Below are 57,671 nucleotides of genomic sequence, written 5' to 3'. Positions count from 1 at the left end.
TTTTTGTGCTTCAATCTTCATAAGTCAAATATAACCAATTGGGAGATTTGAAAATTTGAAAATTTAAAAATTTAACAACTGCTGTTTAAAAATTACAAACGGTCTCTCTAGCCCCGATGGGAGCTGGCTACCGTGTAGCGCGGACAGCGGGACGACTTTTCCCAAACACTGCCAATGCTGTGCTCCTGAAAATAAAAAAGGCCTAACTTGCGTTAGACCTTAGTTTCTTTTTCATGGTATTTTACAACAAAGCGTCGATAGCGTCGGTGTAGGTTTTTTTAGGCGCAACGCCCACTTGACGACCAACCACTTCACCGTTTTGGAACACCAAAACCGTTGGAATGTTACGCACGCCGTATTTGGCTGCAAATTCCTGATTGGCATCTACATCCACTTTACCTACTACTGCTTTGCCTTCATATTCTGAGGAAATTTCATCAATTACCGGTCCAACCATACGACAAGGTCCACACCAAGCCGCCCAAAAATCAACCACTACCGGTTTGTCTGCTTTTAATACTACTTCTTCAAAAGTAGCATCTGTAATTGCTAAAGCCATATTATATATTTTTAAATTACTTTAAATTGTTTGTGCCAAAATTAGACATTTTATTTGATTTTAAAATGTTAAAAAAATCAGTTTTGGTTATCTAGTCATTATCAGAATTGATTTGTTAGTTGAGACTGAATTTGACATTCATTTTTTCCAACTCCGTTAACAATTCATTTGAAATTCGGATTTTCAATTTGCGACTCGGCAATGAAACTCGCGTGGCTATTTGCACTTGCTCTTCCACCACAGGTAAATCGACTACCATTTCATCCGGGTTATCGGTCTCTGCGATTAATTCCTCGTCAACCACAACTTTTGGGAGCGGCTCAACAGGTTTGAGTACTTTTTCAAATTCCATGACTTCAAAAGTAACCGTATGATCGCCTTTGTTGGCCGTAAACAACTGGTTGAGTTGTTGGATAAATTCCATTTGTAACTCATGGATATCCATTTGGATACTCAACTTTTTGGCAAACTGCGGCAATACATCCTGCAATTGTTTTACATCCATAAATTGAAGACGCGGATCCGATTTTTTACCTGTTTCGCGGTTCACCCAGCCGTCTTTCACAGTGACTTTAAAGTACACAAACTGGTTGTTTACCAAGAAATGACGGAACTTTAAATACTCTTCGTCAAAAATTCTGAATTCGTGACTTTCATCGTAACCTTCTAAGGTGAACATCGCCCAATCTTTACCGTTTTTAGCGGTTTTGTACTGCACATTGGTCACGATTCCGGCGAAAGTGAGCGTTTTGCCCACAAAATTGTTGAGATTTTTTAAATTCTCTAATTTGCTGTTGCAGAAGTATTTCATCTCAAATTTAAAGTCGTCCAACGGATGACCGGAAATGTAAATCCCGACTACCTCTTTCTCTTTGGCCAACTTTTCCATCGTACTCCATTCCTCGCAAGGCGGAACAGTTGGTTCGGCTATTTGCACATCGCTGGCATCGCCGAAAAGGCTGACTTGCGACGAGTTTTCGTTTTCCTGAAACTTGGCACCATAACGCATGGCTTTTTCATAGAACGTAATATTATCGCCGTCTGTGTGGAAATATTGCGCCCGATGCGTATCTGTGAAACAATCGAAACCACCGGCTAAAGCTAAGTTTTCGAACGCTTTTTTATTAGCCGCACGCAAATCAATGCGTTTGGCCAAATCAAAAATCGATTTGTATTTGCCTTCCTTACGGTTGTCGACTATGGTTTGTACCGCGCCCATTCCGACGCCTTTTATAGCACCCATTCCGAAACGGACCGCATAGTTTTCGTTTACGGTAAACTTATAATAACTCTCATTAACATCGGGACCGAGTACTTGCAAGCCCATGCGCTTACATTCTTCCATAAAGAAGGACACTTGCTTGATATCGTTCATGTTATTCGACAGTACCGCCGCCATATATTCGGCAGGATAATGCGCTTTCAGGTAAGCCGTTTGGTAGGCAATCCAAGCGTAGCAAGTCGAGTGCGATTTGTTGAAAGCATACTGTGCAAACGCTTCCCAGTCTTTCCAGATTTTTTCTAATTTGTCTGCGTCATGTCCGTTCGCTACCGCTTGGTCGATGAATTTGGATTTCATTTTGTCCAACACATCTTTTTGCTTTTTCCCCATGGCTTTACGGAGTACGTCGGCATCACCTTTGGAGAAATTGGCTAGTTTTTGTGACAAAAGCATTACCTGCTCTTGGTAAACGGTAATGCCGTAAGTGTCTTTTAAATATTCTTCGCAGGCTTCAAGATCATATACAATTGGCTCTTCTCCATTTTTACGTCGTACGAAAGACGGAATGTATTCGAGCGGTCCCGGACGATAGAGTGCGTTCATGGCAATCAAATCACCGAAAACCGTTGGTTTTAAGTCCTTGAGGTATTTTTGCATACCGGGCGACTCATATTGGAAAATCCCAACCGTTTCACCTCTTTGGAACAACTCGTACGTTTTGACATCATCTATCGGAAACGCGTCAGGATCGAGTTCTATACCGGTTCGGTATTTTACTAATTTTACGGTATCTTTAATAAGCGTCAGGGTTTTCAACCCCAAGAAATCCATTTTAAGCAAACCGGCACTTTCTACTACCGAGTTGTCAAACTGGGTAACATACAACTCCGAATCCTTAGCAGTAGCCACCGGAACGAAATTCGTAATGTCATCCGGCGTAATAATCACACCACAGGCGTGAATTCCGGTATTGCGCAAATTGCCTTCTAAAATTTTGGCTTGCTGTATGGTTTCACTGCCTAAGTCTTTGCCGTTGGCGAGTTCAATCAACTCTTTGACTTTGTCGTATTCTTCGGCTCTCAGTGCTGCTTTGAGTTTATCGTTATCCAGGGTAAAAATTTTGGCCAAATTTAAAGTCGTCGGAATCAACTTGGCAATCTTATCGGCTTCAAATAACGGCAAATCCAATACACGCGCGGTATCACGAACTGATGATTTGGCGGCCATCGTTCCATAAGTGATAATTTGCGCTACTTGTTTGGAGCCATATTTTTTGATTACATAATCCATTACGCGACTTCGGCCTTCATCGTCAAAGTCGATATCGATATCGGGCATCGACACACGATCGGGGTTAAGGAAACGCTCAAAAAGCAAGTCGTACAGCAACGGATCGATGTTGGTAATGCCAAGACAATACGCTACTACGGAACCTGCAGCCGAGCCCCTTCCGGGACCTACCGAGACGTCCATTCTTCTTGCCGCCGCAATGAAATCCTGTACAATCAAAAAGTAACCCGGATAACCTGTGTTTTCAATGGTTTTTAATTCGAAGTCCAAGCGCTCCTGAATTTCAGGCGTAATTTCGCCGTAGCGTTTTTTGGCGCCTTCATAAGTCAAGTAAGCCAAGTATTTGTTTTCCCCACGTTTACCACCGTCGAGGGCATCTTCGGGCACCACAAATTCTTCAGGAATGTCGAATTTAGGCAAGAGCACTTCTCGCGACAAATCGTATATTTCTATTTTATTGACAATTTCTTCGGTGGTGACGATGGCTTCCGGCAAATCATGGAAGAGCTTTTTCATTTCTTCACTCGATTTGAAATAGTATTCCTGATTGTTAAAGCCATAACGGTAGCCGCGACCGCGACCAATAGGTGTCGATTGCTTTTCGCCGTCGCGCACACACAATAAAATATCGTGGGCGTTGGCATCTTCTTTATTAATGTAGAAAACGTTGTTTGTGGCAACCGTTTTTACGCCGTGTTTTTTGGCCAGAGAAATGAGCGAGGCATTCACCCTATTTTCATCTTCTTGATTGTGGCGCATCAACTCGATGTAGAAATCCTCACCGAATTGGTCTTTCCACCATATAAGCGCTTCTTCGGCTTGGTTTTCGCCTATATTTAAAACCTTACTCGGAATTTCTCCGTAGAGATTTCCGGAAAGGACAATAATATCTTCTTTGTATTCTTGAATGACTTTTTTGTCAATTCGAGGCACATAATAAAACCCTTCGGTGTAAGCGATAGAGGATAATTTGGCCAAATTGTGGTAGCCTTTTTTGGTTTTGGCTAAAAATACAATCTGATAACCGTTGTCTTTGCGCGATTTATCTTTCAAATCATCACAAACATAAAACTCGCATCCTACTATGGGTTTTATGATAGTTTCTGTTGGGTTTTCTCCGCTTTCTTCGGCTTGTTTGTTTTTGGCTTGCGCCGATTTGTTGTGCGAAATAATATCGCGTACAAAATGAAAAGCTCCCATTAAATTGGCATGGTCTGTCATGGCCACTGCCGGCATTTTGTTTTGTACGGCAGCTGCCACCAAATCTTTCACGCTGATCGTAGACTGCAATACGGAAAATTGCGTATGGTTGTGCAAATGGACAAACTCAACGTCTGAAATATCGTGATGAACTTGCTCTTCTTGGTGGGTTGGCGTAGCCACTTGCTGCGCTTGAAGTTGCTTCCTGATTGCCTCTGAAGCTTGTTTCAGATTGATGTGTTGCAATCCGATGAGCTGGATTTCCTTCGGATTATTTTCGCCGAATTGGCGGAAATAATCGGCCGGAACATCAAGTTCTTCTTTAGTAAAAACCTCGCGTCTGATCAGCTCTAAGAAACAACGGGTTGTAGCTTCAACGTCGGCTGTTGCGTTGTGTGCTTCGGCAAATGGCACATTAAAAAGATAACTGTGCAACTCGGTTAGCGTGGGTAATTTAAACTTGCCGCCACGACCACCGGGTAATTTCAGTAATTCGGCGGTGACTTCGGTACAAGTATCCAAAACCGGCAAGGTTGTCATAGGAGAATTGACGCCCAAACGGTAAAATTCACAACCCATGATATTGACATCGAAACCTACATTTTGCCCGACTATGAATTTGGCTTTAGACAAAGCCGCATTGAATTTTTCGAGTACTTCCAACAAAGGAACACCTTGGGCTTGGGCCAATTCGGTAGAAATTCCGTGAATTCTCTCAGCATCATAAGGAATATTAAATCCTTCCGGTTTTACCAAATAATCCTGGTGTTCTATCAAATTACCCATCGCATCGTGCAATTGCCAAGCAATTTGTATACAGCGTGGCCAATTGTCGGTGTCGGATATCGGTGCCGCCCAATTGCGGGGCAAACCGGTAGTTTCGGTATCAAAAATTAAATACATAGGTGAAAATCCCAAAGTTTAAATTCCATATTCCGAGGTGTATATGGGCAAACGAACAATCTTCGGAACAGTTTCAAAAATACGTTTTCAGACTTAGGAAATCAACTTTAGTTATCAACAAAAAAAAAAAACCACCCGAAGCATCGAATGGTTTTTGAGTTATAGTAAGCGTTTCGGATTAGTATCTTCCGCCGCTGTTTCTGTCGTTGTATCCGCCGCGAGAATTTCCGCCACCGTTATAACCCCCACGGTTATTGTTAAAGCTTCTTCTTTCGCCTTCCGGTTTTGGCTCTGATTTATTTACCACTATAGTTCTACCGCTAACAGTAGCTCCGTTTAACTCATCGATTGCTTTTTGAGCTTCCGCGTCATTTTCCATTTCCACAAAACCGAATCCTTTACTTCTTCCTGTAAATTTATCAGTAATAACTTTTACGGAATTAACCGTTCCATAGACTTCAAAAGAATCTCGTAAATCTGCTTCGTCTATACTAAACGGAAGACTCCCAACAAAAATGTTCATATTTTAATTTTTAAATTTTGACAAAGGTAACCTTTAATAAAACGCAAAACACCATAAAAGTGAATTAATTGCGAATAAATAAAAAAAGCCGTCTGTTGACGGCTCATTATATTGAATTAACTGATAATTAAATAGATGGAAAAACCGGTATTTTGTAGAACTCGCCGTATTGGAAGTTCAAAATAGGACCACCAAACGGACTGTTATTCGCATTGGCGGCATTGAATTTAAAGGTTCCTGAAACCGTCATGTTAACATTATCGAATTCTGTGATTTTAATTTCACCATTACTGTTTTGTACATTTTGTACTCTAAATTTGCAATTCAGATTTCCTCCTACTACTGTAATCAAATCACCAGCCACATAAAAGTTACCTCTTGAAGCCAAGGTTACACTAGTCACAACACCGGAAGCATTGGCTACTATATTCACACTTAATCCGCTTCCTGATCCTCCGGTAGTTAACACCGATGTTCCACTGCTGTAACCTGTTCCACCTATCAATGAAGTGATGGCATTAACCGGTCCCGGCACCGCTACTGTAGCATATTCTAAATCAACATTGTCGATGGTTGAAGAATAAGTCACGGAGTTATTGACATTGGTAGTTCCTAAAACATAAGTACCTACGTTAGTGCCGCTTGTGTTTAAAGTAAGTCTTTCGTTTTGTGTTACTGCCTCAATCGAAAGTCTGCCGTTAGAGTTCAAATAGGCTCTGGTATCTCCGGATGTCCAAAAAACATCATCTTTCAACCCTTGTAATCCGGGATTGTTAAATCTAACATCTTCCTGACAAGAAGCCATCACAACAGCAATAAAAATTAGGGACAAAAATCTTTTCATTTTTTCAATGTATTTCTCCACAAAAATAACTTTTTAATATAAAAATGCTAATTAAATTTTAAAAAAATAACGTTAAAGTTAGTTATTACAAGGAGTTGCCCGTAAAAATATAATTTTCAATTAGTTTGTTTTGAAAAAAAGATTATCTTTGCGCCCTTAAATAACCGAGGTCGAGAACCTCAAATTAATCAAAAAAGATTATGTCAGTAAAAATTAGATTACAAAGACACGGAAAAAAAGGGAAACCTTTTTATTGGATCGTAGCCGCTGATGCTCGTTCAAAAAGAGATGGTAAATTCTTAGAAAAATTAGGAACTTACAATCCAAACACTAACCCTGCTACTATCGACTTGAACTTGGATCAAGCAGTAACTTGGTTACACAACGGTGCTCAACCAACCGACACAGCAAGAGCTATCCTTTCTTACAAAGGAGCCTTAATGAAACACCACTTAGACGGAGGTGTTCGTAAAGGTGCTTTGACTCAAGAACAAGCTGATGCTAAATTGGCTAAATGGTTAGAGGAAAAAGCAAACAAAGTAACTGCTAAAAAAGAAGGTTTATCAAAAGCACAAGAAGCTGCTAAAGCTAAAGCTTTAAAAGCTGAAAAAGAAGCTAACGACAAACGTGCTGCCGCTGCTGCTGAAGCTGCCAAAGCTGAAGAAGTTGCTGAAGTAGCAGAAGAAGCTGCTGAAGAAGTTGTAGCTGAAACTGCAGTGGAAGAAACTGTGGCTGAAGTAGCAGAAGCTACTGAAGAAGCTCCGGCTGCTGAAGAAACCAGCGAAGAAACAGAAGCTTAATCTATTTTAGGCAAATGCGTAAAAAAGAGTGTTTCTATTTAGGTAAAATTGCCAAAAAATTCAGTTTCAAGGGAGAACTCTTAGTGTATTTAGACACAGACGAGCCCGAACTATATGAAAATATGGAATCAGTATTTGTTGAATTCAACAAAGATCTGATTCCATTTTTTATTGAACACAGCAACCTGCACAAAAACGATTTCCTTCGCGTCAAATTTGAAGATGTCGACACCGAAGAAGAAGCCGACAAACTCATTGGATGCGAAATCTATCTGCCTTTAAAGATGTTACCAAAACTCGAAGGCAACAAATTCTATTTCCACGAAGTTATTGGTTTTGAAATCGAAGACAAACGCCTCGGTGTTTTCGGAAAAATAGTTTCCATCAATGACACTACAGCACAACCCTTATTTGAAGTGGTAAACGGTACTGTAGAAATATTAGTCCCTATGATTGACCAATTCTTGGTAAAAATCGACAGAGAAAACAAAAAAGTCATCATGGACTTACCAGAAGGCTTGGTTGAAATGTATCTCTAAAAGATTGTTAGACTTCTTAGATTTTAGAAACGCCTTCGGCTTTAGATTTTTAAGAAGCTATTCCGGCTGTCCGCGCTACATGGTAGCTCGCTCCCATCCGGGCTAGGGCAACCTCTTTCAAATCTACAATCCAATAATCTAAGAGCGAATCGATTCTAAAAATCTAAAATGTCTAAATTCCAGTTCAAACAATTCTCCATCCAACAAGACCGCTGCGCGATGAAAATAGGCACCGACGGCGTGCTGCTTGGTGCTTGGGCTCCAATTGACCACCGCCCGTTTTCGGTTTTGGATATTGGCGCCGGAACCGGACTGATTGCGTTAATGTTGGCCCAAAGAAGTCAGGCCGAGCAGATTGATGCCATAGAGATAGATGAAAATGCCTTCGAACAATGCGTAGACAATTTTGAAAACTCACCTTGGAACGACCGTTTGTTTTGTTTTCACGCCTCACTCGATGATTTTATGGACGATTTGGAAGACGAGGACACGAGCGATAGCGAACTGGCGCAGCAATACGATTTGATTGTCTCCAATCCGCCGTTCTACAGCGAAGATTATAAAACCGAAAACGAACAACGAGACTTGGCCCGCTTTCAAGATGCTTTGCCTTTTGAAGATTTAATTGAAGCTGCTTCGGTACTGCTTTCTGAAACCGGTGTTTTGGCGGTCATTGTGCCGTACAAAGAAGAAGCCCGATTGATAGCTTCGGCCAAAGAATGCGATTTGTTTCCGCTCCAAATTACCCGTGTTAAAGGCACGCCAACTAGCGAAATTAAAAGAAGCTTGTTGGCATTTTCGTTTGCTGAAATTGCCGATTTCCTTACAGATGAATTAATCATCGAAACGGCCAGACACCAATACACCGAAGACTATATTGCATTGACTAAAGATTTTTACTTAAAAATGTAATATCAGCCAAATGGTAAAAAAACCTTAATTAACACTACTTTATCACTAAGCGAAAACGAAAACTGTACTTTAGAGCTTCCATCTTTAAAGTCTGATTATTGAAACCAACACTACTCTTTACCTTTTTGTTTTTTACGACAACCTTTTGTTTAGCTCAAAACGAAAAAGTGGTAACCGGAAAAATAGTTTGCGAAGGAAAAGGCATTCCCAACATCGACCTTGTCAACCTAACTTCTAAAAAAAGTACCACTACAGACAGCCAAGGCCATTTTAGTATTGGTGTTGCTTTAGGCGATGAACTCTACATACTTTCCAAAGAATACCTCGATTTCAAACTCAAAATTACCGAAACATACTTCAATCAAAACCAATTGACGATTACCATTGAAAAGAAACCCATAGCCTTGGAAGATGTTGAAATTGTGAACAAGTCAAGCCTAAAAGTGCAAATCTCTCAAGCTGATATAGACGCTATAAAACTCACCAAACAAAGCCAAGCGCTGAAAGTGGTTAATGTTTATGACGGCACCATTGAAAACGGCGTCGACTTTGTACGGATGTTTAAAGGCATATCCAATTGGTTCAAAAACAAAGACAAAGAACCGGAGCAAAAACCCGTTCTGCCACCTAGTTTTAAAGATTTCCTCAGCAGTCATTACGACCGTAATTTTTACCTGAATACCCTCAAATTAAAACCGGAAGAAATCGATTTGTTTATTGCGTATTGCGAAACTGATGCCCGAGCTGCTGCTCTAGCCGCACGCCAAGACATCCTGGAAATGGCTGATTTCTTGTTTGAAAAAAACGTAGCGTTTCAAAAACTCGAGCGTTGAATGTAAAGCTACCGCCCTAGCCCGGATAGCAGCGGCATCCTTTTTTGTTTTGACAAAAACAAAAAAGATAGAGCGGATAGCCGGATAAAGCTTCAAAAAATTATAACAATTGTTGATTGAGATTTTAACTTAGATTGTGTAGCTTTGCAAACGTTTTCGTAAACCAAAATATAGACAGATGAAACCCGATTTATTTCAAGCTCCTGATTACTATTTATTAGATGATTTATTAACGGAAGAGCACAAATTAGTGCGTGATTCAGCGCGTGCGTGGGTGAAACGTGAAGTATCGCCTATTATTGAAGATTATGCACAACGTGCGGAATTCCCAAAACAAATCATCAAAGGTTTGGGCGAAATTGGCGGCTTTGGTCCCTACATCCCTGAGGAATATGGCGGTGCCGGTTTAGACCAAATTTCGTATGGTTTAATCATGCAGGAAATTGAAAGAGGTGACTCGGGTGTGCGTTCGACTTCATCGGTACAATCGTCTTTGGTGATGTATCCGATTTGGAAATTCGGAACTGAAGAGCAACGCATGAAATACTTGCCGAAATTAGCGACAGGTGAGTTCATGGGCTGTTTTGGATTGACCGAGCCGGATTACGGTTCAAATCCGAGCGGTATGGTAACCAACTTCAAAGATATGGGCGACCATTATTTGTTGAACGGTGCCAAAATGTGGATTTCGAATGCACCGTTTGCGGACATCGCAGTAGTTTGGGCTAAAAATGAAGAAGGCAGAATTCACGGTTTAATTGTGGAACGCGGCATGGAAGGGTTTACCACTCCGGAAACGCACAACAAATGGTCGTTGCGTGCATCGGCTACGGGCGAATTGATTTTTGACAATGTAAAAGTGCCAAAAGAAAACTTATTACCGGGCAAATCCGGTCTTGGTGCGCCCATGATGTGTTTGGATTCGGCGCGTTACGGTATCGCTTGGGGCGCTATTGGTGCTGCTATGGACTGTTACGACACGGCGTTGCGTTATGCCAAAGAAAGAATCCAATTTGACAAACCGATTGCCGCTACGCAATTGCAACAAAAGAAATTGGCTGAAATGATTACCGAAATCACCAAAGCACAATTGTTGACTTGGAGACTAGGTGTTTTAAGAAATGAAGGCAAAGCCACTACAGCTCAAATATCTATGGCGAAAAGAAACAACGTAGATATGGCGATTAACATTGCCCGCGAAGCCCGTCAAATCTTGGGTGGAATGGGAATCACCGGAGAATATTCTATCATGCGCCACAGCATGAACTTAGAAAGTGTAATCACTTACGAAGGTACACACGACATTCACTTGTTGATTACCGGAGCTGACATTACCGGTATGCCTGCCTTCAAATAAAAATTAAACAATCAATAAAATTGATACAAAATGCTTCTCTTTTCGGGGAAGCATTTTTATTTTTGTTTCGATAAATCCATATTGATATATGGAACGTAAATACCAAAAAAAAGCTATGAATATCTCAACTATCAATCAAACCATCCAACCGCAAAAAGATATATTGTTGCAACATCCGTTGTATGAAAAAGTAAAAACGATAGACGACTTGCATCAGTTTTTAGAATGCCATGTGTATGCGGTTTGGGACTTTATGTCGCTCCTAAAAGCCTTGCAAAACAAACTAACTTGTACAACTACACCATGGTTTGCCTCGGAAAATCCGGAAACTCGATATTTGATTAACGAAATTGTATTGGCTGAAGAAAGCGATTTGACTTTAGACGGGAAACGGTTGAGTCATTTTGAAATGTATGTAGAAGCGATGCAAAGCTGCGGTGCTTCAACCGATGAATTGAAAGCTTTCTTAAAGAACGTAGTCGACACCAAAAACGTTTTCATTGCTATCAAACAAAGTGATTTACACTACAATGTTAAGGCGTTTCTGGATTTTACCTTCCGAGTGATTGAAGAAGGCAAAGTGCATAAAATTGCCGCTGCGTTTACCTTTGGTCGCGAAGATTTGATTCCGAATATGTTTACTGAGATTCTGAAAAACTTCCAGCAAAACTTTCCGGATGTGGATTTGGCCAAGCTGATTTATTACTTCGAACGACATATCGAATTGGATGCCGACGAACACGGTCCGATGGCGATGCAAATGATAGACGAACTTTGCCAAGACGATGCCCAAAAATGGAAAGAAGTTGAAGAAGTTTCGGTTTTAGCCTTGGAGAAACGTATCGGTTTATGGAACGCTATTGAAGAAAAAATTGAAGCTCGTTTGGAGCTGGCCTAAAAATAAAAGTCAAACCAAAAAATTCAATTATGAAACGATTTTTTCAAATGTTAGCATTTTTTGGTTTGGCTTTCTGTATCAACAGCTGCTCGGAAGACCAACAAACTTCACCTCAACCAAATCCAAGATTATTCAAATATTTGGCTTTGGGCGACAGTTATACTTACGGACAAAGTGTATGCGAAGATTGTCGCTTTCCGGAACAATTAAAAGACAGTCTCGGGCAATACTTAACCACTGCCGATAATTTCGAAATTAAACTCATTGCGCAAACAGGTTGGACCACCACCAATTTAAAAACGGCCATAGCTTCGAAAAACCTCACTAACGATTACAACTTAGTTACCTTACTCATAGGTGTCAACAACCAATACCAAGGCAAGCCTTTTAACTTGTACGAACAAGAATTTCCGGAGTTGGTTGACATTGCTATTGCCAAAGCCGGAGGCAACAAAGACAACATAATTGTCCTTTCGATTCCAGATTATGCTTACACGCCATTTGGTCAAGGTTCAATAAGCATTTCTCAAGGGATTTACCAATACAATGCCTTTGCAAAAGCCTATTGTGAAGATAACGGAATTTCTTTTGTCAATATAACCGACATTACTCGAATGGGATTATTACAACCCGATTTGGTAGCTTCTGACGGCTTACATCCCTCAGCATTAGCTTACTCTAAATTCACAGCTCGAGTTCTACCTTTAGCCAAAAATAAATTAGGATTGTAATGTGCCAAAATAAAAAGTGCTATTAAAACTTTACTAAGTTTCGAAGGTATCCTTAAATGTAATTGTGGTTATTTCACAAATTTGATGTGTTATATTATTTAAATTAGTACATTAGCCAACTTATTTTTTGTATTGTATTAACAACCCTAAAACATATGTTTAAAACTTTTACACTATTATTATTTAGCACTATGCTTTTTGCTCAAAATCAGAGCAATCCCGAAAGAACATTATTTGGTTCATCGCCAAAAAGTGTTAATCCGCACAACGGTTCTATCAGATGTATTACCGATGAGTATGAAAATTTTTTAAGAGCAAACAATCCCAACCGATCAACTACCGAAGCTTTTGAACAATGGATAGCTCCGAAAGTTGCCGAAATTCAAGAACGAATGGCAGCCGGAAGATCAGCCAATGTGGTAATTACTATTCCTGTTGTAGTACACGTTATTCACAGTGGACAAGCTGTTGGTTCAGGAAGAAACATCTCTAACGCCAGAGTCCTCTCTCAAATCACAGTTCTCAATCAAGATTTCAGAAGAATGTTGAACACTCCGGGATACAACACAAACCCTGTTGGTGCAGACGTTGAAATTGAATTCTGTATGGCACAAAGGGATCCAAATGGTGCGGCAACAAACGGTATAAACCGTGTTAATTTAGGCAATATCACTTGGAATGAAACCAATGTTGAAACTTTTTTGAAACCGGAAACCCAATGGGATCCAACTCAGTACTTTAATATTTGGGTTTGTCAATTTGGCGGTGATTTAGACGGTGTTTTGGGCTATGCTCAATTCCCGAGTAATTCCGGTCTTGGCGGATTAAATTCTAATGGTGGTGATGCTATTACTGATGGGGTAATTATTGACTATCGTTGTTTTGGTTCATCAGTAGTTGCACCTAACCAAGGAACTTATTTTAACGATTACAACTTAGGAAGAACAGCTACTCACGAAATCGGACACTGTTTGGGATTAAGACATATTTGGGGAGACGGAGGTTCACAAGCTGCAGGCATTATAAATTGTACTAACAATAATGATTTCTGTGCTGATACTCCACCTGCAGGTTGGGAAAATTATGATTGTTTAAACACTTATGACTCTTGTCCAGCTGCTGCCGGTGTAGACATGGTAGAAAACTACATGGATTATACCAATGATGCTTGTATGAACATATTTACTTTAAATCAAAAGGCAAGAATGTTAGCGGTTATGCAGAATTCACCAAGAAGAAACACTTTAGCTACTTCATTAGCTTGCCAGTCGCCAATGAGCAACTCCGAATTTGGATGGTTAAACCAAATCAAGTTATATCCAAACCCGGCTAATGATTTCGTTGCTATTTCTGTTAATGAAGAACTACCTGATTCATTCACTATTTACAATGCTTTAGGGCAATTAGTAAAACAAGTTAATGTATCAACAGGAGCTGATTTAACGGTAGATACTCAATCTTTATCTCAAGGTGTTTACTTTATAAAAATCAACAAAGAAAATGCTTCAAAAACATTACAGTTTGTTAAAAAATAACAAACTAAGTGTTGACAATAAAAAAGGCGAGAATTTTACTTCTCGCCTTTTTTATTTCTTTCTAACTCTCCGGAGCCAACTCAATTTCCAGTCCGTCCATTGCTTCGGTGATGTGAAGTTGGCAACCCAAACGACTGTTGTCTTTTACATTGAAAGCTTCCCACAACATGGCTTCTTCATCAGGATTTTTTTCCGGTAACGGTACATCATTTAACACATAACATTGGCAAGAAGCGCACATGGCCATACCGCCGCAAATACCGATAGTACCTTCGGGAGCCAATTCGTAAGAACGAACCAACTCCATAATATTCATATTCATATCGGTTGGCGCTTGCACTTCATGCGTAACGCCGTCGCGATCTGTGATTTTAATAGTGATGTCTTGTGCCATTAGTCGATTGATTTTACTACTGCTTTTTCTGCTTCTTTTCGGGTGCCGTCAAAACCGTCTACACCGGAAACCGTGGTGTATTTCAACACATAACGTTTGCCCGGATTTAAGCGATTGTAAACACTCTGACACATCAAAGTGGCTTCGTGGAAACCACATAAAATGAGTTTTAATTTACCCGGATAAATGTTCACGTCTCCAATGGCGTAAATACCATCGATATTGGTTTGGTAATCTAAAGCATTGTTCACTTTAATCGCGTTCTTTTCAATTTCCAATCCCCAATTGGTGATAGGTCCTAATTTTGGTGTTAAACCAAAAAGCGGAATAAAATAATCAGTTTCAATGGTTTGCTCTTGGCCATCGGAATTGATGGTGATAGCGGTTAAATGGTCGTCGCCGTGTAAGCGAACTACCTCAGCCGGTGTTACTAAATTCACCAAGCCTAACTTTTTGTATTCTTGTAATTTCTCTACGGAATCCAAAGCACCACGGAATTCATTTCTGCGGTGAATCAACGTAACTTCCGAAGCTACATCGGCTAGAAAGATGCTCCAATCTAAGGCAGAATCTCCACCGCCGGCAATTACAATTTTCTTGTCGCGGAACAATTCCGGATCTTTGACAAAATATTCTACGCCTTTTTCTTCGTAGCAACTAATGTTTTCAATCTCCGGTTTTCTCGGTTCAAAAGTACCCAATCCGCCGGCTATAGCGATGGCTTTAGCGTGGTGTTTGGTGCCTTTGTTGGTGGTTACGATAAACGTACCGTCGTCTAACTTGTCAATGGTTTCTGCGGTTTCCGCCAAGGTAAATCCGGGTTGGAATTGTTTGATTTGCTCCATCAAATTGTTCACCAAATCGCCTGCCAATACTTCGGGATAACCGGGAATATCGTAAATGGGTTTTTTGGGATACAATTCGGCCAACTGCCCGCCGGGTTGCGGCAAAGCGTCGATGATGTGGCATTTTAATTTTAATAAACCGGCTTCAAAAACAGCGAATAAACCTGTTGGTCCGGCTCCGATAATCAGTATATCTGTTTCTATCATGCTTTGAGATTCTGAGGTTCTGTGATTCAAAGGCGCTAAGGTCTTCAAACCCGAACTTTTATTTTATGATTTTTATCATACCAAGCTACATTCGCGTTAGGGATAGTAGTGGAAATCCTTTTGGGGATTATCAATCCCGAAAAGATTGCAACGAATAGCCCGACCCGCAGGGGAACGCCCTACACTTCGACTGCGCTCAGTGTAGACATTAGGTCAAAATAACTAAATTACGTTTTCTACGGTTTCGATTTGCGGTGCGTACTTTTTGATGGTGGTTTCCACCCCGGCTTTCATGGTACTCACACTCAAACTACATGAGGTACAAGCGCCTTGAAGACGCACTTTAACGTGCTTTTGGTCTTCTACGGAAACCAAGCTGATATCGCCGCCATCGGAATTCAGAAACGGTCTGATTTCGTCGAGGGCTTTTTCGATATTGACAATTAATTCTTCGTTTGTCATAATTTAATTTTTAGTTTTCAGTCGCAGCTTTCAGTCGCAGTAAACAAAACTGTAAACTGAGACTGAAAACTAAACACTACTTCTTAACAGCCGAACAACCGGCCATGGTGGTAATTTTAATCGCTTCAGTCGGCGGTAAACTTTCGTTGCGGTTTACGGTTTCCTGTACCACATTACGGGTAATGGCTTCGAATACATTTTCGATGACCGAAGCGGTTTGTAAGGCGGCAGGGCGACCGTAATCTCCGGCTTCGCGGATGCTTTGCACCAATGGTACTTCGCCTAAGAACGGCACATTTAAATCGGCTGCCAAGTCTTTTGCACCTTCTTTACCGAAGATGTAATATTTGTTGTTTGGCAATTCTTCCGGCGTAAAATAGGCCATGTTTTCGATGATACCCAATACCGGAACGTTGATGCTGTCGGACAAGAACATGGAAACTCCTTTTTTAGCATCGGCTAAAGCCACGGCTTGTGGTGTGCTTACCACTACAGCGCCTGTGATAGGCAACGATTGCATGATGGACAAGTGAATGTCGCCGGTTCCCGGTGGTAAATCGATTAACATAAAATCGAGTTCGCCCCAAGCAGCATCGAATATCATTTGGTTTAAGGCTTTGGCTGCCATTGGGCCACGCCAAATTACAGCCTGACTTGGTGAAGTGAAGAATCCGATGGAAAGCAATTTGATTTCGTAGCTTTCGATAGGTTTCATTTTCGATTTGCCGTCGACTTCAATAGAAAGCGGTTTTTCGTTTTCTACATCAAACATGATCGGCATACTTGGTCCGTAAATATCGGCATCTAACACGCCTACTTTGAAACCCATTTTAGCTAAGGACACGGCTAAATTGGCAGTTACTGTTGATTTTCCAACGCCGCCTTTTCCGGAAGCTACCGCGATAATATTGCTGATGCCCGGAATGGCTTTGCCTTTGATTTGATTCGGATTTTGCTCGGGCGTTTCCACTTTGATGTTGACTTTCACCATAGCATCGGATGAAAATTTATCGTGGATGAGTTTTTTGATGTCGTCTTCCGCGCGTTTTTTGATGTGCATGGCCGGTGTCGAAATTACTAAATCGACTACCACTTCGTTACCGAAAGTCAGCACGTTTTTAACAGCGCCGCTTTCGACCATATTTTTGCCTTCGCCTGCAATGGTAATGGTTTCCAAAGCAGCCAAAATTTCTTTTCTATCTAATTTCATTTCGTACTAAATTTAAATCTTTCAGTTTCTTTTATTTAAACTGAATTTAGATTGCAAAGATAATACGAAATGTTTGGAAACAATCGTTAATGAATTGAAAATGTTTATTGTTTTATAATCGATTTTATTGGCGTTCTAATGCTAAATTTTCGGTTGCCAAAAGTGCTTTTCAAAATCGACTATTTGGTTATCAACAACTGCTATTCCTTCGTTTTCCAACAATTGTTGCATCAAATTCGTACCGGCAAAATGGTGTTTCCCGGAAAGCATTCCGAAGCGATTGACTACGCGGTGCGCCGGAACATCATCGTGTCCGTGACTGGCATTCATCGCCCAACCGACCATACGAGCGGAACGCGCCGAGCCTAAAGCTTTGGCAATAGCGCCGTAGGAAGTGACTTTACCTTCGGGAATTTGGCGGACAATATCGTATACTCTTTCAAAAAAATTGTCTTCCATTTTAATCGCAAAGAAGTTTTATTAGCGTTACAATAGCCATGAAAGTGGTAACCGAACCAATAACATAATTGATGTTTCGCATCAGGAATTCGGTTTTCTTTTCAATCTTTTTAAAGGCGACTATATACAGGTAAAACACACTGAAAGAACCTAACACTACACCGCTTACAAAAGTTGATACCGGAATTTTATCAAAACTGAAATAACCCGCAGCTGCTAAACCCATGCTGGCAAATACATAGAAAGGAATCGGCAACAAGTTCAGCATCGACAGCAACATGCCAAAAAAGAAGCGGTTAGATTTTCCTTTGATTTTGGCTTCGGGTTTGATTTTCTTTGGCTTTTTGGCAATCCAGAAAAAATAAACGCTCAATCCGGCAAAAATAAAGATGCCTATTTCCTGTAAGGTCGCTACAATTTCTTGGTGTTGGCTGATGAATCGGGCGAACAAAACGGCGATAAAGGTTTGTACAAACACCACAACCGAAGCACCGGCAGCAAAGCTAATCGCTTCGTTTTTACCTTCTTGCAAACTGATTTTGGCTGCTGTCATGTTGATTAAACCCGGAAGTATAACCGCCAAAAAAGCAATGCAAAAACCCAATACAAGCGGCAAGAAGTTGGTCATCTATTTGATTTTGAAACGAATATACGTAATTGCCTTATTGATTTCCAAATATTGTTTCTCATAAAAGGTTTGGATGCCGATTACTTCCTGAGGCGCACCTTCGTTTTTATATACATTGTGATTGGCGTACAACACTTCGTGACCTTCGCCGTGTAATAACCCCAAGGTATAACCGTGCATGAATTCGCTGTCCGTTTTTAGGTTAACCACACCGTCCGGTTGCAGAATTCGTTTGTATAATTTCAAAAACTCACTATTGGTCATACGGTGTTTGGTGCGTTTGTATTTGATTTGCGGATCGGGAAACGTAATCCAAATTTCGGCTACTTCGCCTTCATCAAAAATGCCTTCGATGAGTTCAATTTGCGTGCGTACGAAGGCTACATTGTGCATGCCGCTTTCTACAGCTGTTTTAGCACCACGCCAAAATCGGGCACCTTTGATATCGATTCCGACAAAATTCTTGTCGGGATATTGTTCGGCCAACCCTACGGAGTATTCGCCTTTACCGCAACCCAATTCGATGATGATAGGATTGTTATTTTTGAAAAATTCGCTGTTCCATTTGCCTTTTAGCGGAAATTGACCGCCTACTACTTCTTCACGAGTTGGTTGGAACACATTTTGAAAGGTTTCGTTTTCTTTGAATCGCTTTAGTTTATTCTTGCTGCCCACAGATTTAATTTTTTGGTAAAATTAAGGAAATATAAACTATCCGAAATCTTTTTTACTTTGCAATGTTAAAAGCTTACCTTCCCAACTTGAAAACGACTTCGAAAAACATATTAATTGCGCCGCTAAATTGGGGTTTGGGTCATGCCACTCGTTGTATTCCAATTATTAAAGAATTACAGCAATTCGGCTTTACCCCTATTATTGCTTCCGATGGCATGGCTTTGCGATTGTTGCAAAAAGAGTTTCCGGAACTTATTTCGATTGAACTGCCATCTTATGAAATAGAATATGCCAAAGATGAAAAGGACTTCAAATGGAAACTCATCAAAAACAGTCCGAAAATGATTCAGGCCATTTTTGAAGAAAAACAGAAGGTCAAAGCTTTAGTCAAACAATACGATTTAAAAGGCATTATTTCTGATAACCGTTTGGGCGTTTACAGCAAAAAAGTACCAAGCGTTTTTATCACGCATCAGCTAAATGTATTGTCGGGTAAAACCACTTGGATTTCTACCAAACTACACCAGTTTTTCATTGCAAAATTCACCGAATGCTGGATACCGGACAATGAAAACCAACCCAATTTGACGGGAAAATTAGGTCATTTGGAAAACACTTCGCTCAACCTGAAATACCTTGGTCCGTTAAGCAGATTATCCCAAAAAGACTTGCCGTTGCAATACGATTTGATGGTTATTTTGTCGGGGCCGGAACCGCAACGAACATTGTTGGAAGAAAAACTAACGACTGAACTTCAGGATTATGAAGGCAACATTCTTTTTATACGCGGAAAAGTAGAACCGGAGCAAAACATCAAAACAGACCGTCAGTTCACGTATTACAACTTTATGACTTCCGATGAAGTAGAAAAAGCTTATAATAAAAGTGACTTAGTGCTTTGTCGTTCGGGTTACACCACCGTAATGGATTTGGCAAAATTAGAGAAAAAAGCTTTTTTTATTCCGACGCCCGGTCAGTTTGAACAAGAATATTTAGCCAAACGATGCAAACGAAAAGGCATGGCTCCCTTTGCCAAGCAAGATGAATTTAAAGCCGAAAAATTACTCGAAATTGATTTGTACAAAGGTTTTCCTAAAAGTGTGGCAACCGTAAATTGGAAACAGTTATTTATACTTTTCCATGGTGAATGAGAATTCGGAGCCTTTGCCGAACTCGCTTTCCACATAAATTTTTTCACCATGGGCTTCAATAATATGTTTTACGATAGACAAACCTAAACCGGAACCGCCTTCGCTACGCGCACCGCTTTTGTCCACGCGGAAGAAACGTTCGAAAATTCGGGATAAATTTTGTTTTTCAATACCTTCCCCGTTATCTCGAATTCGGATGATAAGTTTGTTATTAACCAAATCTTCAATACTGACTTCGGTAGTTCCGTTTTCTTTACCGTATTTGATAGAGTTCATGATCAAGTTGGTCAACACCTGTTGGATCTTTTCTTTATCGCCAAAAACCTTGATGGGTTTGCTGTATTTACGGTCGAACATGAGAATGATGTTCTTTTTATCAGCCTTCATTTCCAATAAATCGAAGACATTTTGGATAAGCTCGACAATGTTAAATTTAGACAACTCTAAGTTCAAATCGCCTGTTTCTAATTTTGAAATCATGTCTAAATCTTCCACAATATAAATGAGTCGCTCTACACCTTTCTCGGCTCTTTCCAAGTATTTTTTTCGCACATTTTTATCGTTCATTGCGCCATCTAACAAGGTAGAAAGATAACCTTGAACAGTAAATAATGGCGTTTTAAGTTCGTGCGACACATTCCCTAAAAACTCCCGACGGTATTCTTCACGTACTTTAAGCGTTTCGATTTCCATCTTTTTATCCATCGCAAATTTTTTCACTTGTTTGGTTAACGTAGCCATGTCAGTAGTAATGGGTTGGTTTCGGAAAGAAGTCGATTCAAGTAAGGAAACATCGTCGTAGATTTTTTTTACCCTTCGATAAATAAAATGCTCAACGCGGTATTGGATTACGAAAAAGGAAAAGGTTGCCATCGATAAGGCAAAAACCAAGAGAATAGCCCAGGAGAACTCGTGGAAAAACCACAATAAAATACCAAGAAAACCGGTGGAAAAAAGGGTAATATACGTTGTAGAAACTAACGCAAAAGTGTATGTTTTCTTGAAATTGACCTTCATTTAGACTTCGAGTTTGTAACCCACTCCTTTGATGGTTTTGAATAAATCTTCGCCTATTTTTTCGCGAAGCTTTCTGATGTGAACATCGATTGTTCTACCTCCAACAATAACTTCATTGCCCCAAACTTTATCCAAAATTTCTTCGCGTTTGAAGACTTTTCCCGGTTTGGAGGCCAATAAATAAAACAATTCAAACTCTTTGCGCGGCAGGATGATTTCCTGACCTTCTTTGATGATTTTATATTCTTCGCGATTGATTTCAATACCGCCTACATTAAGGGTTTCGGTGGTTTGGTCATCGCTTTTTAGTCGGCGCAACAATGCTTTCACTTTGCTCACCAACAATTTCGGTTTAATCGGTTTGGTGATGTAATCGTCGGCACCGGCATCAAAACCGGCTACCTGAGAATAATCTTCACTGCGCGCCGTTAAAAAAGTAATAATAACATTGCTGAGTTCGGGTAATTTACGGATGTTTTCGCAAGCTTCCATGCCGTCCATTTCGGGCATCATCACATCCATAATAATCAAATGCGGCAGCTCTTTTTTGGCTTTGGCAATGGCCTCTTTACCGTTAGTAGCCGTTACAATTTGATAACCTTCTTGGGATAAATTGTACCCAACAATCTCTAAGATATCTTGTTCATCATCGACTAATAAAATCTTAATGTCTTTTTTCTTCATAACAAACGCATACTGTTTTTTGCGGTAGTAAAGGTAAAGATAATACAAAATGATGACATAGCGCGACTATGGAGTTAACGGTAATTTAATATGTTAACAATTTGGTAAAACTAAAAGAACAAAAAGGTAATAATGGAGTAACACGACCTTTACAAAGTGGTGGTTTCTTTGCGCCAAAATTAAACACGACTACAATGAAACTTAAATTAATCGTTACATTATTATTAATCAATATTGTAAGTTTTGCCCAAAACAAAGGAACCGTGAACGGTACTTTAACGGATAAAGACTTAAACAACGAGCCTTTACCTTTTGCTAATGTCATTATTAAAGGCACTACTATAGGAGTAACCACCAACGAAACCGGAAAATTCAGCCTAAGCATTGAAGCCGGAACCTACACTATTCAATTCAGCTTTTTAGGATATGAAACTGTAGAAGAAAAAATTGTGGTTAAAGCCGGAGAAACATTAACTATTAATAAAGCTTTGGGTTCAGGCAGCTATCAATTGCAAGATGTGGTGATTCAGAGAGTAGTGAGTCGCGAAAAAGAATCGGCCTTACTTATGGAACAGAAAAATGCGGTTGAAATCAAACAAAGTATAGGAGCACAAGAGATGCAACGCAAAGGAGTTTCTACTGTTGAACAAGGAGTAGCAAAAATCTCAGGGGTTTCTAAAGTGGCCGACCGCGGTATATTTATTCGTGGGTTAGACGATCGTTACAATTACCTTCAAATTAACGGTTTGAACTTCATTCCTTCTGATCCGAATTTGAAAACAATTCCGCTGAGTTTTATTCCAACCGATATTGTCAGAAATATTGATGTTTTCAAAACGTTCAATTCCGGTTTGTACCAAGATTTTGCCGGTGCTTCCTTGAATATTTGGACCAAAGACATCAGTTCAAAACCTTATACAAAAGTGAGTGTTTCTGCCGGATTCAACTCGATTACCACTTTTAAAGATTTTAAATCGGGCAGTGAAGGCGGCGCAGACTTCTTTGGTTACAGCGGCAACAACCGTGCTCTTCCGGGTGTTTTTGGCGAAAATGTTGCCTTGGGTTATCAAGCATCTTCATCTGAATCTAAAGACCTCTTTAATTCCTCTTGGTCACCGGAACAAACTACCGCACCAATGAGTATTGGAACCAGCATTACCAATTCGGATTCATTTGACTTGTCGAACGATAGAAAAATCGGTTACATTTTCAATGTCAATTTCAGCAACAATTATTTGTCACAAACCGGACAAAGAAGAAACTTAAACTCGGAAGGTACTGCTTTCAAAGATTTTGATGTGGCCAATTCAAAATACTTTACACAAAAATCAGCTTTGACCAGTTTGAACCTTAAGAAAGCCAATTTGTACAACTTCTTTTTCAACGTAATTTACCTTCAAAACTCAGAAAGTACTATTGAAGAAATTCAAGGAGAAAACACCGATTTCATCACTATTGACAGACCTTTTTTCTTGAGAGATACAAAATATGTAGAGAATACCTCTTTCGGAATCCAACAATTAGGAACCTTGTATTTTAAAGATAAAAAACACATTTTGGAGTATGGAATTGCCGCTACGTTAGGCAAAAACAACATGCCTGACCGAAAAACATTAATTACAGAAGGTGTTGGTGAAGAGGCAGATTTTGTAACTTTCAATGGTGCCAACCCGTTTCGCTTTTACTCGGTTCTAGACAACATCAACGTGAACGGAAAAGTAGAATATGAGATAAAATTTGGCGAAGAGATTGACGGAAAATCGAAAAACAGTTTGCGATTCGGCTATGCGGGTGACATGACCAATTATGATTTCTTCAACAGAACCATCCGTGTAAATGGCGGTGGCAACTTAGCCGATACTACCATGGACACGAACAATCCGCAAGCTTTCTTTGATGCTAATTTTGACAATGGCAGTCTTTTTTACGCCAGTACATCAGACCCGACCTTTAACGTGAAAATCGCACAGTTCATCAATGCCGGATTTGTGAATTACAACCGAAATTGGAAAAAATTAACATTGGATGTTGGAGCGCGATTTGAATACATGTTCCGCGAAACCAAGTCGAGAAAAGAAACCAGCACTGTAACTTCTCCTTTTGAAGTACAAGTTTATGATCCAATCGACTTTAGTCCGGTGCTTAACCTAAAATATGAATTAAACGAAAAATCAAACTTGCGTTTTACCGCTTCTAAAACTTCCACAAAACCAAGATTCCGTGAAATTTTACCTTTCCGTTACCAAGACGGAGACGGTAACTTCAGCATCGGTAATCCTGATTTGAAAAATACCCAAAACTACAATGTGGATTTGAAATACGAATTCTTCCCGACACAAAGCAGTATGGTGGCTGTTGCCGTTTTCGGAAAACACATTCAAGACCCAATTACTCGTTTGTTAGAAGGAACTTCAACCGGTTTCTTAACCAAGTTTGTAAACTTTGATGAAGCCAATTTGTTTGGTATAGAGTTAGAATCTAACTTTGGATTAGATGTGATTTTTGGCGAAAGCTTCTTCACTAAAAGAACTACTTTCGGATTGAACACCATCTTTATGAAATCGGAAGAAATTGCAGACAAAGCTAAATTCCCACGTATCACCTCAACTGAGCGTTCACTTCAAGGCGCATCCGATATTATTATCAATGCCGATATCGTATATGACTTGATTAAAAACGACAAAATAGAGTCGAAAGTGTCATTTATTTACAATACTTTCTCTGACAGAATTTATGCCGTTGGTACTGACGGTGCCTCCGACATTAAGCAAAAGCCAATTGACATGTTGGATTTTACTTGGCGCAATACTTTCTCGAAAAAATACCAATTGAACTTAACCGTAAAAAACATTTTGGATGCTGAAATTTTAGCTACTCAAGATCCAACCCGACCTATTGCTAATCCGAGTCAATTTAGCAACGTAAACAATCGTTTGACACAAGGTGTAACGGTTGGATTAGAATTTTCATACACTTTCTAATAATAAAATACTGTATATCAAATAATTAAAAAGAGAATCTAATAGATTCTCTTTTTTTATAGCATAACATTTAGTTTACAAATATTTCACTGAGCGGTAACCGTTATATAACCATTGATTAACCTGATTTGAAAATGCTGAAATTACTTTTGTAAAAACAATATAACAATAAAATATGAAAACAAATTTCTTAAAACTTATCGCTTTAGTAGCTTTAACTTTTACTATCGGATGTTCTTCTGATGAAACAACCGGAACTAATGTTCCTAACTTAGAAGGTTCTGTACTTCAAGGGAACATTACAACTGATTTAAATGTACCTGCCGGGAATTACAACTTAAAAGGAGTTGTAGTAGTAAAAGCCGGAGCCACTTTAACTATTGAAGCCGGTACTACTTTCACCGTTTCTACAGCAGACCAAGCTGCAGGAACAAATTACTTACAAGTTGAGCAAGGAGCAAAATTAATTGCTAATGGGACTTCATCTTCACCAATTGTATTCACAGCACAATCACAACAAATCGGTGCCTGGGGAGGAATCATTATCAACGGAAAAGCGAGAATTAACGTTGCCGGTGGTACCGAAATTGCTGAAGCCGGAGGTTTAATTTACGGTGGAAACGACGATGCTGACAATTCAGGTTCATTAAAATACGTTAGAGTTGAATACGCCGGAGCTGCTATTACAGGTGGTACTGCTGAATATAATGCTTTCTCTTTCTTCGGAGTAGGTTCAGGAACAGTTTTGGAAAACTTACAAGCCTACAAAGGTGCTGATGATGCATTTGAATTTTTCGGTGGTGCAGTAAATGCAACCAATTTAGCCGCTTTTGGATGTGAGGACGACAACATTGACTGGGACAGAGGTTACAGAGGAAACTTAAGCAACATTTGGATTATTCAACCGGCTAATGGTGACTTTGGATTTGAGTGTTCTAACCTACCTGTTGAATTCAATAGTTCACCTAGAGCTAATCCAACCGTGACAAACGTAACCATCACCGGTTCGGGCAATACTTCAAAAGCAGCTTTCAATTTCAAAGAAGGAACTGCAGGAAATATTTCAAACGTAAAAGTAACTAATGTTGGTTATGGCGTGGATTTAAGAAACCAATTAGGTCAATTCCAAGACGGTTCTTTAAAAATCAATAATGCTAATATAACTTTTATCACTGCTTTAACTCGTAACGGAATTTCCGGCGACACCACTAACATCGATGCCATCATTGGAATTAATGCTAATGCAGTAGGCGCCAACACAGCCCCATTTACAACAGGAACTTGGTTGAAAACACTATAAATCGACTCCAATTAAAACTTAAAAAACTCCTTCCCAACAAGAAGGAGTTTTTTTGGTATAATATTTGAAATTATTTTTATACATTTGTAATAACCAAATTTTTGTCATGGCTAAAAACTACTTATACACTTTTTTCTTTTTCTGCTTGTTCTCTCTGGGTACTTTTGCTCAGGACGTGAAGCAACAAGGAGAAACGCTTGGTTTTTATCCAAACCCAGTAAGCAACGGAAAAATCTACATCACTTCAAAAACTACGCTAGATAAAGAAGTTTTAATTTTTGACGTATTGGGTAAAAAGGTACTGCAAACCACTATTTCTTCTCGCGAATTAAACATCAGCACTATCCCGCCGGGTGTTTACATCATCAAAATTACTGAAGGAGACACCACCACAACTAGAAAACTAATTGTCAGATAGTTAAACTTTGTAGGTTTAACTTTTTTTTAATCATTTTTTTACACTCTTATTTTCGGCAAACAAATATTGTGCTTATATTTGTAAGCTAAATAAATTTAAAAAAAATGAAAAAAATCTACTCTTTATTATTATTAGCTGTAAGTTCTATTTCATTAGGACAAACTATTTTCTCTGAGAATATGGGGACAACAGCCGTTAATAATCCACTGATTACAGCACACACAGGCTGGCAAAACTCCTCTCCGATTGTATTCACCGGTACCGCTGATGTTAGAACAACCTTAGTTTCATCAGGTTACACAGGAGCTTCAGGAAACTGTAACGTATTTATTAATGCCGTAGATGAATTCTTTCAAATTGACGGAATTAACACTTCTGCTTACAATACCTCAGGCTTACAATTGTCATTCGGAATAAACACCCCTTCACCTTTGACTAATGTTTTAACCGTTGAAGTAAGTACCGACGCAACCAACTGGACTCCGTTAACTTACACTCCAAGCTCAACAGGATGGTCTTTGGCAACTATTACTTCAGGAATTCCGTCTACAACTACGTTATCAATCCGTTTTAAATCAACTTCTACAGCTCAATTCCGAATTGATGATGTTAGAGTTTTTAATTTTAACGCTTCTTGTACATTAGTATTAGGTACAGCAACAACTGCTTGTTCTGCTGTTACAGCAGCACTTGACACTTACACCGCTACAATCCCTTATACCGGTGGCGGATCGGGAAGTTACACCATTGTTCCCTCATCTGGAACCGTTGGTGGAGACAATCCGGCAACAGTCGCTCAAGGAAATATTACAATCAGTGGCATTGTTGAAGGTACGAATTTAGCTGTAACCATCACGAGTGGTTCATGTTCTTACACTGCTAACGTTAATGCTCCGGAATGTAAACCGGTTAATACACTACCTTTTAATGAACCATTTGCATATGCTGAAGGTACATCTATAGGTCAAACACAACAATGGTCTAATGTTAACACAGGTGACAACATTACTGTAGGCAACTCAAGCTTAACTTATCCTGGCTTTACAACTGCAGGAAATTCTGTTTCATTTGCAGCTGACGGAGTTGACTGCTTTACTTCGTTCACCCCAACAACTTCAGAAACAATCTACTACTCTTATTTATTGAACATCACTTCAATGGCTGGAGTTACTGATACTAACGGTGGTTATTTTTCAGGTTTTGGTTCAAGCACCACAAGTTTGGGAGCAACGTTATGGGCTAAAAGAGTTGACGACACAAGTTATAACTTAGGTATAGAAGTGAGAACTGCTAATGGCGCTAACACCACTTATTCAACAGATACATTTACTGCAGGACAAACTTATTTTGTTGTTGTTGGTTATACTTTTGGTCCAAATGCTTCTGACGATACTGTAAATTTATGGATAAATCCTGCGTTGAATGGAGCACAACCTGCTGCTTCTCTTACGGATTCTCACACGGGAACTGATTTTACAGAAATTTCAAACTTCTTTTTAAGACAAGACTCAGCAACAGAAACAGGCGCTACACAAATCGATGAATTGAGAATTGGAACAACTTGGGCTCAAGTGACTTCAGGATCTTTGAGAACTACTCAAAACCAAATCTCAGGGTTAAAAGTGTACCCTAACCCGGTTGCTAACGGTACTTTGTTCATCGAAACGGCTGCTAATGCTGAAAAAACAGTAGCTATCTTTGACGTATTAGGAAAACAAGTTTTAAACACTACAACTGCTGATAACGCTGTTAACGTAAGCGGATTAAATGCAGGTGTTTATGTGGTTAGAATTACTGAAGAAGGTAAAACAGCTACTACTAAATTGGTGATTAAATAATCCCAATCCAACAATACCAAAAAGGTCCTAATGAACGTTAGGGCCTTTTTTTATTTTCCGTATTTTTGCGCTAAATTTTTTAATACTTTGGTTCAACCGCAAGACATATTTACAATCACCTCACACAAGCAATTTGAAAAAATAGCATTGAAAGTATTTCGTTACCAATACGAAAACAACAAAGTGTATAGGGAATTTTGCAACTTCTTAAAAACGGATGTACAAAAAGTAAAATCGCTCCAACAAATTCCGTTTTTACCCATACAGTTTTTTAAAAGTCATGCCGTAGTTTCAAATACGGATGAAATCCAAGAAACCTTCACCAGCAGTGGAACCACGGGAATGATTACCAGCCAACACCTCGTTACCGATGTGTCGCTATACGAGCAAAGTTACCGCCAAGCGTTTTCGCAATTCTACGGCAATATCGAAGACTATACGGTTTTGGCCTTACTTCCGTCCTACTTGGAACGCAGTGGTTCATCGTTGATTTATATGGTGAAAGATCTAATCGAATTGTCAAACAACGAAAACAGTGGCTTTTACCTGCGTAATTACGACGAACTGATAACAAAGCTCATCGAACTCGACAACTCCGGTCAAAACGTAATACTGATTGGTGTAACCTACGCATTATTGGATTTAATTGAAAAACAAAAATTCCAACTCAAAAACACCATCATCATGGAAACCGGCGGTATGAAAGGCCAACGCAAAGAAATGATTCGGGAAGAATTACATCAAATTTTAAGTCAAGGTTTTGGTGTACCGAGTATCCATTCGGAATATGGCATGACCGAATTGCTTTCTCAAGCTTATTCCTTAGGCAATGGCATTTTTGAATGCCCAACCTGGATGCACGTTTTAATCCGCGACACCGAAGATGCGTTGAGTTATGTCGATTACGGAAAAACCGGTGGTGTCAACGTCATCGATTTAGCCAATATCAACTCTTGTTCCTTTATCGCCACACAAGATTTGGGCAAAAAACAGCCCAATAACGCTTTTGAGGTATTGGGACGTTTTGATCATTCTGACATCCGCGGTTGTAACTTGATGGTGATATAATAAAACTCTTTTTGCTGCGTTTATATAAAAACAGCTGTCTTGAAATACATTATTCTCCTTCTGCTCTCTATTACAGTTCATGCACAATCCAAACCGATTGTCATAAAAATAGACTCCATTGCAACAACCGAAACAGAAGACAACCGCAGGACGTTCAAGCTGCACTATCAAATTACTAATATTAGCAAAAAAGAGATTTCCTTTGTTTTAGACTTAAAGAAGATAATCCCAATTGGCTCGGGTTCTCTCAGACCAAATCCCTACTACAAAGTCTACGAAAACGAAATGTCTCTGGAAGTAAACGGCATTTTTACCGGAGAAAAACAAGTGCTGAATTTTAAAAATGAAGCCGAAATGAACCGCTATCAAGATTCTATTACTGCCTCCATTAAAAACAAAACCCCTGAACAATGGCAACAAGAAAAAAAAGAATACTTCCTGAATAATATTCAAAAAATGCAACCCAATGAAGTCAAACACTTCGACGCCGTCATTGTTTGGGATAAAAATCGATACCACCGCAATGGTGACATAGAGTATTTCATCGAAGAAAAAGAAAAGCATTTTATCGAACTCCACATCAACTTAATGGTCGAAGAACTACTACTAAGCTTTTCCGAAGCAGAAAAAAACGAACTTTTAAAAGACACAATCCTAACCAAAGGCTGGTTTACTTCGAACAAAATAGAAATCAATTTAGGCGAATAAAAAAAAAGGAACCTCATCGGTTCCTTTTCATTTATATCACTTTGATTAAATAGTAATTCTTCTTCCCTTTCTGCAACATCAAAAACTGACCGTTAATCAAGTCTTTTTCTGTGATAATATAATCCGCAGTCACTTTTTCTTTATTCAACGAAATCGCGTTTTGTTGCAACTCGCGTCTCGCTTCACTGTTCGACGCCAAGAAACCGGTTTTAGCCGAAAGCGCCGCAATCATGTCCAAACCGTTTTCAATGTCTGTTTTTTCAACTTCGGCTTGCGGTACGCCTTCAAAGACTTCCAAGAAAGTTTTGGTGTCCAATTTTTTCAAATCGTCCATCGTCGGACTAAAAAACGCTCCGGAAGCAAATATGGCTTTCTCCAATTCTTCTCTACCGTGCACAAAAACAGTTACTTCTTCCGCCAAGCGTTTTTGCAACACGCGCAAATGTGGCGCCGTTTGATGTTCTGCTATCAAAGCGTCAATCGTGTCTTTATCTAAAAAAGTGAAAATCTTAATGTATTTCTCGGCATCAACATCCGTAGTATTCAACCAAAACTGGTAAAATTTGTACACCGAAGTTTTATCGGCCGTCAACCAAACATTACCGCCTTCGGATTTCCCGAATTTAGAACCATCAGCTTTGGTAATTAACGGACAAGTCATCGCATACGCCTTCGCGCCTTCGCCATTCATTCTGCGCACCAACTCAGTTCCCGTAGTAATATTGCCCCATTGGTCGCTACCACCCATTTGCAACAAACAGTGGTGCGTTTTGTACAAATGATGAAAATCGTAACCCTGTATCAACTGATACGTAAACTCGGTAAAACTCATCCCTTCGCCGCTTTCACCACTCAAACGCTTTTTCACCGAATCCTTAGCCATCATATAATTTACGGTAATTCTTTTCCCCACATCACGCGCAAAATTGATAAACGAAAAGTCCTTCATCCAATCGTAATTGTTCACCAAAATCGGGGCATTTGCAGCCGTCGAATTAAAATCTAAAAATCGCGACAACACGGCTTTGATTCCGGCTACGTTTTTCTCTAAAGTCGCTTCATCCAACAAATTGCGCTCGTCCGATTTCCCCGAAGGATCACCAATCATACCCGTAGCACCACCTACCAACGCAATCGGTTTATGACCAAAACGCTCCAAGTGCACCAACAAAATAATCGGCACCAAACTTCCAATATGCAACGAATCACTCGTCGGGTCAAACCCAATATAGGTCGTGGTCATTTCCTTTAAAAGTTGCTCTTCGGTTCCGGGCATCATATCGTGAACCAAGCCACGCCATTGCAATTCTGCTACTAAATTTTTCATCTCTCTAAGCTAATATTTGTCAAAGGTGTTCAATGCAGTCGCCTTGCAGGCTCGTGTCATCCTAATAATTCTTTATGAGCGCAAAGATAAACAGAATTAGGAATTAGGAATTAGGAATTAGGAATTTTTAGGAGCGAAAGGCTCGGGATTTATCAGCTATCCATATTCCTGCTTTCCACTATACTTCGTGCCGCTCCAATCAGGGCTAGAGGAAAATCTTTTCGCTTACCGGTATACACCAAATTCGTAATTGCTTCGGCTATTCTCAAAATAATAATTATTTTGTTCGGGTCATAATTCGTAATTCGTAATTCATAATTCGTAATTTAGCAACATGATTTTAGTCACAGGCGGAACCGGTTTAGTAGGCTCGCATTTGCTGTTACAATTAACGGCAAGCGAGACGGAAATTCGGGCCATTTACCGTAACGGAAAAAACATTCGCAAAACCCAATCGCTATTCGAATTGTATGGCAAGGAAGACCAATTCCACAAAATCCAATGGATGGAAGGTGACATTATCGACGTACCTTCTTTGGAAAAAGCATTCCAAGGCGTAACGCACGTTTACCATTGCGCCGCACACATTTCCTATGCTCCTAAAGATGAAAACAAACTCCGCAAAACCAACATCGAAGGCACAGCCAACATCGTAAACTTTTGTATAGATTACAAGGTGAATAAACTTTGCCATGTAAGTTCTATTGCCGCTTTGGGCGATTTAAAACCCAACGAAACCAACATTACCGAGGAAACCGAATGGAATCCGGAACACTTGCACAGCGATTACGCCATTTCCAAATACGGCGCCGAAATGGAAATTTGGCGCGGCCAACAAGAAGGCTTGAATGTAGTGATTGTGAATCCCGGTGTGATTTTCGGGGCCGGTTTTTGGGATCAGGGTAGCGGCCTTTTCTTTTCCGCCATCCAAAAAGGATTTCCGTTTTACACCAACGGTACCACAGGCTATGTTAGTGCCACCGACGTAGCAACTATAATGATTAGATTGATGAAAAGCGATATTTCAGGAGAACGTTTTTCCGTTGTAGCCGAGAATCGATCTTTCAAAGACATCATTTCACAAATTGCTGAGAAGTTAGGCGCTAAAAAACCTAAATGGGAAGCCAAACCTTGGATGTTAGCCATAGGCTGGCGATTAGATTGGCTGTCGGCAGCTTTTTTCAACACCCAAAGAAAACTGACCAAATACAGCGCGAAATCGCTTTTAACAGCGGAGGATATTTCTAATGCTAAAATAAAAAATGCGTTGAATTTTGAGTTTCAACGCATTGATACAGTCATTGACGAAGTAATTCGCTTGCACCAAAAATAATTATTTTACCATTGGTTCGTCCGGATTTGACGGAATCGTTCCATCGGTGGTTGCGCTACCATTGGCTTTTTGAGTTTCCTGTTCAATTCTTCTTTTTACTTCTTGGTACATTTTTTTATACTCTTCAATATCAGTCGCGTAATATTTGTTGTTTTCTTCCCACTGCAAACTGTCAATTTGGTACTTCTTGAATAAGAACTCATTGGATTTTTGAGAGCTGATGCCGCCCTTAATGTTCTGTGATTTAATGGCTTCAAGTAACGATATATCGTACAAAATATCAATCATCTTGTCTTTTTCAATCAATTTTTTAGGCTTTTCTACAGCCGTAGTACAGCTGGTCAATACAAGCAGCAAAACCATCAACAGATTCCTGGCATCCATCTTAATTATTTTAGCAAAATTCAACCTCATAAAATTTTAGCGGTTAAACAACAATCGTTTTCCGAAAGGTTTGTCGTTGACTTTAAAATTGTGGTACACCAAATTACCATTAACAAAAGTATGGGTAATTCTCGACTTAAAGTTATAGCCTTCAAAGGGCGACCATCCGCATTGCGCTAAGATGTTCTCCTTTTTGACATTCCATGGCATTGAAGGATCTACCAAAACCAAATCGGCGTAATAGCCTTCTTTGATAAAACCGCGTTTTTCAATCTTGAAAATCTTAGCCGGATTGTGACACATTTTTTCAACTATTTTTTCAATCGAAATTTTACCTTGGTGGTGCGCTTCAAACATCGCCACTACAGCGTGCTGCACTAATGGTCCGCCAGAAGGTGCTTTGGTATACACTTGTTGTTTTTCTTCTAAAGTATGCGGCGCGTGGTCGGTGGCAATTACGTCAATTCGGTCATCTAACAGAGCTTTCCACAAGGCGTCTCTGTCGGCTGCCGTTTTTACGGCCGGATTCCATTTAATCAAATTGCCTTTGGTTTTGTAATCAGCATCGGTAAACCACAAATGATGGATACAAACCTCGGCAGTAATTTGTTTTTCTTCCAGCGGAATTTTATTGGTAAACAACTCCATTTCTTTAGCCGTAGACAAATGAAAAACGTGCAATCGGGCGCCGGTTTTTTTAGCCAATTCAATGGCTTTGGAAGACGACAAATAACAAGCCTCTTCACTTCGTATCAAATGGTGGTATTCCACCGGTATATCTTCTCCAAACTCGGCCTTATAACGTTCCAAATTGGCTCTAATTGTACCCTCATCTTCACAATGTACGGCAATCAACATTTTGGTAGATGAGAATATTTTCTCTAACGATTCCTGGTTATCTACCAACATATTTCCGGTTGAAGAACCCAAAAAGAGCTTAATTCCCGCAACATTCTTTGGATTGGTTTTGAGTAACTCTTCCAAGTTATCATTGGTTCCGCCCATCATAAAGGAATAATTCGCAAAAGAAGTTTGAGCGGCAATTTGGTATTTGTCTTCTAAAAGTTCTTGGGTAACCGCATTCGGAACCGTATTAGGCTGCTCTATAAATGAGGTAATACCTCCGGCAACAGCTGCTCGGCTTTCGGAAGCTATGGTTCCTTTGTGGGTTAATCCAGGTTCGCGAAAATGCACTTGGTCGTCGATGGCACCCGGCATGAGGTATTGTCCTTCAGCCTCAATAATTTTACAATCCGGGGATTTAGGACTGATGCTTTCGGCTATTTCGACTATCCATTCGTTTTCAATCAAAACGTCACCAGTTACAATCTTTCCTTCATTAACAATCTTGGCATTTTTAATTAAAACGGTATTCATTTTCAGTAGTTTATAATCGGTTTAAAAATTTCCGGAATCGGAGAGAAATTACGCCAAAGATGGCTTCTTTAATAATTGCGCCACTCATTTTAGATTGACCCTTGGTACGATCAGTAAAAATCACGGGGACTTCCACTATCTTGAAATTTTTAGCAAATGCGCGGTATTTCATTTCTATTTGGAACGCATATCCAATAAACTTAATGGCATCCAAATTAATTTTCTCTAACACTTCTCTGCGGTAACAGATGAAACCGGCAGTAGCATCCATAATTTTCATACCGGTAATCATGCGCACATAAACAGAGGCAAAATAGGACAATAGTACTCTGCTGAGCGGCCAATTCACCACATTTACTCCGGTTACATATCGGGAACCAATGGCCAAATCAGCACCGTTAATGCAAGCTTCATACAATCGTTCTAAGTCGTTTGGATTGTGTGAGAAGTCGGCATCCATTTCAAAAATATAATTGTAATTATGCTGCATCGCCCATTTAAAACCATGCACATAAGCAGTACCCAAACCGGATTTTTTCTTTCTGATTTCCAGAAAAAGTCGGTCGCCAAATTCTTTTTGTAATTCGATTACTTTGTCTGCCGTTTTATCCGGAGAATTGTCATCCACAATCAGCACGTGAAACGATTTCGGTAAAGAAAAAACGGCTCGAATGATGCTTTCGATATTTTCAATTTCGTTGTAGGTCGGAATAATTACAATGCCGTCACTCATAAAGCTATAGTCATACTTTGTGCAAAAATAAACTATTTATCAGTGACACATCTTAATAATTATATAATAATTTAACAAATAAAAAATTAGTAATTTTGTCGACAATATGACAGAAATCGTTTTTGAACCAAGGGTAATTGAAGCAAAAGATTGGGCGACTTATCTTTTCGTTTTGTCGTTTACTTTAATAGCCGTTACAAGAACAGCTTTCGAAACGCGCTTTAATGATTTTCTGAAAATATTGGTTTCGGACAAATACATTAAAGTCTACAAAGATCCTTCCCATTTAATGAGCGGGTTTACCGTTCTTTTGTTTGTAGTACAAAGCATTTCCTTTTCCTTTTTCATCCAAATGGCGCTCAGTCACTTCGGATATGTCTCTAAAACCGATTGGATACTATTTATCCGAATTCTAACTTTTTTCGGAGTTTTTGTTCTTTCTAAATTTCTTATTGAGAAGATTATTGCTGCGATTTTCAACATTGAAGAGTTTGCCGAACAACTCAATTTGCAAAAAGTAAGCTACAGAACATTTATCAGTTTGTTGATTCTGCCGTTGAACATTTATCTGTTCTACAGCAACAACACATCAAATGTGCTTCTTTTTTGCATTATTACTATCATTTTAATAATAAACTTATATTCTTACTTGATTTCTTTGAAGATTTATCAAAACTTACTTATCGGCAAGTTGTTTTATTTTATTTTGTATCTTTGCGCACTTGAAATAGCACCGTACTATTTTATATATTATTTGATTACAAAAAATTTAGCACATTAAAATGTCAAATTTGAAAGTGAAAACAATTTTGGTTTCTCAACCGGAGCCAAAAGTAGAGAATTCACCTTATTTTGAGTTACAACAAAAACATAAGGTAAAAGTTGATTTCCGCTCGTTCATTCATGTTGAAGGAGTTAGTGCAAAAGATGTTAGGGCTCAAAAAATCGATCTTAACAACTATACGGCTATCATTTTGACCAGTAGAAATTCGGTAGATCACTTTTTCAGGGTAGCCGAAGAAATGCGCTATAAAGTACCTGAAGATTTAAAATATTTTTGCCAATCGGAAGCCATTGCTTTTTATTTACAAAAATACGTAGTATACCGTAAACGCAAAATATATGTGGGACAAAAAGACTTTGTTGATTTGTCTCCGCTAATCAAAAAATACAAAGACGAGAAGTTTTTGTTGCCGGCCTCCGACCAGTTAAACTATGATGTTCCTCAAACCTTAAACAATTTAAAAGTAGATTGGACTCAAGCTACTTTTTACAAAACGGTAATGAGTGACTTGTCTGATTTGGCGGATGTTTATTATGACGTTTTGGCTTTCTTTAGTCCAACCGGAATCAAATCGTTATTCAAAAACTTCCCTGATTTCAAGCAAAACAACACCAGAATAGCAGTTTTTGGAAGCACTACTCAAAAAGAAGCTTTGGAACATGGTTTGCGTATTGATATTTTGGCTCCGACTCCTGAAACACCATCAATGACCATGGCTTTGGAAAAATACATCGCCGACGCCAATAAAGGAAAATAAATATCTCTGTATTTGAAAATAAAAAAGCCATTCAAAATTGAATGGCTTTTTCTTTGGTTGGTTAGTTATTATACCTGTGGCCCAGCTTTTACTAAGCTTTGCCCTTGCTCGTTATCGGTATACTGAGCGAAGTTCTTGATGAATCTTGAAGCTAAATCAGTTGCTTTGGCAATCCAATCTGCTTCGTTTTCATAAGTATCTCTAGGATCCAAAATAGCCGGATTTACATCGTGTAATGACGTTGGCACTGCCAAATTGAAAACAGGAATCATTTTAGTTTCGGCTTTCTCGATAGAACCATCTAAAATAGCATCAATAATAGCACGGGTGTCTTTGATAGAAATACGCTTTCCGGTTCCGTTCCAGCCGGTATTTACCATGTAAGCGGTAGCATTATGTTCTTCCAACTTTTTAACCAATTCTTCTCCGTATTTCGTAGGATGCAAAGACAAAAAGGCCTTACCGAAACATGCGGAAAAAGTAGGTTCCGGTTGTGTAACTCCTCTTTCTGTCCCCGCCAATTTTGCCGTGAAACCGGACAAGAAATAATACTGTGTTTGCTCCGGCGTTAATTTAGAAACCGGCGGCATTACCCCGAAAGCATCCGCTGTCAAGAAAATTACTTTGGTAGCGTGACCTGCTTTTGAAACCGGTTTAACAATGTTTTGTATGTGATAAATTGGATAAGAAACTCGCGTGTTTTGCGTAACCGAACCGTCTTTAAAATCAATTACGCCGTTGGCATCAACTGTTACGTTTTCCAACAAGGCATCTCTCTTGATAGCCCTGTAAATATCCGGTTCGTTTTCTTTACTTAAATCGATAGTTTTAGCATAACAACCACCTTCAAAATTGAAAACACCTTCATCGTCCCAGCCGTGTTCGTCATCTCCGATTAATTCGCGTTTAGGATCAGTTGACAAAGTCGTTTTTCCGGTACCTGACAATCCGAAGAATACAGCTACATCGCCGTCTTTTCCTTTATTAGCGGAACAGTGCATCGAAGCAATACCTTGCAAAGGCAAGTAGTAGTTCATCATAGAGAACATCCCTTTTTTCATTTCACCACCATACCAAGTACCGCCTATCAATTGCATTTTCTCGGTTAAATTGAAAGCAATATAAACTTCAGAATTCAATCCGTGAGCTGCATAATCTTTGAAAGAAGTTTTAGAACCGTTCATTACAATAAAATCAGGTTCACCAAAATTGGCCAACTCTTCTTCTGTAGGACGAATAAACATGTTGGTCACAAAATGTGCTTGCCAAGCCACTTCCATAATGAAGCGAACTTTCAAACGCGTATTTTCGTTGGCACCGCAAAAAGCGTCAACCACATATAATTTTTTGCCTGATAATTGGCTAACTGTTGTTTCTTTTAAAGCTTCCCAAGTGTTTTGAGAAATAGGTTTGTTGTCGTTGGCCGCTTTGTCCGAGTTCCACCAAATGGTGTTTTCAGTTATCGCATCCTTAACAATATATTTGTCTTTAGGTGATCTTCCAGTAAACACACCGGTCATTACATTTACTGCGCCTAATTCGGTAAGCTGACCTTTCTCGTAACCTTCTAAATTAGGGTTTAATTCTTCATTGTATAATTGGTCAAAAGAGGGATTATGAATGATTTCTTGAACGTTTTTGATACCGTATTGATCTAACGAAATCGATTTCGTGATTTGAGCGTAATTCTCCATAAAATTAAGTTTGTGTTGTATTATGAATCAGGACACAAAGGTAAAAATTAAATTTCAGAAACTATTTTTTTAAAGGAATATTATTTTTGGCGAAGTGTTAAATTCCATAGCAAAAGTAACCAACCGATAATTAATAGTGTGCCGCCGATAGGTGTCACAATTCCGAGCGGTCTGAAATCAATTCCGGTAATTGTCTTGGTTGCCAAAATATAAATAGAACCTGAGAAGAAAACAACTCCAACCACAATCAATTTAAAGATGCTTTTCTTCACTTTTTCATTCACCAAACTTGTCATGCCTAAAAAAAGCAAAAAAAGTGCATGATACATTTGATATTTCACCCCGGTTTCAAAGGTGATCAATTCCTCTGCGGTTAACACTTTCTTCAAAGCATGTGCTCCGAAAGCCCCTAAAATAATGGCCGTCATTCCTAAAATTACGCCAGAGCTTGTGATTTTTCGTTCCATCCGTTTTTGTTTTAAAATACTATGTTACAAATTTATCCGTTATCAACTAGTAATTAAAGTAATTTCGCTTTTCTTTTAGTGGCTGACTTTTTTTAAAATTTTATATTTGCAGCTTAATTTTCCACTATGAAAAATATCTTTTTGGGCTTTTACCTCTTTTTTTTAGGTTTTTCAAACTGTAGTTTTGGTCAAAACATAAAACCGGGAGAACGATTGGTTTATGCCGGTTCCTATAATATGAGCGGATTGATGACACAATTGGCACAAGTAACCATGAGCACTGAAACTGTATCGACTTCCAAAAATGCTTATTTGCATTTGAGTTGTGAGTTATCTACTTACAGCAAATGGGATTCGTTTTTTAAAATCAGAGATATATATGAGTCTTATGTTAACCCCGCAAATCTAAAACCCAGTTTGTACAAAAGAAGCATAGACGAAGGCGGCTACACCAAAAAAGAAAAATATGTTTTCAAAGGCAACACGGTAAACAGCACCACTAAACGAAAAAACAAACCGGAAACCCAAAAAACGTTCACTATCGGAGGTACAACGCAAGATGTTATTTCGCTTTTGTATAAAGTCAGAACACTCGATTTCAGCAAATTCAAAGTGGGACAAACTCAAAATCTAATGATTGTTTTCGACGAAAAGCAAATTCCGGTCACCCTTAAATTTATGGGAAAAGAAACCGTAAACGCCGGTAATTTAGGCAAAAAAGAATGTTACAAATTGTCTATCGGCGCCAAAACAGATGCTTTGAGAGGCAAAGACAAAAACCTCATTTGGCTAACCGCTGATGCTAAAAAAATTCCGGCGCTCTTAAAATTTAGCATTCCTGTCGGCACCGGACAATTAACCTTAACGTCTGCCTCAGGCATTTAAGTCCTATCTCATGAGAAAACTATTTTTAATCTTATCCGTTGTCTTTGGCCTATTAGGCATCGTATTTACCATATTACCTCTCGACACTTTGGCCTTTTTGCCTATTGGACTGGCATTGGTATTTGATTTACTAACGTTAAAACAATCCGAAGACAGTCAGAAGAAATTCCCGAAAATCATTTTAACTATTGCCGCATTATGCTCTGCTGTAGTATTAGGCAAAACGTTGTTGGTGAAAGACGAAGTCGCTACCGACACCCAATTCGAACAGCAAAAAATCGAAACCAAACAAGAAGCCAAAAAAGAGCTCGAAGAACTCGAAGGTTTAGAATAACCGAAAGTCCATCCGAAACGATGGGCTTTTTTGTTACAATCAAATTCATACATTTGTTGCCAACAACAAACAAACGCATGAGACAGATTTTAATTATCGGTGCCGGTCGTTCCGCATCGTCCCTGATACAATACCTTTTAAACAAATCCAACGAAGAAAATTTACACCTAACCATAGGCGATTTATCGTTGGAATTGGCGCAACGCAAAACCAATAACCATTCGAACGCCACGGCCATTGCCCTCGACATCAACAACGAAGCCCAACGCCAAGCTGAAATCCAAAAAGCCGACATCGTAATTTCGATGTTACCGGCACACATGCACATCGAAGTGGCCAAAGATTGTGTAACCTTCCAAAAAAATATGGTCACGGCTTCCTACATCTCCGATGCCATGCAAAGCTTAGATGCCGAAGTCAAAGCCAAAGGATTGATTTTTATGAACGAAATCGGGCTCGACCCGGGCATCGATCATATGAGCGCGATGAAAGTCATTGACGACATCAAAGCCAAAGGCGGCAAAATGATTTTATTCGAATCTTTCTGCGGCGGTTTAGTAGCACCGGAAAGCGACACCAATTTGTGGAACTATAAATTCACTTGGGCACCGCGTAATGTAGTGTTGGCCGGTCAAGGCGGTGCTTCCAAATTCATCCAAGAAGGCAAATACAAATACATCCCGTACCACAAATTGTTCCGGAGAACCGAGTTCTTAGAAGTGGAAGGTTACGGCAAATTTGAAGGCTACGCCAACCGCGATTCGCTAAAATACCGCAGTGTGTATGGTTTAGACGATGTGCTCACGCTGTACCGCGGCACCATTCGTCGCGTAGGATTCTCCAAAGCTTGGAACATGTTTGTGCAATTGGGCATGACAGACGACACTTACATAATGGAAGACTCAGAAAACATGAGCTACCGCGATTTCATCAATTCGTTCCTACCGTATTCCCCAACCGATTCGGTGGAAATCAAAACCCGCTTGCAATTGGGTATTGAGCAAGACGACATCATGTGGGATAAACTATTGGAACTCGATTTATTCAACCCGAATAAGAAAGTCGGACTCAAAAATGCCACACCGGCGCAAATCTTAGAACGCATCCTCAACGACAGCTGGTCGCTCCAACCCGAAGACAAAGATATGATTGTCATGTATCACAAATTCGGCTACGAAATAAACGGCGCGCGCCAACAAATCGACTCTAAAATGGTTTGCATCGGCGACGACCAAACCTATACCGCCATGGCCAAAACCGTAGGGTTACCGGTAGCTATGGCGACTTTGCAAATCCTTAACGGCAACATCAAAACGCCGGGGGTACAACTGCCCATCCGTCCCGAAGTGTACAACCCAATTTTAAAAGAATTGGAAACCTTTGGCGTGATTTTCAAAGAAACCGAAATGCCTTATGTAGGCTACAATCCGGACCGATTGTTAGGGAATTAATAAAGTATCTGAGTCACTAAGTTGTTGATTTATTGGAAGCGAATGGCTCGGGCATTTTTGGAATCCATATTCCTGCTGTCCGTTTTACTTCGTGCCACTCCCATCAGGGCTAAAGAGGTTTCCATTTTCTTTTCAGCGAACAACAATAAAACCAAAATCTTAACCGATTTTGGTTTTTTTATTTAAAACATAAAGTAAATCACTATTTTTACTTTAAATATTTGAGTCATGAAAATTAACCAGCTGCAAATTGAAATTGATGATTTGATATTAAGAGGAGCAAGTCCGGTGGACTTGAGGTACACAAGCTTTAGCTTGTAATACTCATCATAAACACATAAACCTATGAAAATCAATCAACTGCAAATAGAAATTGACGGCATCGACAAAGAAATCCTCCGTGACCTTATGGAAGATGCTCGAAAACCCATTTTACAAATCGCCAATAAAATCGGGATTTCCGGTGCCGCCATTCACCAACGGTTGCGCAAACTCGAAGAAGCCGGTGTGATTTCGGGTTCCAAAGTGGTGATAGACAATAAAGTGTTGGGCTACAAAACCATGGCCTTCATTGGCATTTATTTAGACAAAGCTTCGAGCAATGCCGACGCCGTAAGAGAACTTAAAAAAATCCCCGAAGTACTGGAATGCCACTACACCACCGGAAACTGGAGCATCCTGATCAAAATTATTTGCCGCGACAACGAACACTTAATGCAATTGCTCAATAAAAAAATCCAACCCATTGAAGGCGTGTCGAGAACGGAGACTTTTATTTCGTTAGAACAGCAGTTGGAACGACAGATACAGCTTTAATTGCGGGTTGCGAGTTACGGGTTGCGAGTTACGGGTTTAAAGTTGCTGGGTTCGTCAGTTCGAGTGGTTTTCACGGAACGCAGTGGAGTGAAAATTGACCCGAGGCTTTAGCCGAATTGAGCGAAGCTAATCAAGAACTTTTGCTCACAAGTACACTTATTGCTTCTCTCTAGCCCCGAGTGAAGAGGTTACCGTGTAACCCGAAAAGCGGGAAAACGGATCACCGATAAAGCCCGAGCCATTCTGCTCCCAAATAAAAAACCCGCTACTTTCGTAACGGGTTTATTTTTATTCTTCTCTGGAACCTCCAAATACTTGCAACGCCCAATACAAGAGCGAGGCTAATGCGCCAATCGCAGCGACTACATACGTTCGGGCAGCCCATTTTAAGGCATCTTCGGCACCGGCGTATTCTTGCTGACTGACCATATTTTTGTTTTTTAACCAAGCCAAGGCACGGTTACTGGCGTCATATTCTACAGGTAAAGTGATAAAACTGAAAGCTGTGGCTACAGCCATCAAGAGCAATCCGGCTACAGCTATGTAAAATCCGAGACCTAAACCGGCTGCAGCGCCTAAAATTAACCCCCCTATAATTAACCATTGCGACATACCGGAAGCGACATTCACAATTGGCACCAACTGCGAGCGCAACTGCAACATATTGTAAGCCGTAGCGTGTTGTACGGCATGACCGCATTCGTGAGCGGCAACCGCAGCAGCAGCAGCATTTCTTTGATTGTAAACGCCTTCACTTAGATTAACGGTTTTGTCGGTTGGATTGTAATGGTCTGTCAATTGGCCGGGTGTGGAAATCACTTTTACATCGTATATGCCGTGATCGTGTAGCATTTGAGTGGCAATTTCGGCACCGCTCATGCCGTTGCGCAAGTGTAAATGGGAATACTCCTCAAACTTGCTTTTGAGTTTTGAACTTACCGCAAAACTCACCAAAGCAATTAAACCGATTAAAATATAATAGCCTAACATAATTTCTGAATTTAAGTTTTTAAAGTTACTTCAAAAGGTGCGCCAAAGCCAAACCAATGACAGCTTGTCATTACAACAAAGTTATCCCGAACACAAAACGGTTGTTCCCCGATTCGTTTACATTGTTCAATACGCTGCCAAACTCTGAATCGTAACGCCCGCGAGTTAAGGCAAATTCATAACCTGCGTTGACTTTCACTTCAAAACTTGATTTTTTAAACAAATACATCGAAACCGATGGCCCGAAATACAACATTTGGTTGGTAAAATTCACGTGACCACTGTTATTGTTCGGCTCTAAATCGTTCAAATCAATGGTGTTGTTTTTCGAGTAAATGTCGTATTGGCTTCCCATGTAGGCTAAGGAAAGCCCTGTGGTTAAGGCAAACTTCTCTTGGTTTACTACATTGTAGTGTACTCTCAAACGAGTGTTGAAACCACGGTATTTCATTTCGTTAGTGTTTTGCTCGGGTTTGGCGAATAAAAATCCAAACTCAAGATCGCCGGAATATTGCTTTCCGAAGAAATTCAACCCAAAAGTCAATTCGGGTACAAAACTGTCCAACTCCGGCAAATTGGCATTGCTGAGTTTTTTATTGAGATTCATGTTGTCGTTAATATTACCGTTGAAACCGATATAACCATCTACTTTAAACTTCTTGACTTTGATGGAATCAGAAGGTTTTTCCTGACTAAACCCGATAAAAGCGGTCAACAACAATAAAGATAAAATTCCGTTTTTCATGATGATTGATTTTAAATATTACGCCCAAAAATAACAAGAGAAGTTACTGTACCATATGGGTTTAACTTTTTATTGACAAATGGTGAAGAAAGGAGTAAAAAGAGAAAAGGGATAAGGCAAAAGTTGGTTTACTTTTTCCTTATCACTTTAAACTTATCCCTGGCAATATTATCCTACCAAGTTAATCACTTTGCCGGGAACGATAATGACTTTATTTGGTGTTCGCCCATCTAGTTGTTTGATGGTTCGTTCGTCGGCCATCACAATATCTTGGATTTGCTGTACGGTTAAATCCAAAGGCAACTTGATGGTGAAACGCATTTTGCCGTTAAACGAAACCGGATATTCTTTTTCGGATTCTACCAAGTATTTGTCTTCACAAACCGGAAAAGGAACCGTAGAAACAGAACCTTGATGACCTAATTGCTCCCAAAGTTCTTCGGCGATGTGCGGCGCGTACGGAGAAATAAGAACGGCCAATGGTTCTAAAATCGCTCTGTGGTTGCATTTCATTGAAGCCAATTCGTTCACACAAATCATAAACTGCGATACGGAAGTGTTGAACGAAAAGTTCTCAATATCCTCAGTCACTTTTTTGATGGTTTTGTGAAGCGATTTGTACATGTCGGCAGTCGGTTCCTCGTTAGTGACAATCAAACCGTTATCATCAAAATACAAACGCCATAGTTTTTTCAAGAAACCTGATACTCCGGTAATTCCCGCTGTATTCCATGGTTTGGCTTGTTCTAACGGTCCTAAAAACATTTCGTATAAACGCAACGTATCGGCGCCGTATTGCTCGCAAATATCATCGGGATTCACCACGTTGTATTTGGATTTCGACATTTTTTCGACTTCGCGACCTACGATGTATTTGCCGTTTTCTAAGATGAATTCAGCGTCTTTGTAATCCGAATATAACGGATGGTTTTTGAAGGCTTCGATGTCTAATTCGTTGGTGATGTCGTTGATGACCGATAAATCAACATGGATTGGATGGACTTTTTCACCAGTAATTAATCCTTTGGAATATAATTTTTTAGAATCTTCAGAACGATATACAAACGCACTCATCCCCAAAATCATGCCTTGATTGATCAACTTCTTGAATGGTTCTTCGGTTGGCGCAAAACCTTTGTCTTTTAAAAATTTATTCCAAAAACGCGAGTACAACAAGTGGCCGGTGGCGTGTTCGCTGCCACCTATGTATAAATCTACGTTTTCCCAGTATTTTAGGGCGTCGGCTGAGGCGAATTCGGCGTCGTTGTGCGCGTCCATATAACGCATCCAATACCACGAACTGCCTGCCCAACCCGGCATGGTGTTTAACTCTAACGGGAAGACGGTTTGGTGGTTTATCAACTGGTTACTGACTACTGAACATTGAACACTATCCCACGCCCAATCCGTAGCATTACCTAAAGGTGGCTGACCATCTTCAGTAGGTAAATATTTTTCTACTTCAGGTAAAACGATTGGCAAGTATTTTGGGTCAATCATTTGCGGTAAACCGTTGACGTAATACACCGGAAACGGTTCACCCCAGTAGCGTTGGCGAGAGAAAACCGCATCGCGCAAACGGTAGTTGGTTTTGCCTTTCCCCTGCCCGATTTTTTCCAAGGCTTCAATGGCTTTTTTAGTACCTTCTTTGTAGCCCAAACCGTTTAGGAAATCGGAGTTCACCAATTCAAATCCTTCTTTGGCGGCAAAGGCTTCTTGCGAAATATCCTGGTTGAAAATGTTTTTAATTTCGGGCATCCCGTTTTGTCCTTTGAAGAAATGGGCAAAAGCATAATCTCTTTCATCGCCGCACGGTACAGCCATTACTGCTCCGGTGCCGTAACCGGCCAACACGTAATCGCCTATCCAAACCGGAATCGGTTCTTTGGTAAACGGATGTTCGGCGTAAGCGCCGGTGAAAACGCCTGAAATGGTTTTGACATCGGCCATTCTTTCTCTTTCGGAACGTTTGGCGGTAGCTTCAACATAAGCTTCCACGGCGGCTTTTTGTTCCGGAGTGGTGATTTTAGCAACCAATTCGTGTTCCGGTGCCAAAGTCATAAACGTAACGCCAAAGATGGTGTCAGGTCTTGTTGTGAAAACCTCAATTTCGTACTTTGTACTTTGTACTTTAAACTTTACAGAGGCTCCAACCGATTTTCCAATCCAGTTTCGCTGACTTTCTTTAATGGATTCGCTCCAGTCAATAGTGTCTAAACCTTGTAATAAACGTTCGGCATAAGCGGAGATGCGCATCGACCATTGGGTCATTTTTTTGCGAATGACCGGATGACCGCCTCGTTCGGAAACGCCGTTTACGATTTCGTCGTTGGCTAAAACGGTTCCTAAAGCCGGACACCAGTTGACTTCGGTTTCGGCCAAATAGGTTAAGCGGTATTGCAATAGTATTTTTTGTTGTTGTTCGGAAGAGAAAGCGTTCCATTCTGCAGCTGAAAATGGTGTGATATTATCATCGCAAACCGCATTAACCGTCGCATTGCCTTCTTTTTCAAAGATAGCGATTAGTGTGGCAATATCTTCGGCTTTGTTAGTATCGTTGTTGTACCACGAATTAAACAGTTGGATGAAAATCCACTGCGTGTGTTTGTAATAATCGGGATTAGAAGTGCGTACTTCTCGACTCCAATCGAAGGAAAAACCAATTTTGTCCAATTGCTCGCGGTAACGGGCGATGTTTTCACGAGTGGTTTTTTCCGGATGTTGTCCGGTTTGAATGGCGTATTGCTCGGCCGGCAACCCAAAAGAATCATAGCCTTGCGGATGCAATACATTAAAACCTTTGTGGCGTTTGAAACGCGCTACGATATCGGAAGCGATGTAACCCAGCGGATGCCCAACGTGTAAGCCGGCTCCGGAAGGATACGGAAACATGTCGAGTACGTAATACTTGGGTTGGTCTGAATTGTTAGCGGCAGCAAACGTTTGGTTTTGGGCCCAATACTGTTGCCATTTGGCTTCGATTTTTTCGTGGAAATATTTCATTACTCGATTATATTTTTTTATCTGTGTAATGCTTTCGCTGATGCTCAAGTCATTCGTCGTTTATATTGTTTTTTATCGGTCTCATGCAGTCGCTCTTGCGAGCTCGTGTCATTCTTATAAAGGTTCTAAGGCACTGAGGCGCTACGGTTCTAAGGTTTTAAATTCGTTTAATTTCTAGCCCCGATTGGAGAGGTTACCGTGTAACCCGGAAAGCGGGAAAATGGATGGCTGAAACTGCCTGAACCATTCGCTTCCCAAACTCATTTTGGGACAAGCCTAAAAATTTTGAGCGACAAATTTACATTTAATATAATAAAGTTAAAAGTTTGTCCGTTATAAAGGGGAAAAACAATTTTCTTTATTATTTTTACCCCATAAAATACAGTCTATGGCATCATCATTTGAAAAGTTTCAGAAACGCAGGGTAATTACCTCTTATTTTTCGGTAGTGTTGAGTATCTTTTTAGTGCTGTTCTTGTTGGGTTTATTGGGACTTTTTGTATTGAATTCCAAGCGCATTTCTAACAATTTCAAAGAAGAAATTGCGATGACCGTGTTCTTTAAAAACGACGCCAACGACTCCATCATCAAGGCTTTTGACGAAGAGTTGAAAACGGCCAAATTTGCCAAATCTTACGAATATGTTTCTAAAGAAAAAGCGGCCGAAATGCACAAAAAAGACATAGGCGAAGATTTCATGCAGTTCTTAGGCGTGAATCCGCTGCAAAATTCTTTTGATATTTATTTGAAAGCCGATTATGTGGTGAACGACAGTATTGCTAAAATTCAGAATCGTTTGCGCAAAAACGAGATGATTGCGGATATTGTATACGACAAACAATTGGTGGATAAAGTAAACGATAAAATTCAGGAAATAAGTATGTGGATACTCATTTTCAGTGGGATTTTTGCAGTGATATCGGTGTTGCTCATCAACAGTTCATTGCGTTTGTCCATTTATGCGAATCGCTTTATTATTAAAACGATGCAAATGGTGGGCGCGACCAAATCGTTCATCCGCAAACCGTTTATTGTTAGAAGTTTGATTCTCGGATTGATTGGTTCGTTATTGGCGGTATTTGCTTTGATTGGCGTTTTGGTGTATTTTGAAACCAACTACGACAATTTAGGCATTATGGAGAATCAATTGGCCATTGCCGCTGTATTATTAGGCGTTGTTGTTTTGGGCATGTTGATTACTTGGTTGAGCACCTTTTTTGCCACCCAACGCTTTTTGAATTTAAGAACAGACGATTTGTACTAGAGAATAGACTATAGATAAAAGACTGACAGACAAACCCAAGAATAGATAACAGACTATGAAAAACAACGAGCAAAAACCGGATTTTCTTTTTGAAAAGGTAAACTACAAAATATTACTGATTGGTATTGCCGTAATTGCTTTGGGTTTTATCCTGATGAGTGGCGGTGGCAGCGATGACCCGAATGTATTCAATGAAGATGTTTTCAGTTTCCGCAGAATTCGTTTGGCGCCAACTGTAGTTTTGATTGGTTTTGGGATTACCATTTATTCGATTTTCAAGAAAAGTAAATAGACGTATTAGACCCCTTAGATTGTTAGACTTCTTAGAAGTGTTTATCTAAGGTCTAATAATCTAATAATCTAACAATCTAACCATGGATTACATTCAAGCGATACTCATCGCCATCGTGGAAGGCTTAACCGAATACTTGCCGGTTTCTTCGACAGCTCACATGATTTTTACCAGTTCCTTTTTCGGTATCCAAGAAGACGACTTTGTAAAATTGTTTCAGGTTTCGATACAATTCGGAGCCATTTTAGCAGTAGTGGTTTTGTATTGGCGCAAGTTTTTTGATTTCAGCAAACTAAGCTTCTATGTGAAATTGGCTTGTGCTGTAATTCCGGCCTTAGTGTTGGGAAAATTGTTTGATGACAAAATTGAAGCTGTGTTGGGCGACCCGATTCCAATAGCGATTGTTTTAATTCTTGGCGGGATTGTGCTTTTATTTATTGACGGTCGTTTTAACCATCCTACTGTGGCACATGAAGAAGACATCACCATTAAAAAAGCCGTTACCATTGGCTTTTGGCAATGTTTGGCGATGATGCCCGGCACCAGTCGCTCTGCAGCCTCTATTATTGGCGGAATGCAACAAGGGTTAACCCGAGAAACGGCTGCAGAATTTTCGTTTTTCTTGGCGGTTCCTACTATGTTGGCCGTAACAACTTATTCGTTGTTTTTAAAAACTTACGAAGCGTCACAACTCAAAGGTTATGAGCTATTAACACAATCTACCGATAATTTAAAAATGTTTTTGGTGGGCAACATCGTTGCTTTTATAGTAGCTGTGATTGCCATTAAATTTTTTATCGGAATCATCAAAAAATACGGTTTTAAACCTTGGGGTTATTACCGAATTGTAGCCGGTGTAGCTCTATTAATTTACTTCTCCTTAAACCGATAAGTTTTGAAAACGGCTGAAGATTTTTTGCAAGGTCAGGTCTTGCTGATTGATAAACCGCTCACTTGGTCGTCCTTTCAGGCAGTGAATAAGCTGAAATATGTTTTAAAAAGAAAATACGATCTTCCTAAGAAATTTAAAATCGGTCATGCCGGCACCTTAGATCCATTGGCCACGGGCTTACTGATTGTGTGCACCGGAAAGTTCACTAAAATGATTCCGGACATTCAAGGTCAGGCCAAAGAATACACCGGAACGATAGTATTGGGCGCCACCACACCATCTTACGATAGGGAAACGGAAATTGATGCTACTTTCCCGACCGAACATATTACTGCTGAGTTAATAGAAGCCACGCTTCAACAGTTTTTAGGCGAAATCGACCAAAAGCCTCCGGTATTTTCAGCCATCAAAAAAGACGGCAAAAGGTTGTACGAGCACGCGCGCGAAGGTTCTGAAGTGGAAATTGAAGCCCGAAAAACCACCATTTACGAATTTGAAATCACCCGTATGGCGTTGCCGGAAATTGATTTCAGGGTAAAATGCAGCAAAGGCACTTACATTCGTTCTTTGGCTTACGACTTTGGAAAGGCATTACAATCGGGCGGTTATTTATCAGTTCTGCGCCGCACTAAAATTGGCGACTACTCGGTTGACAACGGGATTACTCCTGAAGCCTTTGAACAAAAAATCAATACCGATGAAGCTTAAGTTTCTGATTTGTTTTTTCTTTTTATTCCAATTGGTCTGGGCTCAAGTAGTAGCAGTTAGACCGGAGATGTTTCCTGAAGATGACAAACCCTTTTACAAAAAATTCGAGCTTTCCTCACCACTGAGAGTCAATCAGTATGCTGGCGAAATCGATCCGTATACCGGAGAAAAAGAACCTTGGTTCCTTTTGGATGGTTTGAGTGCCAGAGCCGGAATAGGTTCGCATTACGACAAGTGGATTGGCGTTGGCCTAAATATCGGAATCGATTGGAAAGCCAACAAATGTTTGGTCGTAGCGCCAGTTTTTGGCTCACTACGCCTGAGTCCGAGAGTAGGCGAAAATACGCGAATCACCTCTGAAATAGGCTACGGCAGAAGCCTGTCGCTCACCGGCGATAAACTGTCAGGGTATTTCAAAAAAATCAGCTTAGGGCTTGAAGATAATGAAAGTGGTTTAGGCTTGTATATAGAACTATGTCAATACGGCTTTTCAAAAATTACTCCCGAGAGAATCGGTAGTTTTTCGATTGGATTAAACTACATTGTATTTTAATTCGGCTGCCGTCATTATTTCCATGATTTCTTTTTGGGTCGACAAACCTTTATCGTGCAAATACCACAATTGCAAATTGGTTTTTGCCGTTTCATCAACCACACCATGTTCCGCTTTGTAATCTAAAATCAATTGTTTGGCCTCTTGCGGTCTTGGTCCGAAATCGCCTAAAACTTCTAAAGTATTTTTATCGATAACAATCAACTTAGGAATACTTCGGGCACCGTTGGTCAGAAACAAATTCATCAAGGCATCGTTATCATCACGAAGGGCAATTTTCATTTCAATATTCGGAGACAGTTCGGCCATTTTATGGAAGATGGGCACCAACTGTGCAGCATCGCCACACCAACCTTCAGAAATAACCAACCACAGATAATCTCCTTTTAAATCTTTCAATTGTTTGGTAAATTCATCCGCAACAGTCATCGTTTTGTCCAAACGATTCATTCGGGTAACATTGAGTTCCGAATAATGGGTTAAATCTGCCGATTGCTCATGTCCTGTCGACTTACCTTCTTTCAGCAAGGTATCAATAGTATTTCTGTAGGCTTCGTAGGTTATACTGTTAGCTAAACTGCTTTGAATGATAGATTCCATAAATGTGAATTTGATGTTACAAAACTACAAAACCATTCAGTATTTAAAAGTGATAAATGTTACTAAACAATATTTTTAACGAATACTACAGCAAAACAGAATATGTTTATATTTGCAACACTTTTGAGCGAAAAGCGAATCCTAACTTTTTCAACAAAAACAATGGCTGCGCCTTAGTGACAAAAGTAAAAACTAACACAACTTATGCCTCGAGCTCTAAGAGCAACAGCATGACTCCTAACTAAAAACACACACGAGAATGAAATACAAAAGAATTCTTCTGAAATTAAGTGGCGAAGCCTTAATGGGCGACAGACAATACGGTATCGATCCTAAGCGTTTGGCCGAATATGCAGACGAAATCAAAGAAATCCACGACAAAGGTGTTGAAATTGCCATTGTTATCGGAGGCGGAAACATTTTCAGAGGCGTGGCCGGAGCCAGCAATGGTATGGACCGCGTACAAGGCGATTACATGGGTATGTTAGCCACCGTAATCAACGGAATGGCTTTGCAAGGTGCTCTGGAAGACAAGGGCATGTTGACCCGTTTGCAAACCGCTTTAAAGATTGAAGCGATAGCCGAGCCTTACATCAAAAGAAGAGCCGTCCGCCATTTGGAAAAAGGAAGAATTGTGATCTTCGGAGCCGGAACAGGAAACCCCTATTTCACTACGGATACTGCAGCCGTTTTACGCGGGATTGAAGTACATGCCGATGTGATTTTAAAAGGCACTCGCGTTGACGGTGTATACGATGCCGATCCGGAGAAAAACCCAAATGCCGTGAAATTTGAAAGCATTACTTTTGACGATGTACTGAAAAAAGGTTTGAATGTTATGGACACCACAGCATTCACTTTAAGTCAGGAAAACGAGTTGCCGATTGTAGTATTCGACATGAATAAAAAAGGTAACTTACTTAAAATTTGCGAAGGCGAAAGCATAGGAACAGTAGTAAAAATATAGACCATTTAGACTGACTTAGATTATTAGACTGCTTAGAAGTCTAACAATCTAAAAAGCTAACCCTCTAACAATCTAATAAGAAAATGGAAGAAATTGAATTTATCTTAGACAGCACCAAAGAATCTATGAACGGTTCCGTGGCGCATTTGGAAAAAGAATTTTTAAACATTCGCGCCGGAAAAGCATCACCTCAAATGTTGGGCGGTGTATTTGTTGACTATTACGGTTCGCAAACCCCATTATCACAAGTAGCCAACATTAACGTTCCCGATGCGCGTACCATTACCGTTACGCCTTGGGAAAAGAGCATGTTGCACCCTATTGAGAAAGCCATCATGATTGCCAATTTAGGGTTTAATCCGATGAACAACGGCGACAACATTATCATCAGTGTACCGCCGCTTACCGAGGAAAGAAGACGAGATTTGGTTAAACAAGCCAAAGCTGAAGCAGAAGAAGCTAAAATCGGTATTCGAAATGCCCGTAAAGATGCCAACACCGAAATTAAAAAATTAGAAAAAGAAGGCACTTCGGAAGATGACTGCAAAAAAGCAGAAGAAGATGTTCAAAAATTAACCGATGCCTTTATTAAAAAAATCGAAGAACATTTGGCCATCAAAGAAGCCGAAATTATGAAAGTGTAACTTTTGTTAATTCATACTAAAATCCGTCTCGTACGGATTTTTTTATTCCTATTTTTGTAAGCCGTTTTGTGTCAATCCCTTTCCAATGAAGCTACTGTCTTTTTTGTTTCTCTTTTGCACCTTGTCGCTTCAGGCGCAGTTTCAAATTAACGGTATTGTAAAAGATGCACAGACTAAAAAAGTACTGCCTTTTGCCACCATTGCTACTGAAAACGGAACAGTTTCCATAGCCGATGTTGATGGTAAATTCAGTTACTCTTTGCCTTCACAACCCGAGATTTTAAAAATTTCTTATGTAGGTTACAGCACACAAACCATTTCAATATTTGAAAAAAAAAACTACTTCACGGTATTACTTTCTCCCGAAACCGATGCGTTGCAAGAAGTTGTAATTAGCACTGAAAATCCGGCAAACGACATTATCCGCAAAGTCATTTTGGGTAAAAACAACAATAATCCGCTCAAAAAACTACAAACCTTTCAGTACAAAACTTACAACAAACTCCTGGTAACTGCCAATCCGGATTCAATTTCGGGTCGAATTGATACGGTTTTTACGGATGTTACAACTAAAGATAAAATCATCAAAATCGACTCTTCCGATTACAAATTCAAAAAGCTCATTGCCAAACAGCATTTGTTTTTAACCGAGAAAGTATCCCAATTTCAATTCGAAAAACCACTACTTAAAGAAACCATACTAGGCACCAAAATGGCAGGTTTTAAAGAGCCGATTTATGAATTGTTAGGCTTTAGCTTGCAATCGTCTTCAGTGTACGACGACAAATACGAACTGTTTGAAACCAAATACAAAAGTCCAATCGCTGATAAAGCTCTTAAAGAATATCGGTACAAAATATTAGACACTACGACTATTGCTAATCGCAACGTGGTAGTGGTATATTTTAAGCATAAAATCAGCCGCAAAGGATTAGAAGGTTTGCTTTACATTGATTTGGAAAATTATGCCATAGCCAAAGCCGTAATGCGCATTCGCAGTGTTTTAAACATTACCGGAACACACGAATTTAAGTATTTGAGTGAAGAAAAAGTTTGGTTTCCGATGCGCAAAAACTTCAAAATCATCAAAGGTAAAAGCAAAGAACCAACAGCCGTTTTGGGTGGCCGAATTGAATTTGCCGCCGAAGACGACGACGAGAATCAAATTCAGAAAAAAGCATCCGACTTTACCTATCTCGCTTCGGATATGCAAGTGTATGACTTGCAAATCAATCCGAAGTTGAAAATCAAAAAATCTTCCATTGCCATCGATATCAAGGCCAATGCCAACAACAAAGAAGATGCCTTTTGGCAACAAAACAGAACCGACAGCTTAGACACGAGAAGCGAGAGAACCTATGTGGTTTTAGACAGTGTGGTAACCAAGGAAAAAATCGAGAAAAAAATCAAATTCGGACGTAAAATTATCAACGGTTATTTGCCTTTTGGGCCGTTTGATTTTGACTTGCGCTACTTGCTGAGTTATAACAATTACGAAGGTTTCCGATTAGGTATTGGCGGCGTAACCAACGAACAATTTTCTAAAATATTCCGGTTGGAAGGTTACACGGCTTACGGTTTGAAAGATGAAAAAAGCAAATATCATTTGGGCAGTGCTTTCCGAATCGGCAACTTCTCTAATACTTGGATTGGCGGATCGTATACCGATGATGTTCGAGAGATTGCGAGCACCAATTTTGCCATCGACAAAAAAGCTTTTAAGTTGTATGATCCGCGACCGATTAACATCAGTACGTTTTACAATCATCAAACTTGGCGAACGTTTATCGAAACCAAAATCATCCCGAAAACCGAAAGCATTTGGCAAATTGCCCACAGTGATGTAACGCCGTTATTTGATTATACGTTTGTTTACGATGACAAACTGTACCGAAATTTTGCCATGACATCAGCCATGGTAGCCATCCAATGGAATCCGTTCAGCGATTATATGCAAACCCCGAACGGCAAAATAGAATACGAAAAACGCTATCCGAAATTTACTTTTCAGTTGACTAAATCACTATCGAATCTTTTCAACAACGACTTCGAGTTCGGAAAAATCGACGCACGCATTGAATACGAAAAAAAATACCTCAACGGCCAAAAGTCGGCTTTCTTGCTTCAAGGCGGTTATGTTTTCGGCGACTTACCGTTGACGCATTTGTACAACACTTCGCCTAATAACTTAACCAAGGACAATTTGTTGCAAAGAATTACGATTGCCGGTAAAAATAGTTTTGAAACGATGTATTTCAATGAATTTTTCTCGACAGAATTCGTGATGTTGCAATTCAAACACGGCTTCAAACGAGTGGAATTGTTCAAAAAAGTAAAACCGTCTTTAGTATTGGTGACGCGCATGGCCTGGGGCAATCTCAAAAATCCGGAAGACCATATTGGTATCGAATTTAAAACCTTAGACCAAGGTTTCTTTGAATCGGGTGTCGAATTAAACCAAATTTACAAAGGCTTAGGCTTGACCGGATTTTATCGCTACGGACCAAATCAATTGGCACGCTTGGAAGACAACATTGCCATTAAATTGAGTTTTGTCCTTGACTTAGGATTGTAAAAAAGGCCAACAATCCAAGGATTACCGACCTTTAAATATTTACCGTATTGTTCTCGTTAAGGTTTTACAATCAACACTGAAGGAATATCCTGCAACCACGTTACTTCTTCTTCTACTAAATGTTTCCAGGTTTCCAAACTGAAAATCAACAAATCCTGCTCCAACAAAAACGGTTTGGTAATTTGTTTCGGTTGGAAAACATCAAATTTATCACCGTGTTTTTGTTCCAACGCTTCAAGCGAATTTTGAATCAAAAAGTTGTTTTTGGTGTGCTCGTTATTGTCCAAAATAGTGACTTGCGCCTGATTGTTTTGCATTAATCTTTGGGCGTAATCGATTAAGAAAACATCGCCAACACTATAAATACCCAAAAACACTTTAGTAACCTGTTTTAAATCTTTGTCGATTAAAATTCCCAGCGGTGTTTTGGTTTTGGAGATGATCAATCGCGTTCGGTCATCGAAAGGCGAATTCTCGAACAACCCTTCTTTTCCTTTGAACTTATCCAATAAACGATCCGGATTGATAATGCTGGAAGTAAAGCCTAATACTTTTCCCAAAATGGTTCCTTCGAAAATGGATTTTCCTAAACCTACCAAAACCAAATCATATTTGCCTTCATAAGCTACGTCGGCAATGTCGGTTTCAATATCACCGGTAGCTTTAAAAATAGTCGTGATTTCTTGATTGAGTTTTTTGGATTCTTTCAAAATAGGTTCGAAAGCTTCTTTCTCGTACTCTTCAATTTTAAATGCATGCATCTCATCGCTAATGGTTAAGTGCATCGCGGTAATATTGGCTGCTTCGGGTTGGCCTTTCACCAAACTGTTCGCCAAACGCAACAGTGATTTCCCTTTTTCATTGTTCCCGAAAGAAATTAAAATGTTGAACTTAGAATTCTTTTTGACTTCCGAAGGAATGATAACGTCTTTGGTTTTAAAAATAAAGTTAATGATATCGAGCGCCGGTCCGGTCATGAAAGTCGTAACCAAAGCCATAATCACCATCATGGTAAAGACCTTAGGCGACAAAACGCCGAGCTCATATCCAATGTTCAACACTACCAATTCCATCAATCCGCGGGTATTCATCAACGCGCCTATGGTCCAGCTTTCTCTCCAGTTTTGTCCGACAAAACGTGCGGCTAAAGCACTTCCGAAAAATTTTCCGACCACGGCAACCAAAATGATATAGCCGGTAATTTCCCATAAATACGGTTCGTTAATCAATCCGATTTCGGTACGCAAACCGGTGAACACAAAAAACAACGGCAACAATAAGATTACCGAAACATCTTCCACTTTTTCAATAAATATGTTTCTGAATTTCGGGATATCAGGCATAATAGCTCCGGCCATAAACGCTCCGAATAGCGCATGAATTCCTATCACTTCTGTCAAATAAGCCGAAACCATCAAGGTCAGGAAAAAAATTGCCACCACCGATTTCTTGATATTTTCTTTGTTGGCATACAAATCACCGACGCGTTTTAAAAACGGTTTCACTACAAAAAGCATCATCAACACATACAATACTGCCAACCCGATAATGTACAGCGAACTCACAAAACTTCCGGCTTTAACAATGGCAATTACGGCAGCTAACAAACACCAAGCAGTGATGTCATCGGCGGCAGCACAAGTAATGACAATGGTTCCCAAACGGGTTTTATGAATGCCACGCTCTTGAACAATTCTGGCTAATACCGGAAAAGCCGTGATACTCATGGCGATTCCCATGAACAAGGCAAACGACAAAAACTCTACCCCTTCCGGCGTAAATTCGTGATTTTGATAAATGAAATAAGACAAGCCGATACCCAAAGCAAAAGGGATAACAATGCTCGCATGACTGATAACCACTGCGTCATTGGCTTTATTTTTCAGCACTTTCAAATCGAGTTCC

The 57,671-nt window shown here is 39.8% G+C and carries 56 protein-coding genes (2 of these 56 cut by a window edge); 31 read left to right on the top strand and 25 right to left on the bottom strand.

Annotation, left to right across the window (positions count from 1 at the left end; all coding sequences use genetic code 11):
* From Q0M21_RS09335 to Q0M21_RS09315, 5 genes are all read right to left on the bottom strand, one after another.
* On the bottom strand, window positions 1-21 hold the 5' portion of the coding sequence (locus Q0M21_RS09335; protein WP_295337456.1) for a DUF58 domain-containing protein. 918 nt of this gene lie to the left of the window's left edge; the window shows 21 of its 939 coding nt (coding positions 1-21); the start codon lies at window positions 19-21; the stop codon falls past the left edge of the window.
* Window positions 22-241: 220 nt separating this feature from the next.
* Window positions 242-559: a thioredoxin gene (gene trxA / locus Q0M21_RS09330; protein WP_295337453.1), complete on the bottom strand. Its 318-nt coding sequence runs from the start codon at window positions 557-559 to the stop codon at window positions 242-244.
* A 115-nt stretch (window positions 560-674) separates the two neighbouring features.
* Window positions 675-5,174: a DNA polymerase III subunit alpha gene (gene dnaE, locus Q0M21_RS09325; protein WP_295337451.1), complete on the bottom strand. Its 4,500-nt coding sequence runs from the start codon at window positions 5,172-5,174 to the stop codon at window positions 675-677.
* 178 nt (window positions 5,175-5,352) lie between these two features.
* Window positions 5,353-5,697 (bottom strand): RNA-binding protein, encoded by a 345-nt coding sequence (locus Q0M21_RS09320; RefSeq protein ID WP_295337449.1) that lies wholly within the window; start codon window positions 5,695-5,697, stop codon window positions 5,353-5,355.
* 127 nt (window positions 5,698-5,824) lie between these two features.
* Window positions 5,825-6,541 (bottom strand): DUF6252 family protein, encoded by a 717-nt coding sequence (locus Q0M21_RS09315; RefSeq protein ID WP_295337447.1) that lies wholly within the window; start codon window positions 6,539-6,541, stop codon window positions 5,825-5,827.
* 200 nt (window positions 6,542-6,741) lie between these two features.
* Here Q0M21_RS09315 and Q0M21_RS09310 point away from each other — a divergent pair, with 200 nt between their 5' ends.
* From Q0M21_RS09310 to Q0M21_RS09275, 8 genes are all read left to right on the top strand, one after another.
* The gene (locus tag Q0M21_RS09310) at window positions 6,742-7,341 is read left to right on the top strand and encodes a 30S ribosomal protein S16 (protein WP_295337445.1); all 600 of its coding nucleotides are present in this window, start codon (window positions 6,742-6,744) and stop codon (window positions 7,339-7,341) included.
* Window positions 7,342-7,355: 14 nt separating this feature from the next.
* On the top strand, window positions 7,356-7,880 hold the full coding sequence (gene rimM / locus Q0M21_RS09305) for a ribosome maturation factor RimM (RefSeq protein ID WP_295337443.1): 525 nt from the start codon (window positions 7,356-7,358) through the stop codon (window positions 7,878-7,880).
* Window positions 7,881-8,048: 168 nt separating this feature from the next.
* Entirely contained in the window at window positions 8,049-8,792 is a 744-nt protein-coding gene (locus Q0M21_RS09300) for a methyltransferase (protein ID WP_295337441.1), read from the top strand.
* Window positions 8,793-8,890: 98 nt separating this feature from the next.
* Window positions 8,891-9,625: a hypothetical protein gene (locus Q0M21_RS09295; RefSeq protein WP_295337439.1), complete on the top strand. Its 735-nt coding sequence runs from the start codon at window positions 8,891-8,893 to the stop codon at window positions 9,623-9,625.
* Between the two features lie 178 nt (window positions 9,626-9,803).
* Complete coding sequence (locus tag Q0M21_RS09290) at window positions 9,804-10,982, top strand: acyl-CoA dehydrogenase family protein (RefSeq protein WP_295337437.1); 1,179 nt, start codon at window positions 9,804-9,806, stop codon at window positions 10,980-10,982.
* 115 nt (window positions 10,983-11,097) lie between these two features.
* Entirely contained in the window at window positions 11,098-11,880 is a 783-nt protein-coding gene (locus Q0M21_RS09285; protein ID WP_295337435.1) for a DUF3050 domain-containing protein, read from the top strand.
* Between the two features lie 29 nt (window positions 11,881-11,909).
* Window positions 11,910-12,611 (top strand): SGNH/GDSL hydrolase family protein, encoded by a 702-nt coding sequence (locus Q0M21_RS09280; protein ID WP_295337432.1) that lies wholly within the window; start codon window positions 11,910-11,912, stop codon window positions 12,609-12,611.
* Window positions 12,612-12,766: 155 nt separating this feature from the next.
* Window positions 12,767-14,146: a T9SS type A sorting domain-containing protein gene (locus Q0M21_RS09275; protein ID WP_295337430.1), complete on the top strand. Its 1,380-nt coding sequence runs from the start codon at window positions 12,767-12,769 to the stop codon at window positions 14,144-14,146.
* Window positions 14,147-14,207: 61 nt separating this feature from the next.
* On the opposite strand, the gene Q0M21_RS09270 is transcribed toward Q0M21_RS09275, so the two are convergent.
* The 7 genes from Q0M21_RS09270 to trmB form a co-directional block, all read right to left on the bottom strand.
* On the bottom strand, window positions 14,208-14,540 hold the full coding sequence (locus Q0M21_RS09270) for a 2Fe-2S iron-sulfur cluster-binding protein (protein WP_295337428.1): 333 nt from the start codon (window positions 14,538-14,540) through the stop codon (window positions 14,208-14,210).
* Window positions 14,540-15,592 carry an NAD(P)/FAD-dependent oxidoreductase gene (locus tag Q0M21_RS09265; RefSeq protein WP_295337426.1) on the bottom strand — a complete coding sequence of 351 codons (1,053 nt, stop codon included), beginning with the start codon at window positions 15,590-15,592 and terminating at the stop codon, window positions 14,540-14,542. The genes Q0M21_RS09270 and Q0M21_RS09265 overlap by 1 nt, the downstream gene beginning before the upstream one ends.
* 222 nt (window positions 15,593-15,814) lie before the next feature.
* Window positions 15,815-16,054 carry a NifU family protein gene (locus Q0M21_RS09260; protein WP_295337424.1) on the bottom strand — a complete coding sequence of 80 codons (240 nt, stop codon included), beginning with the start codon at window positions 16,052-16,054 and terminating at the stop codon, window positions 15,815-15,817.
* A 76-nt stretch (window positions 16,055-16,130) separates the two neighbouring features.
* A complete protein-coding gene (locus tag Q0M21_RS09255; protein ID WP_295337422.1) occupies window positions 16,131-17,264 on the bottom strand; it encodes an Mrp/NBP35 family ATP-binding protein in 1,134 nt (377 codons plus the stop codon).
* A 141-nt stretch (window positions 17,265-17,405) separates the two neighbouring features.
* Window positions 17,406-17,723 (bottom strand): MGMT family protein, encoded by a 318-nt coding sequence (locus Q0M21_RS09250; protein WP_295337421.1) that lies wholly within the window; start codon window positions 17,721-17,723, stop codon window positions 17,406-17,408.
* Between the two features lies 1 nt (window position 17,724).
* The gene (locus tag Q0M21_RS09245; RefSeq protein WP_290873050.1) at window positions 17,725-18,351 is read right to left on the bottom strand and encodes a LysE family transporter; all 627 of its coding nucleotides are present in this window, start codon (window positions 18,349-18,351) and stop codon (window positions 17,725-17,727) included.
* Complete coding sequence (trmB, locus tag Q0M21_RS09240; protein ID WP_295337419.1) at window positions 18,352-19,026, bottom strand: tRNA (guanosine(46)-N7)-methyltransferase TrmB; 675 nt, start codon at window positions 19,024-19,026, stop codon at window positions 18,352-18,354. It lies immediately after the preceding gene.
* Window positions 19,027-19,112: 86 nt separating this feature from the next.
* Here trmB and Q0M21_RS09235 point away from each other — a divergent pair, with 86 nt between their 5' ends.
* Window positions 19,113-20,177 (top strand): glycosyltransferase, encoded by a 1,065-nt coding sequence (locus Q0M21_RS09235; RefSeq protein ID WP_295337416.1) that lies wholly within the window; start codon window positions 19,113-19,115, stop codon window positions 20,175-20,177.
* On the opposite strand, the gene Q0M21_RS09230 is transcribed toward Q0M21_RS09235, so the two are convergent.
* Together Q0M21_RS09230 and Q0M21_RS09225 are read right to left on the bottom strand one after the other, a co-directional pair.
* Window positions 20,151-21,194: an ATP-binding protein gene (locus tag Q0M21_RS09230; RefSeq protein ID WP_295337413.1), complete on the bottom strand. Its 1,044-nt coding sequence runs from the start codon at window positions 21,192-21,194 to the stop codon at window positions 20,151-20,153. The two genes, Q0M21_RS09235 and Q0M21_RS09230, sit on opposite strands and share 27 nt — an antisense overlap.
* A complete protein-coding gene (locus tag Q0M21_RS09225) occupies window positions 21,195-21,878 on the bottom strand; it encodes a response regulator transcription factor (protein ID WP_295337410.1) in 684 nt (227 codons plus the stop codon).
* Window positions 21,879-22,072: 194 nt separating this feature from the next.
* Here Q0M21_RS09225 and Q0M21_RS09220 point away from each other — a divergent pair, with 194 nt between their 5' ends.
* From Q0M21_RS09220 to Q0M21_RS09195, 6 genes are all read left to right on the top strand, one after another.
* The gene (locus Q0M21_RS09220; protein WP_295337407.1) at window positions 22,073-24,859 is read left to right on the top strand and encodes a TonB-dependent receptor; all 2,787 of its coding nucleotides are present in this window, start codon (window positions 22,073-22,075) and stop codon (window positions 24,857-24,859) included.
* A gap of 175 nt (window positions 24,860-25,034) precedes the next feature.
* A complete protein-coding gene (locus tag Q0M21_RS09215; protein WP_295337404.1) occupies window positions 25,035-26,159 on the top strand; it encodes a hypothetical protein in 1,125 nt (374 codons plus the stop codon).
* A 106-nt stretch (window positions 26,160-26,265) separates the two neighbouring features.
* Window positions 26,266-26,577: a T9SS type A sorting domain-containing protein gene (locus Q0M21_RS09210; RefSeq protein ID WP_295337401.1), complete on the top strand. Its 312-nt coding sequence runs from the start codon at window positions 26,266-26,268 to the stop codon at window positions 26,575-26,577.
* A 104-nt stretch (window positions 26,578-26,681) separates the two neighbouring features.
* Window positions 26,682-28,415, top strand: a complete 1,734-nt coding sequence (locus Q0M21_RS09205; RefSeq protein ID WP_295337399.1) for a T9SS type A sorting domain-containing protein — start codon at window positions 26,682-26,684, stop codon at window positions 28,413-28,415.
* Between the two features lie 87 nt (window positions 28,416-28,502).
* Window positions 28,503-29,483, top strand: a complete 981-nt coding sequence (locus Q0M21_RS09200; RefSeq protein WP_295337486.1) for an acyl transferase — start codon at window positions 28,503-28,505, stop codon at window positions 29,481-29,483.
* Window positions 29,484-29,522: 39 nt separating this feature from the next.
* Complete coding sequence (locus Q0M21_RS09195; RefSeq protein ID WP_295337395.1) at window positions 29,523-30,191, top strand: hypothetical protein; 669 nt, start codon at window positions 29,523-29,525, stop codon at window positions 30,189-30,191.
* 31 nt (window positions 30,192-30,222) lie between these two features.
* Here Q0M21_RS09195 and tyrS read toward each other — a convergent pair whose 3' ends face one another.
* Window positions 30,223-31,518 (bottom strand): tyrosine--tRNA ligase, encoded by a 1,296-nt coding sequence (tyrS, locus tag Q0M21_RS09190; protein ID WP_295337392.1) that lies wholly within the window; start codon window positions 31,516-31,518, stop codon window positions 30,223-30,225.
* Between the two features lie 334 nt (window positions 31,519-31,852).
* On the opposite strand from tyrS, the gene Q0M21_RS09185 reads away from it, so the two are divergent.
* The gene (locus Q0M21_RS09185) at window positions 31,853-32,851 is read left to right on the top strand and encodes an NAD-dependent epimerase/dehydratase family protein (RefSeq protein ID WP_295337389.1); all 999 of its coding nucleotides are present in this window, start codon (window positions 31,853-31,855) and stop codon (window positions 32,849-32,851) included.
* On the opposite strand, the gene Q0M21_RS09180 is transcribed toward Q0M21_RS09185, so the two are convergent.
* From Q0M21_RS09180 to Q0M21_RS09170, 3 genes are read right to left on the bottom strand one after another with little or no spacing between them, the layout of a single operon-like run.
* Complete coding sequence (locus Q0M21_RS09180) at window positions 32,852-33,235, bottom strand: DUF4296 domain-containing protein (protein WP_295337386.1); 384 nt, start codon at window positions 33,233-33,235, stop codon at window positions 32,852-32,854.
* Between the two features lie 36 nt (window positions 33,236-33,271).
* Complete coding sequence (locus Q0M21_RS09175; RefSeq protein ID WP_295337384.1) at window positions 33,272-34,612, bottom strand: dihydroorotase; 1,341 nt, start codon at window positions 34,610-34,612, stop codon at window positions 33,272-33,274.
* A 10-nt stretch (window positions 34,613-34,622) separates the two neighbouring features.
* Complete coding sequence (locus Q0M21_RS09170; RefSeq protein WP_295337381.1) at window positions 34,623-35,345, bottom strand: polyprenol monophosphomannose synthase; 723 nt, start codon at window positions 35,343-35,345, stop codon at window positions 34,623-34,625.
* Between the two features lie 106 nt (window positions 35,346-35,451).
* Here Q0M21_RS09170 and Q0M21_RS09165 point away from each other — a divergent pair, with 106 nt between their 5' ends.
* On the top strand, window positions 35,452-36,126 hold the full coding sequence (locus tag Q0M21_RS09165) for a DUF4271 domain-containing protein (RefSeq protein WP_295337379.1): 675 nt from the start codon (window positions 35,452-35,454) through the stop codon (window positions 36,124-36,126).
* 10 nt (window positions 36,127-36,136) lie between these two features.
* Window positions 36,137-36,886 carry a uroporphyrinogen-III synthase gene (locus Q0M21_RS09160; RefSeq protein ID WP_295337484.1) on the top strand — a complete coding sequence of 250 codons (750 nt, stop codon included), beginning with the start codon at window positions 36,137-36,139 and terminating at the stop codon, window positions 36,884-36,886.
* A 68-nt stretch (window positions 36,887-36,954) separates the two neighbouring features.
* On the opposite strand, the gene pckA is transcribed toward Q0M21_RS09160, so the two are convergent.
* Together pckA and Q0M21_RS09150 are read right to left on the bottom strand one after the other, a co-directional pair.
* On the bottom strand, window positions 36,955-38,580 hold the full coding sequence (gene pckA / locus Q0M21_RS09155; RefSeq protein WP_295337377.1) for a phosphoenolpyruvate carboxykinase (ATP): 1,626 nt from the start codon (window positions 38,578-38,580) through the stop codon (window positions 36,955-36,957).
* Window positions 38,581-38,660: 80 nt separating this feature from the next.
* Window positions 38,661-39,047 (bottom strand): DUF423 domain-containing protein, encoded by a 387-nt coding sequence (locus tag Q0M21_RS09150; protein ID WP_295337375.1) that lies wholly within the window; start codon window positions 39,045-39,047, stop codon window positions 38,661-38,663.
* Between the two features lie 126 nt (window positions 39,048-39,173).
* Here Q0M21_RS09150 and Q0M21_RS09145 point away from each other — a divergent pair, with 126 nt between their 5' ends.
* The 4 genes from Q0M21_RS09145 to Q0M21_RS09130 all read left to right on the top strand — a co-directional run bounded on the left by Q0M21_RS09145 (window position 39,174) and on the right by Q0M21_RS09130 (window position 42,533).
* Entirely contained in the window at window positions 39,174-39,932 is a 759-nt protein-coding gene (locus Q0M21_RS09145) for a DUF3108 domain-containing protein (RefSeq protein WP_295337372.1), read from the top strand.
* A 10-nt stretch (window positions 39,933-39,942) separates the two neighbouring features.
* A complete protein-coding gene (locus Q0M21_RS09140; RefSeq protein WP_295337370.1) occupies window positions 39,943-40,266 on the top strand; it encodes a hypothetical protein in 324 nt (107 codons plus the stop codon).
* A gap of 77 nt (window positions 40,267-40,343) precedes the next feature.
* Entirely contained in the window at window positions 40,344-41,717 is a 1,374-nt protein-coding gene (locus Q0M21_RS09135; protein WP_295337367.1) for a saccharopine dehydrogenase family protein, read from the top strand.
* A 345-nt stretch (window positions 41,718-42,062) separates the two neighbouring features.
* Window positions 42,063-42,533: an Lrp/AsnC ligand binding domain-containing protein gene (locus Q0M21_RS09130; protein ID WP_290874052.1), complete on the top strand. Its 471-nt coding sequence runs from the start codon at window positions 42,063-42,065 to the stop codon at window positions 42,531-42,533.
* Window positions 42,534-42,821: 288 nt separating this feature from the next.
* On the opposite strand, the gene Q0M21_RS09125 is transcribed toward Q0M21_RS09130, so the two are convergent.
* From Q0M21_RS09125 to leuS, 3 genes are all read right to left on the bottom strand, one after another.
* Entirely contained in the window at window positions 42,822-43,523 is a 702-nt protein-coding gene (locus tag Q0M21_RS09125; RefSeq protein WP_295337363.1) for a zinc metallopeptidase, read from the bottom strand.
* A gap of 70 nt (window positions 43,524-43,593) precedes the next feature.
* Window positions 43,594-44,268: a hypothetical protein gene (locus Q0M21_RS09120; RefSeq protein WP_295337359.1), complete on the bottom strand. Its 675-nt coding sequence runs from the start codon at window positions 44,266-44,268 to the stop codon at window positions 43,594-43,596.
* Window positions 44,269-44,436: 168 nt separating this feature from the next.
* A complete protein-coding gene (gene leuS, locus Q0M21_RS09115; protein ID WP_295337356.1) occupies window positions 44,437-47,271 on the bottom strand; it encodes a leucine--tRNA ligase in 2,835 nt (944 codons plus the stop codon).
* A 388-nt stretch (window positions 47,272-47,659) separates the two neighbouring features.
* Between leuS and Q0M21_RS09110 the strand changes: the two genes are divergently transcribed.
* From Q0M21_RS09110 to Q0M21_RS09090, 5 genes are all read left to right on the top strand, one after another.
* The gene (locus Q0M21_RS09110) at window positions 47,660-48,535 is read left to right on the top strand and encodes an ABC transporter permease (RefSeq protein ID WP_295337353.1); all 876 of its coding nucleotides are present in this window, start codon (window positions 47,660-47,662) and stop codon (window positions 48,533-48,535) included.
* Between the two features lie 55 nt (window positions 48,536-48,590).
* Window positions 48,591-48,827: a DUF3098 domain-containing protein gene (locus Q0M21_RS09105; protein WP_295337350.1), complete on the top strand. Its 237-nt coding sequence runs from the start codon at window positions 48,591-48,593 to the stop codon at window positions 48,825-48,827.
* A gap of 82 nt (window positions 48,828-48,909) precedes the next feature.
* On the top strand, window positions 48,910-49,719 hold the full coding sequence (locus Q0M21_RS09100; RefSeq protein WP_295337348.1) for an undecaprenyl-diphosphate phosphatase: 810 nt from the start codon (window positions 48,910-48,912) through the stop codon (window positions 49,717-49,719).
* A gap of 3 nt (window positions 49,720-49,722) precedes the next feature.
* Entirely contained in the window at window positions 49,723-50,427 is a 705-nt protein-coding gene (truB, locus tag Q0M21_RS09095) for a tRNA pseudouridine(55) synthase TruB (protein ID WP_295337345.1), read from the top strand.
* A complete protein-coding gene (locus tag Q0M21_RS09090; protein WP_295337342.1) occupies window positions 50,417-50,980 on the top strand; it encodes a hypothetical protein in 564 nt (187 codons plus the stop codon). The genes truB and Q0M21_RS09090 overlap by 11 nt, the downstream gene beginning before the upstream one ends.
* Here the strand turns inward: Q0M21_RS09090 and Q0M21_RS09085 are convergent.
* On the bottom strand, window positions 50,960-51,580 hold the full coding sequence (locus Q0M21_RS09085) for a thioredoxin family protein (RefSeq protein WP_295337338.1): 621 nt from the start codon (window positions 51,578-51,580) through the stop codon (window positions 50,960-50,962). The genes Q0M21_RS09090 and Q0M21_RS09085 overlap by 21 nt on opposite strands.
* Before the next feature lie 56 nt (window positions 51,581-51,636).
* Between Q0M21_RS09085 and Q0M21_RS09080 the strand changes: the two genes are divergently transcribed.
* The 4 genes from Q0M21_RS09080 (at window position 51,637) to Q0M21_RS09065 (ending at window position 55,766) form a co-directional block, all read left to right on the top strand.
* Entirely contained in the window at window positions 51,637-51,825 is a 189-nt protein-coding gene (locus Q0M21_RS09080; RefSeq protein ID WP_295337335.1) for a hypothetical protein, read from the top strand.
* A gap of 14 nt (window positions 51,826-51,839) precedes the next feature.
* Entirely contained in the window at window positions 51,840-52,547 is a 708-nt protein-coding gene (gene pyrH, locus Q0M21_RS09075; protein WP_295337332.1) for a UMP kinase, read from the top strand.
* Window positions 52,548-52,630: 83 nt separating this feature from the next.
* Window positions 52,631-53,191: a ribosome recycling factor gene (gene frr / locus Q0M21_RS09070; protein WP_295337329.1), complete on the top strand. Its 561-nt coding sequence runs from the start codon at window positions 52,631-52,633 to the stop codon at window positions 53,189-53,191.
* A gap of 85 nt (window positions 53,192-53,276) precedes the next feature.
* Window positions 53,277-55,766 carry a DUF5686 and carboxypeptidase-like regulatory domain-containing protein gene (locus Q0M21_RS09065; protein ID WP_295337326.1) on the top strand — a complete coding sequence of 830 codons (2,490 nt, stop codon included), beginning with the start codon at window positions 53,277-53,279 and terminating at the stop codon, window positions 55,764-55,766.
* Between the two features lie 56 nt (window positions 55,767-55,822).
* Here Q0M21_RS09065 and Q0M21_RS09060 read toward each other — a convergent pair whose 3' ends face one another.
* Window positions 55,823-57,671: the 3' portion of a cation:proton antiporter gene (locus tag Q0M21_RS09060; protein ID WP_295337323.1), read on the bottom strand. 428 nt of this gene lie beyond the right edge of the window; only the last 1,849 of its 2,277 coding nucleotides appear in the window; its start codon lies beyond the right edge, outside the window; the stop codon is at window positions 55,823-55,825.

Source organism: Flavobacterium sp., assembly GCF_024710485.1.
In the GTDB taxonomy this organism is placed as follows: Bacteria; Bacteroidota; Bacteroidia; order Flavobacteriales; family Flavobacteriaceae; genus Flavobacterium.
This window is presented reverse-complemented; position numbering and strand designations above follow the sequence as displayed.

Excerpts from the sequence above, each read along its gene's own strand:
- trxA (WP_295337453.1), bottom strand. The coding sequence starts at position 559 with ATGGCTTTAGCAATTACAGATGCTACTTTTGAAGAAGTAGTATTAAAA.
- dnaE (WP_295337451.1), bottom strand. The coding sequence starts at position 5,174 with ATGTATTTAATTTTTGATACCGAAACTACCGGTTTGCCCCGCAATTGG.
- Q0M21_RS09320 (WP_295337449.1), bottom strand. The coding sequence starts at position 5,697 with ATGAACATTTTTGTTGGGAGTCTTCCGTTTAGTATAGACGAAGCAGAT.
- Q0M21_RS09315 (WP_295337447.1), bottom strand. The coding sequence starts at position 6,541 with ATGAAAAGATTTTTGTCCCTAATTTTTATTGCTGTTGTGATGGCTTCT.
- Q0M21_RS09310 (WP_295337445.1), top strand. The coding sequence starts at position 6,742 with ATGTCAGTAAAAATTAGATTACAAAGACACGGAAAAAAAGGGAAACCT.
- rimM (WP_295337443.1), top strand. The coding sequence starts at position 7,356 with ATGCGTAAAAAAGAGTGTTTCTATTTAGGTAAAATTGCCAAAAAATTC.
- Q0M21_RS09300 (WP_295337441.1), top strand. The coding sequence starts at position 8,049 with ATGTCTAAATTCCAGTTCAAACAATTCTCCATCCAACAAGACCGCTGC.
- Q0M21_RS09290 (WP_295337437.1), top strand. The coding sequence starts at position 9,804 with ATGAAACCCGATTTATTTCAAGCTCCTGATTACTATTTATTAGATGAT.
- Q0M21_RS09285 (WP_295337435.1), top strand. The coding sequence starts at position 11,098 with ATGAATATCTCAACTATCAATCAAACCATCCAACCGCAAAAAGATATA.
- Q0M21_RS09280 (WP_295337432.1), top strand. The coding sequence starts at position 11,910 with ATGAAACGATTTTTTCAAATGTTAGCATTTTTTGGTTTGGCTTTCTGT.
- Q0M21_RS09275 (WP_295337430.1), top strand. The coding sequence starts at position 12,767 with ATGTTTAAAACTTTTACACTATTATTATTTAGCACTATGCTTTTTGCT.
- Q0M21_RS09270 (WP_295337428.1), bottom strand. The coding sequence starts at position 14,540 with ATGGCACAAGACATCACTATTAAAATCACAGATCGCGACGGCGTTACG.
- Q0M21_RS09265 (WP_295337426.1), bottom strand. The coding sequence starts at position 15,592 with ATGATAGAAACAGATATACTGATTATCGGAGCCGGACCAACAGGTTTA.
- Q0M21_RS09260 (WP_295337424.1), bottom strand. The coding sequence starts at position 16,054 with ATGACAAACGAAGAATTAATTGTCAATATCGAAAAAGCCCTCGACGAA.
- Q0M21_RS09255 (WP_295337422.1), bottom strand. The coding sequence starts at position 17,264 with ATGAAATTAGATAGAAAAGAAATTTTGGCTGCTTTGGAAACCATTACC.
- Q0M21_RS09250 (WP_295337421.1), bottom strand. The coding sequence starts at position 17,723 with ATGGAAGACAATTTTTTTGAAAGAGTATACGATATTGTCCGCCAAATT.
- Q0M21_RS09245 (WP_290873050.1), bottom strand. The coding sequence starts at position 18,351 with ATGACCAACTTCTTGCCGCTTGTATTGGGTTTTTGCATTGCTTTTTTG.
- Q0M21_RS09230 (WP_295337413.1), bottom strand. The coding sequence starts at position 21,194 with ATGAAGGTCAATTTCAAGAAAACATACACTTTTGCGTTAGTTTCTACA.
- Q0M21_RS09225 (WP_295337410.1), bottom strand. The coding sequence starts at position 21,878 with ATGAAGAAAAAAGACATTAAGATTTTATTAGTCGATGATGAACAAGAT.
- Q0M21_RS09220 (WP_295337407.1), top strand. The coding sequence starts at position 22,073 with ATGAAACTTAAATTAATCGTTACATTATTATTAATCAATATTGTAAGT.
- Q0M21_RS09215 (WP_295337404.1), top strand. The coding sequence starts at position 25,035 with ATGAAAACAAATTTCTTAAAACTTATCGCTTTAGTAGCTTTAACTTTT.
- Q0M21_RS09210 (WP_295337401.1), top strand. The coding sequence starts at position 26,266 with ATGGCTAAAAACTACTTATACACTTTTTTCTTTTTCTGCTTGTTCTCT.
- Q0M21_RS09205 (WP_295337399.1), top strand. The coding sequence starts at position 26,682 with ATGAAAAAAATCTACTCTTTATTATTATTAGCTGTAAGTTCTATTTCA.
- tyrS (WP_295337392.1), bottom strand. The coding sequence starts at position 31,518 with ATGAAAAATTTAGTAGCAGAATTGCAATGGCGTGGCTTGGTTCACGAT.
- Q0M21_RS09185 (WP_295337389.1), top strand. The coding sequence starts at position 31,853 with ATGATTTTAGTCACAGGCGGAACCGGTTTAGTAGGCTCGCATTTGCTG.
- Q0M21_RS09180 (WP_295337386.1), bottom strand. The coding sequence starts at position 33,235 with ATGGATGCCAGGAATCTGTTGATGGTTTTGCTGCTTGTATTGACCAGC.
- Q0M21_RS09175 (WP_295337384.1), bottom strand. The coding sequence starts at position 34,612 with ATGAATACCGTTTTAATTAAAAATGCCAAGATTGTTAATGAAGGAAAG.
- Q0M21_RS09170 (WP_295337381.1), bottom strand. The coding sequence starts at position 35,345 with ATGAGTGACGGCATTGTAATTATTCCGACCTACAACGAAATTGAAAAT.
- Q0M21_RS09165 (WP_295337379.1), top strand. The coding sequence starts at position 35,452 with ATGACAGAAATCGTTTTTGAACCAAGGGTAATTGAAGCAAAAGATTGG.
- pckA (WP_295337377.1), bottom strand. The coding sequence starts at position 38,580 with ATGGAGAATTACGCTCAAATCACGAAATCGATTTCGTTAGATCAATAC.
- Q0M21_RS09150 (WP_295337375.1), bottom strand. The coding sequence starts at position 39,047 with ATGGAACGAAAAATCACAAGCTCTGGCGTAATTTTAGGAATGACGGCC.
- Q0M21_RS09145 (WP_295337372.1), top strand. The coding sequence starts at position 39,174 with ATGAAAAATATCTTTTTGGGCTTTTACCTCTTTTTTTTAGGTTTTTCA.
- Q0M21_RS09140 (WP_295337370.1), top strand. The coding sequence starts at position 39,943 with ATGAGAAAACTATTTTTAATCTTATCCGTTGTCTTTGGCCTATTAGGC.
- Q0M21_RS09135 (WP_295337367.1), top strand. The coding sequence starts at position 40,344 with ATGAGACAGATTTTAATTATCGGTGCCGGTCGTTCCGCATCGTCCCTG.
- Q0M21_RS09130 (WP_290874052.1), top strand. The coding sequence starts at position 42,063 with ATGAAAATCAATCAACTGCAAATAGAAATTGACGGCATCGACAAAGAA.
- Q0M21_RS09125 (WP_295337363.1), bottom strand. The coding sequence starts at position 43,523 with ATGTTAGGCTATTATATTTTAATCGGTTTAATTGCTTTGGTGAGTTTT.
- Q0M21_RS09120 (WP_295337359.1), bottom strand. The coding sequence starts at position 44,268 with ATGAAAAACGGAATTTTATCTTTATTGTTGTTGACCGCTTTTATCGGG.
- leuS (WP_295337356.1), bottom strand. The coding sequence starts at position 47,271 with ATGAAATATTTCCACGAAAAAATCGAAGCCAAATGGCAACAGTATTGG.
- Q0M21_RS09110 (WP_295337353.1), top strand. The coding sequence starts at position 47,660 with ATGGCATCATCATTTGAAAAGTTTCAGAAACGCAGGGTAATTACCTCT.
- Q0M21_RS09105 (WP_295337350.1), top strand. The coding sequence starts at position 48,591 with ATGAAAAACAACGAGCAAAAACCGGATTTTCTTTTTGAAAAGGTAAAC.
- Q0M21_RS09100 (WP_295337348.1), top strand. The coding sequence starts at position 48,910 with ATGGATTACATTCAAGCGATACTCATCGCCATCGTGGAAGGCTTAACC.
- Q0M21_RS09090 (WP_295337342.1), top strand. The coding sequence starts at position 50,417 with ATGAAGCTTAAGTTTCTGATTTGTTTTTTCTTTTTATTCCAATTGGTC.
- Q0M21_RS09085 (WP_295337338.1), bottom strand. The coding sequence starts at position 51,580 with ATGGAATCTATCATTCAAAGCAGTTTAGCTAACAGTATAACCTACGAA.
- Q0M21_RS09080 (WP_295337335.1), top strand. The coding sequence starts at position 51,637 with ATGTTACTAAACAATATTTTTAACGAATACTACAGCAAAACAGAATAT.
- pyrH (WP_295337332.1), top strand. The coding sequence starts at position 51,840 with ATGAAATACAAAAGAATTCTTCTGAAATTAAGTGGCGAAGCCTTAATG.
- frr (WP_295337329.1), top strand. The coding sequence starts at position 52,631 with ATGGAAGAAATTGAATTTATCTTAGACAGCACCAAAGAATCTATGAAC.
- Q0M21_RS09065 (WP_295337326.1), top strand. The coding sequence starts at position 53,277 with ATGAAGCTACTGTCTTTTTTGTTTCTCTTTTGCACCTTGTCGCTTCAG.